Consider the following 55,924-nt stretch of genomic DNA (forward strand, 5'->3'; position numbering starts at 1 on the left):
ACTGCGGATATCAGGGCCGCCAAAAGGCTCCTGGGGTGACACAGGTTGGCAGTGCGCGCCGGAACGACGGGCTTATCCCGTCGGGGTGCCCTGCTTCCACTGGCCGCCGGCGATCTTCGCCGCGGCAATCACCGCCTGCGTGCGGCTCTCGACGCCGAGCTTTTGCAGGATCGCCGAGACGTGCGCCTTGATGGTGGCTTCGGAGACGCCGAGCTCATAGGCGATCTGCTTGTTGAGGAGGCCCTCCGACAGCATCATCAAGACCCGGACCTGCTGCGGCGTCAGCGTCACCAGGCGGTCACGCAGGCGCGTCATGTCGGGATCGGCGGCAGCCGATAGATCGGTGTCGGTGGGAACCCAGACGTCCCCCTCCATCACCTTGAGGATCGCGTCGCGCAAGGTCTCGACGCCGAATCGCTTCGGGATGAAGCCGGAGGCGCCGAAATCGAGCGAGCGGCGAATCGTGGCGCTGTCGTCGGAGGCCGAGACGATCACCACCGGGATGGCCGGGTACTGCGCGCGCAGATAGATCAGCCCGGAAAAGCCGGAGATCCCGGGCATCGAGAGGTCGAGCAGGACCAGATCGACGTCGGATGTCTGTTCCAGCAGCTTGGTGAGATCCTCGAACGATCCCGCTTCGTCGATCCTGGCCGAGGTCAGGACGCCCGCCACCGCTTGCCGCAACGCGTCGCGGAACAGGGGATGGTCATCGGCAATGACGAGATGGGTCGAAGGAGCGCTCATCGTTCTCTTGCTGGCATTCACACCGGGCCAGTAGGCCGGCCCGGGGCCTTGGTCAATTCTTTCCCGACCGGCCGTGGCATGCAAGTGGGCATTATCCCTTTGCGGGAACGGGGTTAACCCATGGTCGAGCGCGATCGTGCCGGATTGAAAGGTCCGCGGCGTCAGGTGCGCGTCAGTGCGCAAGGCCGAAAGTCGTATTGGGGCGGGTTTCACGCCGATGTTACCTTGGAGCCAAGACCTGGGTTGATCCGGCACGACCGGATATCCGGGGCGCGAGGAAACGCATTTCGGGGAGCGACTCAACATGTCGACAATGGCTGTGTCTCAAGCGGGCGCGGGAGGAATGACGAAGGACGAACGGTTCGTCATTCTCGCCTCCTCGCTCGGTACCGTCTTCGAGTGGTACGACTTCTACCTCTACGGTTCGCTGGCCGGCATCATCGGCGCGCAGTTCTTCTCGGCCTATCCGCCAGCAACCCGCGACATCTTCGCGCTGCTGGCCTTCGCCGCGGGCTTCCTCGTCCGTCCGTTCGGCGCCATCGTGTTCGGGCGCGTCGGCGACATCGTCGGCCGCAAATACACCTTCCTCGTCACCATCCTGATCATGGGTCTGTCGACCTTCATCGTCGGCCTGCTGCCCAATGCGGCGACCATCGGCATCGCGGCCCCGATCATCCTGATCGCGCTGCGCCTCGCCCAGGGCCTGGCGCTCGGCGGTGAATATGGCGGTGCGGCGACCTATGTCGCGGAGCACGCGCCGAACGGCAAGCGCGGCTATTACACCTCGTTCATTCAGACGACCGCCACGCTCGGCCTGTTCCTGTCGCTGCTGGTGATCCTGTTCACTCGCAGCGCGATCGGCGAGGCCGATTTCGCGGCCTGGGGCTGGCGCATCCCGTTCCTGGTCTCGGTGCTGCTGCTCGGCATCTCGGTCTGGATCCGGCTCCGCCTCAGCGAATCCCCGATCTTCCAGAAGATGAAGGACGAGGGGAAGAGCTCGAAGGCGCCGCTGACGGAAGCCTTCGGCAACTGGCAGAACGGCAAGCTCGTTCTGCTCGCGCTGCTCGGCGGCGTGATGGGCCAGGGCGTGGTCTGGTACACCGGCCAGTTCTACGCGCTGTTCTTCCTGCAATCGATCCTGAAGGTCGACGGCTATACCGCTAACCTCCTGATCGCCTGGTCGCTGCTGCTCGGCACCGGCTTCTTCATCGTGTTCGGCGTGCTCTCCGACAAGATCGGCCGCAAGCCAATCATCCTCGGGGGCTGTCTGATCGCCGCGCTGACCTTCTTCCCGATCTTCAAGATGATCACCACCAACGCCAACCCGGCGCTGGAAAAGGCGATCGAGTCGGTAAAGGTCGACGTGATGGCGGATCCCGCGGGTTGCGGCGACCTGTTCAACCCGGTCGGCACCCGCGTCTTCAGCGCGCCTTGCGACACCGCACGCGCCTACCTGTCGGGCGCGTCGGTCAGGTACTCGACCGTGCCCGGCCCGGCCGGCTCCGGCGTGAAGGTGGTGGTCAACGGCAAGGACATCGCCTACGCCAACGCCAAGGACGGCAATCCCGCGCTGCTCGCCGCAGTGCAGGCAGCTGGCTATCCGAAGCCGGGCGATGCGGGCATCGTGAAGATGTCGCATCCGTTCGACATCTTCCGTCCGCAGGTGGCCGCGACCGTCGGGCTGCTGTTCATCCTGGTGATCTTCGTCACCATGGTGTACGGCCCGATCGCCGCGATGCTGGTCGAACTGTTCCCGACCCGCATCCGCTACACCTCGATGTCGCTGCCCTACCACATCGGTAACGGCTGGTTCGGCGGCCTGCTGCCCGCGACCGCGTTCGCGATCGTGGCTTCTACAGGCGATATCTATGCGGGTCTCTGGTATCCGGTCATCTTCGCATCGATTACCGTCGTGATCGGCTTCTTCTTCCTGCCCGAGACCAAGGACGTCGACATCAAGGCGACCTGATCGACAGCAGCGATCGACAATACGAACCGGCCGCGGTCTCCGCGGCCGGTTTTGTTTTGGGATCAGTGATTGCTGCCGATGAATTGCAGCACCACCTCGCGCCGGTGCGGGCGCCTGCGGTGCTCGATCAGGTAGATCGCCTGCCACGTACCGAGCGCGAGCTTGCCGTTCAGGATCGGGACCTGAAGCGAGGCCCCGGTTAGCATCGTCTTGATATGCGCCGGCATGTCGTCCGGTCCCTCGGTGTCGTGCGTCCAGCCGCCGTTTTCAGGCGCGAGCCTGGACAGCGACGTGGTGAGATCGACGAGCACGGACGGATCGGCGTTCTCCTGGATCGTCAGCGAAGCCGAGGTGTGCCGGATGAACAGCGTCAGCGCGCCATCGCGCGCCTGAACCTCATTGATGAACTTCGCGGCTTCGCTGGTGAGATCCGTGAAGCCGCGGCCGGGCGTCTGCACGGTCAGCAGTGACGATGCGACGGTGGTGGCTTGCACCGACGATGGCGCCGAGCGCGTGACGGATTTGCCTGATGTCATGAAAGATCTCTCAACTCGGAATGCCGCCGTAGGGTGGGCAAAGGCGCGTAGCGACGTGCCCACGTCTTCTAACGTCACGGTGGAAACATGGTGGGCACGGCGTAAGAACGCCTTTGCTCACCCTACGGCAGCTCAACGCATGGATAGCGCGAAGAGGTCCTCAAATCTTCCCCGAGACGTCCTTCTGCACGCGGTTGGCCATGTCGATCAGCCGGCGCCAGGCCTTTTCCAGGAACGACATCACCCGATCGACATCCTGGTCGCTGGGCAGCGGAATCTCGATCTTGCGGTCCCCCTCGGCGACCTTCGGGTCCTTCTTGAGCGGATCGGATTTCGGCAGCGCCTCGTCGATCTTGCCGGACACGGTCGGCCCCGCCGCGATCTGCCCCTTCAGCTTCTCGACTTCGGCCTGGAGCCGGCCGATCTCGGCGTCGAGCGCGGTGCGTTCGTCGGGCACCGCGTAACAGGCCCAGCCGGCGCCATTCCTGCTGCAGGTCGATACCGTGCCGGTGCGGGTGTCGAGCCGCAGCACGCCTTCGGGGATGGGCGTCATGCTGTAGCGGCCGTTTTCGCTGTCGGGCGCGGACTGTGCGGTAACCAGGCCGCCGCCGATGGTCATCATCGCGGCGAATACCGCCGCTGCAAGCCATGATGCTGTGGATGAATTTGCTGGTCTCATCGCGCTCTCCGCCATGGCGCTTCTGTGGCTCTCTTCAATTCTACACCGCGGCGAGGCGATCTGCCGCCCAAAACGCGCCACCGATATCAACGATCGCGGCAATCCCTTTGATCCCGCCGGCAGGACGAAATGGTGGTCGCATTCGCCGATCATGAAGAGAGCTGCTGCGGTGCGGCGTCACGCTGTGTGCAGCGTTGCCGGGCGCGCCAATATCATCAAGTAAATCAGATACATAATAGAACGCGACGCAATCGTGACTTGGCTTGACTTGATTATGGGCCATCAGTATGGTCCGCGCGGCTTTTGAGGGTGGCGGGCGTAATTTCCATTCAGCCGCGGCGTTTCGGGTCTTCGTTGCATGACACAGGGCACGGGACACGGCGAGAATGGGGATCGCGATAGATCGTCCGAGGAAGCTGCGCTTTCCGAACGGCTCGGAAATCTTGATCAGCGGTTGTCCGAATTCCGGGACCGACGAATCAAGACCGAGCAACCCGCAGGTGACGGTGAAGACAGAGCGGCCAGAGCTTCGGCGATGGCGCTTGGTTTCCGGTTATCCTCCGAGTTGGTCGCCGGGGTCGTTGTCGGAGCGGGGATTGGCTGGGGTTTCGACCGCTTGCTGTCGACGTCGCCTTTCGGATTTATCGTGTTCCTGCTGCTGGGCTTCGTGGCCGGCGTGGTGAATGTGGTGAGAACGGCAGGCGCGGGTCAAAACAGGCGCGGTGATTCTTAAGCGATCCGCACCAACAGAGGAATGATCGTGCCGGCCATGCCGGTACGGGCCGGCCCGGCCGGCAGACCGAGACCCGCCGGCATTGCCCGGCAGACCAAGAGATGCCGCGCTGATGAAAATCGACCCGATCCACCAGTTCAACATCGAGCCTCTCTTCACCCTGGGCCATATCGGCAATCACACGATCGCCTTCACCAATTCGTCGCTCTACATGCTGGTGGCGGTGGCGATCATCTCGTTCCTGATGCTTGCCAGTGGCACGCAGCTGGTTCCCGGGCGCCTCCAGTCGGTCGCCGAGATCTCCTACGAATTCGTCGCCTCGACCATCCGTTCGACGGCCGGCGCGGAAGGCATGAAGTTCTTCCCGCTGATCTTCTCGCTGTTCATGTTCATCTGCGTCTCGAACCTGGTCGGCATCATCCCCTATACCTTCACGATCTCGAGCCATCTGATCGTGACGGCCGCGCTCGCGCTTTTGGTCTTCTTCACCGTGCTGATCTACGGCGTCGCCAAGAACGGCCTGAAATTCTTCTCGATCTTCGTGCCTCACGGCGTCCCCGGCTACATCCTGCCGCTGGTGATGTTCATCGAGATCCTGTCGTTCTTCCTGCGGCCGGTCTCCCACAGCGTCCGTCTGTTCGCCAACATGCTGGCCGGCCACATCGCGCTCAAGGTTTTCGCGGGCTTCGTCGCCATGCTCGGCTTCTCGCTCGGCGCGCTCGGCTGGGTCGGCGGCGTGCTGCCGCTGGCGCTCACGGTCGCGCTGTACGCTCTCGAGATTCTGGTCGCGTTCCTGCAGGCCTATGTGTTTGCGATCCTGACCTGCATCTACCTGAACGACGCCATTCATCCGGGACACTGAGCGGTCCGGGGAATTTCCACCCACAACCCAATCTTTCTTCCAAGGAGTCTAAAATGGATCCGGCAGCAGCAAAACTTATCGGCGCGGGCATCGCATGCATCGGCATGGGCGGCGCGGGCGTCGGCGTGGGCGTGATCTTCGGCAACTACCTTGCCGCGGCCGTTCGCAATCCGTCGGCCGCTCAGGGCCAGTTCGGCAACCTGATCTTCGGCTTCGCCGTGACCGAAGCGCTTGGCATTTTCTCGCTGCTGATCGCGCTGCTGCTGCTGTTCGTTCCGCTCTGAGGACGATGTTTCGCGCCGCTTCGACCGAAGCGGCGCGCATGACGGCAACAGGAGTAATCCATGGCTGAGAGTCATGGCGGGGCGAAAAGTCCGGCGGCGGGCGCCCACACCGAGTCCGAAGGCGGTCACGGTGGCGGTTTTCCGCCTTTCGAGAGCGGCACCTATGCTTCACAGCTGGTGTCACTCGCGATCTTCTTCGTCGCGCTTTACGTGATCGTGTCCAAGCTCGCTCTGCCGCGCGTCGGCGGTGCGATCGAGGCACGTCAAAACAAGATCGAGGGTGACCTCGCCGAAGCGCAGAAGCTGAAGGACCAGTCCGACGCGGCGCTGAAGGCCTATGAGGGTGAGCTTGCTTCGGCACGTTCGCGCGCGCAGGCGATCGGCAACGAATCCCGCGACAAGGCGAATGCGCAGGCGGAAGCCGAGCGCAAGGCGCTTGAAGAGCAACTGGCGGTCAAGCTCGCCGAGGCGGAAAAGACCATCGCCTCGACCCGCACGACGGCCATGAGCAACGTCCGCGGCATTGCGGCCGATGCGGCAGGCCAGATCGTGCAGCAGCTCACCGGTATCGTTCCGGACGCAGCCTCGGTCAGCACTGCCGTTGACGCGTCCTTGAAGGGTTAGTCGATATGTTCTTCGATCCTGAAACCTGGGTCGCCATCGCCTTCGTGATCCTGATGGTCCTGTTCGGCTATCTCGGGGTCTTCAAGAAGGTGACGACTGCGCTCGACCACCGCGCCGACCGCATCAAGGCCGAGCTCGACGACGCGACGCGCCTCAAGCAGGAAGCGGCCAAGGTGCTCGCCGACTACAAGGCGCGCAGCGCCACGGCCGAGCGCGAGGCTGCCGACATCATCGCCAACGCCAAGTCCGAAGCCGAGCGCATCGCGACCGAGGCCAAGGCGAAGATGGAAGACTTCGTCGCCCGCCGCACCAAGACCGCGGAGAGCAAGATCGCGCTCGCCGAGGCCCAGGCGGTGGCCGATGTCCGCGCCGCAGCCGCGGAAGCCGCCGTCCAGGCCGCCTCCACGATCCTGTCGCAGTCGGTCAAGGGCCAGGTCGCCGACGACCTGCTCGCCAAGGGCATCAACGAGGTTCGGCAGAAGCTGAACTGAGGGGTTTCGCCTCACCAATCAAAAAGCCGGCGCGCGAGCGCCGGCTTTTTTGTTGGGCAGGCCTGTAGCCGCAAATCAGGTGTCATCACCCGCGAAGGCGGGTGATCCAGTATTCCAGAGACAGCAATGGGATACGGAGAAGCCGCGGCGTACTGGATGCCCCGCCTTCGCGGGGCATGACAGCGAAGCTATTTCTTCTTCGGCCTTGCCTTTGGCTCGGGCGAGAGCGCCTGCGGGTCGAAGCCGACATAGAAGATGTAGGAATCGGCGATCTTGGCCGAGGGCACCGGATAGGCCAGATCCTCGGCGATGAAGGTGAAGGGCACGCTGCCGCCCTCCGACATCTCGACCGTGGTCCGGTACGCCTTCGAGGCGATCACCTTCTCGCCGACGCCGCCCTGCACCACGGCAATGCGCAAGGGCACCTCGACGGTCGCAGGCGCACCGGCGGGACCGGCGATGACACGGCCCTGGATGCCGATCCGGGCCGTGATATCGCCGCCATTCCGGGTACATTCACGCGCCATCTTGGTGATCGTGGCCTGGAAGCGGATCTCATTGCCGACGGCCGGCTTGCCGGCGGCGCCGACCGCGTAGGTCGAGGCCCCGGCGCGCACCGTGACCTGCGGACAATCGACGTCGTCGGCCGCCGGCTGGCCGGGTGCCGGCGCCGGCGCGGGCTGGGCCGGCTCGTCGGACTTGCCGCCGAACAGGCTCTTGAAGCGGTCGGTGAGCGACTGGGCCGCCACCGGCGAGACGGCGGCGAGGGCAACCGACAACGCCAGCGCGATCCCCGTACCCCGCCGCAACGCATTCCGCGATGACCGAAGCTTCTTCACCATCAACGCCCATACTCCATGACCATCCTCCAGCCGATCGCCGGCCGGCCAGCGGTTTATATCGCCAAAATCGGCGAACCCAAGGCAGCAAACAAGGAGACTTTGGCAGCACGAGCGGCAGCTCAGCCGCGGAAATCCTCGTGCAGCAGGCCGAACAGCAGGTGGTCCTGCCAGACCCCGTTGATGCAGAGATAGCGGCGCGCCAGGCCCTCGCGGGAGAAGCCGCACTTCTCCAGCACCCGGATCGACGGCGCATTGGTCGGGATGCAGGCGGCCTCGACCCGGTGCAGATTGAGCTCGCCGAACAGCGTCGGCAGCAGCACCCGGAGCGCCGCCGTCATGTAACCGCGATGGGCATGAGGCTTGCCGACCCAATAGCCGATGGTGCCGGCCTGGACGATGCCACGGCGGACATTGGCGAGCGTGATGCCGCCAACCATGGCGCCATCGAGCTCACGGAAGATCAGGAAGGGATAGGAGCGGTCCGCGGCGATGTCCTCGGAATAGCGCCGCAGGCGGCGGCGGAAGCCGGACCGGGTCAGGTCATCCGACGGCCAGATCGGCTCCCAGGGCGTGAGATAGTCGCGGCTGGACTCGCGCAAATGCGCCCACTGTATGAAGTCCGACATCTGCGGCGCGCGCAGCAACAGGCCGTTGCCGCGCGGCGCGAGGGCGGCGGGTCCACTGGATGGCAGGCGAAACAGGGCCATGGTGATGCTTCCCGGGGCAGATCAGCCCGTGCGCGGCTCCTAATGCAGCCGCGCCTTGGCACGTGCCCGGGTCAATCCTTCCGCAAAAGATACCGCCGTGTCCAGACCCCTGCCACTGCCCAATGCGACAACTGCAGGGCGGCTCCGCGAAAGCAGCGCACGCGCGGCATCCCGGGTTGATTCGACGCTGACGGCGTCGATCCGGGCCACCAGTTCCTCGACCGTCTGCGGCCGGCCATAGGCCAGCACATGCCGGGCCAGCTGCTCGGCGCGGGACGAGCAGCTCTCCAGCGCCATCAGGAGGCCCGCCTTCATCTGCGCCTTGGCCCGCGCGATCTCGGCCTCGGTCAGCGTCTCCACCGAATCATTCATGATATCGACCACGACCTCCATCATCTCCGGCGCGTCGGCCGGATCGGTGCCGGTGTAGAGGCCGAAGAAGCCCGTGTCGGTGTAGGGCGCGTGGAACGAGTAGATGGAGTAGCAGAGGCCGCGCTTCTCGCGCACCTCCTGGAACAGCCGCGACGACATCCCGCCGCCGAGGATGTTGGTGAAGACCTGGAGCGAGAATAACGACAGATCGCTCTGCGGCACGCCTTCCAGCGCCAGCGTCAGATGCGCCTGCTCGAGCTCGCGATGCACCACCTTGGCGCCGCCCTTGCCGAACTGGGCGGCTTGCGGCTTCGGACCCGGCGTCCCTTCGAAGCTCGCAAAGCGCTTCTCGACCTCGGCGACGACCTGCTTGTGATTGACCGCGCCGGCTGCCGCCACCACCATGTCGGGGCCGCGATAATGCGTCGACAGATAGCCGCGCAGCATGTCGCGGTTGAAGGCGCGCAGGGTCTTGGCGGTGCCGAGCAGCGAGCGGCCCATCGGCTGGTCGGGATAGCAGAGCTCGTTGAGATGCTCGAACACGACGTCGTCGGGCGTGTCCTGCGCGGCACCGATCTCCTGCACGATGACGTTCTTCTCGCGCTCGAGCTCGTCGGGCTCGAAAGCGGGATTGGCGAGGATGTCGGCGAGTACGTCGAGCGCGAGCGGCACGTCGGCCTTCAGCACCCGCGCATAATAGGACGTGGTCTCGGTCGAGGTGCCGGCATTGAGGTCGCCGCCGACCGCCTCGATCTCCTCGACGATCTCGCGCGAGGAGCGCTTGGTCGTGCCCTTGAACGCCATGTGCTCGAGCAGATGCGAGATGCCGTGCTCGTTCGGCTTCTCGTCGCGCCCGCCAACGCCGGCCCAGACGCCGAGCGCCGCGGTCTCGAGATGGGGCATCTCGTCGGTGACGACGGTCAGGCCGGAGGCAAGCTTGGACATCTCGACACTCATCCGGCAACTCCCTGTTTTGCGGCCCGGCTGACCGACAGCACGAACCGCTCGACCTCGGCCTGATCGTTCTTCATCACCTTCATGTGTTCGGATTTGGTCATGAGACCGTCGAGCCAGGCGGGCAATTGCGGCCGCTGGCCGCAGGCTGCCTCGACCGCATCGGGGAATTTGGCCGGATGGGCGGTGGAGAGCACGATGCTGGGCACCGTCGTATCGGTGGTGTCGCGGTCAGCGACAGCAAGCGCGACCGCGGTATGGGGATCGACCAGCTCGCCCGCCTCGCGCCAGGCGGCGCGGATCGCGGCTGCGGTTTCGGTCTCGTCGGCCCGGCCGGCGTCGAATTCTTCACGGATTGCGGCCAGCATCGCGTCAGGCAACACGAAGCGCCCCGACTGCTTCAGCGAGTCCATCAGACGGCGCACGCCGGCCGCATCGCGCCGGCCGGCCTCGAACAGCAGCCGCTCGAAATTCGAGGAGATCTGGATGTCCATCGATGGCGACGCGGTGGCGTGCACCTCGCGCACCTCGTAGATCCCGGTCTTGAGCGTGCGCGCCAGGATGTCGTTGACGTTGGCGGCGATGCGCAGCGTGCGCACCGGCAGCCCCATCCGCTTGGCGACATAACCGGCAAAGATGTCGCCGAAATTTCCGGTCGGCACGACGAAATCCACCGTGCGCGCCGGCGCGCCGGCGGCGACGGCGGAGGTGAAGTAGTAGACCACCTGGGCGACGATGCGCGCCCAGTTGATGGAGTTGACGCCGGAGAGCGAGGTCGCATCGCGGAAGCGATGGTTGTTGAACATCCCCTTCACGAGCGCCTGGCAGTCGTCGAAATTGCCCTCGATGGCGAGCGCATGGACGTTGGCCGCGCCCGTGGTCGTCATCATCCGCTGCTGCACTTCGGAGATGCGGCCGTGCGGGAACAGCACGATGAGATCGACATTCTCCAGGCCCGCGAACGCGTCGACCGCGGCGCCACCGGTGTCGCCGGAGGTCGCGACCACGATGGTGGTGCGCTGGCCGCGCTTGGCGAGCACGTGGTCCATCAGCCGCGAGATCAACTGCATCGCCACGTCCTTGAAGGCGAGCGTCGGACCGTGGAACAGCTCCAGCACGAATTGATGCGGCGTCATCTGGCGCAGCGGCACCACCGCCGGATGGCGGAAGGTGGCATAGGCCTCGTTCGCCATGCGGCCGAGCTCGGCATCCGAAATCTCGCCGCCTGCGAACGGACGGATCACGTCGACTGCGACCTCCCAATAGGGGCGGCCGAAGAAGCCAGCGATGGCCTCGGTCGAGAGCTGGGGCCAGGTCACTGGCACATACAGGCCGCCGTCACGGGCAAGCCCAGTCAGCATCACGTCACAGAAGCCGAGTTCTGGGGCCTCACCCCGGGTCGAGATATAGCGAGTCAAACTGCCCTCCAAAGGCCGGCCGGCCTTGAGCCAGATCCATAAGCCTTTGATTTCATGAAACTACTTGTTAACGGCCAGAGGCGTTGGGCCACCATAAAGTGTTTTGCGGCATCGGGAAACCGCTTCCCGCCTGTGCCCCGCTCAACGAAAAAGGGCTGCGGCGATGCCGCAGCCCTCTCTTGGAAGGTCTGTCGTTGATATGTGCAGACCCGGTTTGCCTCGTGCGGGTTGCCGGCCCGCCAAAACTGTCGGCCAAGTTCTCGGCGCCCGTCACGAAATCGTCAAGAGCCAAAACCGGGGGCAAGAAAATGTTCCTATTTTTCCCGGCGCGTTACGAGTTTCGCAAAGGCATCCCTGCGAGCGCTCGCGCACCATTGCCGCTTTTTCCCGAAATTTCGGGTGGTTCAGGAACGAATAGCACTCCGGCCCATTGTGTCGGCGGATGGTGTCGGCGCTGTCCATGCATTGCCCGGCTAAGCGTCGAGACCCGATCCGCCCGGCCGGACCGGCTGCATCCTGGAGCAGCCGGTTCGGTGCCGGGCCGCAAGTGCGCGGGCGTCAGCTCATCCCGATTTCGACCGCGATCCTGATCAGGTCGGAATGGTTCTTGGCGCCGAGCTTCTGCTTGAGCAGGGACGTGGTGTTGGCGACCGTCTTGTAGGAGATGCCGAGCGCCTCGGCGACCTCGACGATCTTGTCGCCACGGCCGAGCAGGCGGAGAATCTCGAGCTCCCGCGGCGTCATCTGCGAGGCCGGATTGGCCTTGATCGCCGCACCGGAGAACGTGACCGCCTCCGCGAGCTGCGGCGAGATGAAATTGTCGCCGGCGACCACCTTGCGCACCGCCTTGAGCAGAATCCGGGGATCGTCGCCCTTGGAGACATACCCCTGCGCGCCAAGCTCGACCGCCCGCACCACGAAGGCCGGATCGTCGTTCATGCTGAACATGATGATCTTGGCATCAGGGTCGTCCTTGCGGATCCGCCGCATCAGCTCGAAGCCGGAGACGTCGGGCAGGCTGATGTCGATGACGGTGACGTCGGGCCGCTTGCTGATATAGGCGCGATGCCCGGATTTGGCGTCGGTCGCCTCGTCGATACGGATCGAGTGGTCGGACGCGAAAAGGGTGCGGCATCCTGACAGCACCACGGGATGGTCGTCGACGATCAGAACTCGGGTCGCCGGTTTGGCGGTATCTTGCATCGCGCGCTCTCTTGTTTTTCGACTCATAGACCGACGGGAACAAATGGAAAGAGCAAATCCCGTCAATGCGCGTTAGAATTGACCTAATGTGGCAGCGGCTCTCATTCAGAACACAATTGTTTCTTCCGCTCGGCTTGAGCTTCCTCGCCGCACTGGTCATGGGCGGCGTGCTGCTCCAGAGCTTCGCGACGGGGCAGCTTGCCGACGAGAATGAGCCGGGCCGACGCTCGACCCGGACGGTCGCCGAGGCCCTCAACAACAGCCTGAAGGCCTCGGACGACCCGCGGAAGATACTCGATGCATTTGTCCATTCTTTGGACAGCTCCTCGGATATTCAATTCCGTTCAGTGGAAGCAGGTCCCGCCCCCTCTCCAAAGGACAGCCTGCGTGATCTGCATGGCGTGCCGCATTGGTTCGTGGACCTGATCGCCATCCCGGAGATGGACGCAGCATCTCCCGTCATCATCGACGGCAGGCGCGTCGGCGACATCGTGTTCATGCCGGACCTGTCAGCCGATCTGTTCGAGAAATGGATCGGCTTCCTGGCGCTGACGAGCCTCATCGCCGTGCTGATGATGCTGACTGGGACAATTGCCTATCTCTTTGCGGGATCGGTGCTGCGTCCCCTGCAAGATCTCGGCGCGGGCCTCACGCGAATCCGGCGCGGCGATTATGCAACGCCTATCCCGGTCGCAGGACCGCAGGAGATCCGGCAGAGCTGCGAGGAAGCCAATGCGCTGGCGATGACGCTCGCGCAATTGAGTCAGGATAATCGCGACCTGCTGCACCGCCTGGTGTCGCTCCAGGACGACGAGCGGCGCGATCTCGCGCGCGAGCTGCACGACGAGCTCGGACCGCTATTGTTCGGCATCCGCGCCAGCACGATCGCGCTGAGCGAGGCCTCGGGAAATCTCGGCAACCCGGCGCAGGAGGTGATGCGATCTGTCGAAGCGCTCCAGCAGACCAACCGCCGCATCCTCGACCGGCTGCGGCCGCTTTACATCGAGGAATTGGGGCTCAAGACCAGCGTGCAGACGCTGCTCCAGAACTTTCGCAGACAGGCGCCGCATATCAGCCTGACGGCCACGATCGATCCTGGCCTGAACGAGATCGACCGACCGCTGGCCCAGACCGTCTATCGCCTGATCCAGGAGGCGCTGACCAACGTGCTGCGCCACGCCGGGGCGAACAATGTCCATGTGCTGGCGACCATGGCCGGCAAGGTGCTCACGATTGAGATCTCCGACGACGGCGGCGGCTTTCCCGCCGACAACGTCTTCGGCCGCGGCCTGACGGGCATGCACGAGCGCGTGCGCGCGCTCAGCGGATCGCTGTCACTGCTGCGCGCCGACGAGCGCACCTATGTACGCTGTCGCCTGCCGGTCGAGACGGCGCGGGACGAGCCGGCTGCCGGCTAGCTAGCACGCACCATCGGCATGCGGAGTCTGCTCCGCCGGCTCGCACATGGTGCTGTAGATCTTGCCTTCGGGACTGAAGCGAAACGAGGCGTGGATACGCAGCGAGCCCGCGACGGAATATTCGAGATCGATGCCATGCGGCACTGGATTGATCTCCTCCAGACCGAAGCCTGCCGACGAGAAGGTGCTGAGCCGCGGTCCCCAGTAGGTTTCGAGCTCGCGCCGCCCGCGATAATGTCGCTTGCCGTTGCACATGCATTCGACCCGGGCGTCGTCCGCATAGAGATCGAGGAGCGTCGCGAGGTCGCCCTTCCGGCAGGCGTCCACCCAGTCGACGACAATTCCCATCTGGTCGAAATCGCTCACACCAAAATCCTGTCTGCCGCGAAAAATTTGCGTGCGGCTTAGGACCACCCTCGTGAATATGTCCTGAATAATAAACCCCGGGCGATACCGGGTTCCCTCCGGGAGCCTACGGAAATTTTCAGGCCGGACGCCGCCCCCTCGCCCAGACCCCGAATGCGATCAGCACCGCGCCGGCGAGCGCGAACCAGGTGATGGCGTATTGCAGATGATCGTCCTTCAGATGGACGTCGAGCGGGCCGGGACGCGGAATGCCGTTCTCGGGGACGGGTTGCTCGAGATCGACGTAGAACGGTGCGACCGTGCCCCAGCCGAGCGCCCGGGACATGGCGAGATGATCGCGGGTGAACCACAGCCGTTTGTCACGCTCAGCGTCAGGCATCAGCACGCTGGCTGTTTCGGGGAAACGGACGTAGCCGGTCAACATCGCCGGCTTGTTGGTAATGAGTCGCGCGACCGCCCGATCCTGCAGGGCGCGGTCCTGTTGGGTGTTCGGCACGAAGCCCGCGTTGACCGCGACCATATCGCCGCCAGGCAGCCGTGCGGGAAGGAAAGCCCAGGTGCCGGGGCCGGAAATGTCGGAGCGGATGGCGGAGCCGGAACTGTAGACCATCGCATCCAGACGGGACTCGTAGGTCGCCGTAAATGTGACCCGACGGAATTCGTCCCGCTCCGGCGTCAGCGTGCTCCATTGCGACGGCGGCGGCAACGCAACAGGTGCCGCCGCGAGACGCTCGGTCAATGCGGCGATCAACTGATGTTTCGCGACGCGGCGCTGCAATTGCCAGACGCCGAGCGCGACCAAGACGGCGGCCAGGAAAAGCGTGAACAGCGCGAAGCCGGCCACGCGGGGCTTGCGCGCGGTCTCGTTCATTTCGCGCGGTCGACCAGCCGGCCCGGCGCCGCCTTGTGGTGGAATTGCAGCGCGATCAGCAGCGACTTCATCGCGCGCAGCGGCAAGAGCGTGGTCACGAGGATCAGCGGCAGCCACAGCGCGGCATGCAGCCAGTACGGCGGCTGGTATTTGACCTCGACGATCAGCGCGCACGCAACGACGATCCCGCCGGCCAGCATGATGATGAAGATCGCAGGACCGTCGCCGGTGTCGATGAAGGCATAGTCGAGGCCGCAGCGGTCGCAGCTGGGCGCGAGCGTCAGGAAACCCGCATAGAGCTTGCCCTGGCCGCAGCGCGGGCACTTGCAGGCAAGCCCGCGCAGCGCGCTTTGCAGGACGGTCGTCTCGGGCTCGGATGGGCCGGTGGTATCGTTCATGATGACGGACTCTAGAGCATTATCGGTTCTGATTGAATCAGAACCGAAGCTCCAGACTCTTGTTTTGACGCGTTCTCTTCACGCGAACCGGTATCCACTTCGCTCGAAAACGCTCAATCACGGTTTCCGCCAAGCTTCCGGCGGCCCAAAAGCGAAAGGGCGGCCCTGCGGCCGCCCTTTCTGATCGGTCCAATGCGGCTCAGTGCGCGCCGTGGGCCATGGTCTCGGCGCCGTGTCCCCACACATAGATGCAGAGGAACAGGAACAGCCAGACCACGTCGACGAAGTGCCAGTACCAGGCGGCGAACTCGAAGCCGAGGTGCTGTGTCGGGGTGAAGTGGCCGGCATAGGCGCGGAACAGGCAGACCAGCAGGAAGATGGTGCCGACCAGCACATGGAAACCGTGGAAGCCGGTCGCCATGAAGAAGGTCGCGCCATAGACGTTGCCGCCGAACGAGAACGCCGCGTGGCTGTACTCATAGGCCTGCACGCAGGTGAAGAGCGCGCCGAGCACGACGGTGAGGATCAGGCCGTATTTCAGGCCCTGGCGATCGTTCTCGAGCAACGCGTGGTGCGCCCAGGTCACGGTGGTGCCCGACGTCAGCAGGATCAGCGTGTTCAGGAGCGGCAGATGCCAGGGATCGAAGGTCTCGATGCCATGCGGCGGCCAGGTGCCGGGCACGGCGCAGGCGCCAGCCGCGGTGCCGAGACCGCAGCCGAACACGGCGTCGCGTGTGGCGTGGACGGCGTCGGCCGGGAACAGCGCCGCGTTGAAATAGGCCCAGAACCAGGCGACGAAGAACATCACCTCGGAGGCGATGAACAGGATCATGCCGTAGCGGTGATGCAGCTGCACGACGCGGGTGTGATCGCCCTTGTACTGGGCTTCCCTGATCACATCGCCCCACCAGCTCACCATGGTGTAGATCACGCCGACGGTGCCGGCACCGAAGATGATCGGCGCGGCCGAGAACATGTGGTGCATCCAGGTGATCGCGCCGACCGCCATGACGAAGGCCGAGATGGAGCCGACGACGGGCCACGGGGAGGGATCCACCAGGTGGTAGTCGTGATGCTTGGTGTGCGCCGTTGCCATTTGCGGTCTCTCTCCTCAATCCCGTGCCTGTCCGGCACTTATCCCCTTGTGTCCGACCCCCGCGGCATGAGCCCGGCGGTCAGAGATTTCCCTTGCGTTTGTCGTCCTCGCCCGACGCCAGCGGCTTCACCACGGGATCGCGCACCGGATAGAACGTGTAGGACAACGTGATCGTGTTCAGCCCGTCGTTCTCGTGATCGTCGGCGATCGACGGATCGACGTAGAACACGACCGGCATCTCGCGCTTCTCGCCCGGCGCCATGGTCTGTTCGGTGAAGCAGAAGCAGTTGATCTTCTGGAAGTAGGAGCCGACCGTCAGGGGCGCGACGTTGTAGGCCGCCTGGCCCGCGGTGGTGCGCGCGGCCTGGTTGGTCACGGTGTAAAAGACGGTCACGACCTGGCCGATATTGACCTCGATCTCGCTCTGCTCCGGCTCGAACTTCCAGGGCAGGCCGGGCGCGACGTTGGAATCGAAGCGCACCGCGATCTTCCGCGCGATCGGGCCGGTGGCCGGCGCCGAGGTCGCAACCTGCGTCGTGCCGTTGAAGCCGGTGGCGCGGCAGAACCAGTTGTAGAACGGCACCGCCGCGTAGGAGGCACCGACCATCAGCGCCACCACGCCGCCGCAGATCGAGGCGACCAGCACGTCGCGGCCAAGACCCTTGGAAGGCCCCCGCCCCTGCCTAGCTGTCCGGCTCTGATCCCGCGATATGGTGGGCTCTCGATCCATGTTTCCTACATCGGCCGGACGAGTACTGCCGGTCCCTTGACGATGGTGACGGCGAAGAACAGCACCACGAGCACGCCGAGCGCGAGCGCGATCGCGATCGAGCGCTGGCGGCGGCTCTTCTTCTGCGCCTCCGTGAGGACGATTCCATTCATCTCAGGTTTGTCGGCCATTCCAGCGATCATGCGCCCCCTACCATCGGAGCAAGCGCCCGGAACACGACTTCGGCCAGCAGGGTCGCAAACAGTGCGAACAGATAAAGGATGGAGAAGGCGAACAGCTTGCGGGTCGCGCGCAGCGATTGGCTGCGCTCGCGGCGCATATAGACGTTGATCGCGAGCACAAGCATGCCGGCGCCGAGGATCAGCGAGACGATGCCGTAGATGGCGTCGAAATAGCCGAGCGCCCACGGGGCGGCGGCGACCGCGATCAGCACGATGGTGTAGAGCAGGATCTGAAGCCGCGTCGCGTCGGGACCGGCGACGTTGGGCAGCATCGGAATGCCGGCACGCGCATAGTCGTCGGAGCGGAACAGCGCCAGCGCCCAGAAGTGCGGCGGCGTCCAGAAGAAGATGATGGCGAACAGCAGCAGCGGCTCGACGTCGACGGTGCCCGTGACCGCGGCCCACGCCACCACTGGCGGCAGCGCACCAGCGGCGCCTCCGATTACGATGTTCTGTGCGGTCCGGCGCTTCAGGATCATCGTGTAGATCACGACGTAGAAGAAGATGGTGAAGGCGAGCAGCGCGCCCGCGATCCAGTTGACGAGGATGCCGAGCGTCATCACCGAGAAGAAGGCGAGCGTCATGCCGAACGCCATCGCCTCGGGACGGGTGATGCGGCCGCGCGGAATCGGCCGGTTTGCCGTGCGCGACATCTTGGCGTCGATATCGCCTTCGAGCGCCATGTTGAGCGCTCCGGAAGCGCCGGCACCGACCGCGATGCAGAGCAGCGAGGTGATGGCCAGCACCGGGTGGAAATGCCCGGGCGCCATCGCCAGTCCGACCAGCGCGGTGAAGATCACCAGCGACATCACCCGCGGTTTGAGCAGCGCAATGTAGTCGCCCACGTCCGCTTCGGAGATGCGGGGATCGATGTCGATGGCGTTATGGTCGAGGACGGACACTAGTTTTGACTCGCTTCGCTAAAGAGCCGCGGCGCCCGTCACGGGCGCCGCGAGCGTTGGTTTACTGCACGCGGGGCAGCACTTCGAACTGATGGAACGGCGGCGGCGAGGGCAGCGTCCATTCCAGCGTGGTCGCGCCCGCACCCCACGGATTGTCGCCAGCCGGCACCTTTTTCGCGAAGGCGTCGAACACGCAGTAGAGGAAGATCAGCACGCCGAAGCCGGAGATGTAGGAGCCGACCGAGGAGACCAGGTTCCAGCCGGCGAACGCGTCGGGATAGTCGACGTAGCGGCGCGGCATGCCCGACAGGCCGAGGAAGTGCTGCGGGAAGAACACAAGGTTCACACCGATGAAGGTGACCCAGAAATGCGCCTTGGCCAGCCCCTCATTGTACATGTAGCCCGACATCTTCGGGAACCAGTAGTACCAGCCGGCAAAGATCCCGAACACCGCACCGAGCGACAGCACGTAATGGAAGTGCGCGACGACGTAGTAGGTCTCCTGGAGCACGCGATCGACGCCGGCATTCGCCAGCACGACGCCGGTGACGCCGCCGACCGTGAACAGGAAGATGAAGCCCACCGCCCAGATCATCGGCGCACGGAACTCGATCGAGCCGCCCCACATCGTGGCGATCCACGAGAAGATCTTCACGCCGGTCGGAACCGCGATGACCATCGTCGCGGCGACGAAATAGGCCTGCGTCGCCGAGGACATGCCGACCGTGTACATGTGGTGCGCCCAGACCACGAAGCCGATGCCGCCGATCGCGACCATGGCGTAGGCCATGCCGAGATAGCCGAACACGGGCTTGCGAGAGAAGGTCGAGACGATCTGGCTGACCATGCCGAAGGCGGGCAGGATCAGGATGTACACTTCGGGGTGACCGAAGAACCAGAACAGATGCTGGAACAGCACGGGATCGCCGCCGCCGTCCGGCGCGAAGAACGTCGTGCCGAAATTGCGGTCGGTGAGCAGCATGGTGATCGCACCGGCGAGCACCGGCAGCGACAACAGCAGCAGGAACACCGTCACCAGGATCGACCACACGAACAGCGGCATCTTGTGCAGGGTCATGCCCGGCGCGCGCATGTTGAAGATCGTGGTGATGAAGTTGATGGCGCCGAGAATCGACGAGGCGCCCGCCAGATGCAGCGACAGGATCGCGAAGTCGACGGCCGGGCCCGGATGGCCGGAGCTCGACAGCGGCACATACATGGTCCAGCCGGCGCCGACGCCGTTGGCACCCGGCTCGCCCTCGACGAAGGTCGACATCAGCAGCAGCGCGAAGGAGGCCGGCAGCAGCCAGAACGAGATGTTGTTCATGCGCGGGAACGCCATGTCGGGCGCGCCGATCATCAGCGGCACGAACCAGTTGCCGAAGCCGCCGATCATCGCGGGCATGACCATGAAGAAGATCATGATCAGGCCGTGAGAGGTCACGAACACATTATAGGTGTGCGTTTCGTGGAAGATCTGCACGCCCGGATACATCAGCTCGGCACGGATCGCGATCGACATCGCGGCACCGATGACGCCGGCGATGACCGCGAAGATCAGGTACATCGTACCGATGTCCTTGTGGTTGGTCGAATAGACATAGCGCCGCCATCCGGTCGGATGGGCGTGCTCGTCATGTCCGTGGTCTTGCGCGTGATCGCCGTGTGCCGCTGCGCTCGTTGCCATTTTCAAATCCTGCCTTGCGTCCCGTTCGGACCTTCTGCGGTCCCGCCCTTTATGTCGCTTTCTGTCCCTCGAGCCTTCGCCCGGCGCTTACTGCGTCGGGCCGGCCGCGGAGGCGAAAGTGCTGGTGCCGCCGCTCGCATATTTCTTCTTTGCCGTTTCGACCCAGGAGGCGAAGTCCTTGTCCTCCACGACGCGAATCGCGATCGGCATGAAGGCGTGGTCCTTGCCGCAGAGCTCAGAGCACTGGCCGTAGAACATGCCGGTCTTGGTGGCCTTGAACCAGGTCTCGTTCAGCCGCCCCGGAATGGCGTCGATCTTGACGCCGAAAGCCGGCAGCGCAAAGGCGTGGATGACGTCCGCGCCGGTGACCTGGACACGAATCACCTTGTTGACCGGCACCACCATCTCGTTGTCGACGCCGAGCAGGCGGGGCTGCTTGTCCTGGGCCATCAGCGAGTCGAACTCGAACTTGCCGTTATCAGGATAGGCATAGGACCAGTACCACTGCTTGCCGGTGGCCTTGATGGTCAAATCCGCCTTCGGCACGTCGAGTTCGAGGAACAGCAGGCGGAACGACGGCACCGAGATACCGACCAGGATCAGCACCGGAACGAGCGTCCAGGCCACCTCGATCAGCGTGTTGTGCGTGGTCCGCGACGGCACCGGATTGGCCTTCGCGTTGAACTTCATGACCACGATCACCAGCAACGCCAGAACGAACAGCGTGATCAGCGTGATCAGCACGAACAGAAAGTTGTGGAACCAGACGATATTGTCCATCACCGGCGAGGCGGATTGCTGGAGCGTCCATTCCCACGGCGCCGGCTGCCCGAGTTCGGCGTATGCCGCACCGCCCGTCGCCAGCGTCAGACCCGCCACGGCCAATCCCAGCAAGTGCCGGCCCACATGGCCCATCGACATCCTCATGCCGTTCGCGCTCCCCTAACGAAATCACCCCAAGTGCATCCCCCTATTTCCGGGAAACGCTTATTCGATCCGCCCGTCTGACAAACCGCCGCGCAAGAATACCTCTAAGAGGAATTGGGGCCAGATCGCTAGAACGCCGAAATCAAGCCTCTCAAACCATAATTCTTGATCTATCGCAATGCAGTCTTGAGACCCGTCTGTCAGCCATCACCCGCAAGATATTTCCTAGTAACATCAGAGAAAAATACCGTTTCCCGGGATGCCGCGGCTTGACAGCGGCATTGCCCGCGGTAGGCACTGGCAGACAGCCGCGCAGGAACCTGATTCGTGCGGGCGATGGCGGTGTTGGCGGCGCGGAATTTGCTTGCGAATTGCCTTCAAGACGCCGTCATTCCCGTATCAGTCCGCCAGGCGCGAGCGACCCAGGCGAGCAGAGGGACCGACCCGATGGGGTTTTCGAGAAGCATGGCAAGGCAGGCGAGCGGCCCCACGATGCTGGCGGCCCTGCTGGCGGCGGTCGTCGTCTTGGCGATCCCGGGCCTCGCCCATGCGCAGGGCGCGGTGCGCTCCGTCCATGGCGACTGGCAGATCCGCTGCGACACCCCGCCCGGCGCCCAGACCGAGCAATGCGCCCTGATCCAGAGCGTGGTGGCCGAAGACCGCTCCAATGCCGGCCTTACCGTGATCGTGCTCAAGACCGCCGACCAGAAGAGCCGGCTGATGCGGGTGGTGGCACCGCTCGGCGTGCTGCTGCCCTCCGGCCTTGGACTGAAGCTCGACAACCAGGACGTCGGCCGCGCCGGCTTCGTCCGCTGTCTGCCCAATGGCTGCGTCGCCGAGGTCGTCATGGACGACAAGCTGCTCGGCCAGCTCCGCACCGCCAAGACCGCGACCTTCATCATCTTCGAGACCCCGGAAGAAGGCATCGGCTTCCCGCTCAGCCTGAACGGGCTCGGCGAGGGCTATGACAAGCTGCCGTAGGGCGGCAGGCGCGTCCGCGCGCGGCGAATCCTATCGTTTCGTAATGTGGCACCTGGCACCCTCGCGGAACCGCCGGGAAACCATTATCTTGCCCTACATCTTTCGATAATGGACGGACGCATGACCAATCCAGCCACAACCTCCCTGCTCGACCGCGCCAATCTCGACCGCGACCAGGTTCGCAACGAGGTCGCACGCGGGCTTGCCGGTGCCGACGACGGCGAATTGTTCCTGGAATACAGCCAGACCGAAGCGCTGATGTTCGACAATGGGCGGCTGAAGCAGGCGACCTATGACACCTCGCAGGGCTTTGGCCTGCGCGCCGTCAAGGACGACGCGGTCGGCTATGCCCATTCCTCCGACGTCTCGCTGCCGGCGCTGATTCGCGCCGCCGACGCGGTCGCCGCCGTGCGCGGCGGCTATTCGGGCAGCTTTGCGGCCCCGCCCCCGCACACCAATGTGCGGCTCTATGCCGACGACAATCCGCTTGATGCGCCGGGCTTCGAGACCAAGGTGAAGCTGCTCGCCGAGATCGACGCTTACTTACGCGACAAGGATCCGCGGGTGCGGCAGGTCAGCGTCAGCCTGGGGGCGACCTGGCAGGTCGTCGAGATCCTGCGGCCCGACGGCGAGAGCTATCGCGACATCCGCCCGCTCGTGCGCGTCAATGTCTCCGTCGTCGCCGGACAGGGCGATCGCCAGGAGAGCGGCAGCAAGGGCTATGGCGGCCGCGCCGGCTATGCCGAATTCATCGAGAGCAAGAACTGGCGCGACGCCGCCGACGGCGCGCTGCGCGAAGCCCTGGTCAATCTGGAATCGATCCCCGCCCCCGCTGGCGAGATGGACGTCGTGCTCGGGGCCGGCTGGCCCGGCGTGATGCTGCATGAGGCGGTCGGCCATGGCCTCGAAGGCGATTTCAACCGCAAGAAGACGTCCGCGTTCGCCGGCCTGATGGGCCAGCAGGTTGCGGCCAAGGGCGTCACCGTGATCGACGACGGCACCATTGCCTCGCGCCGCGGCTCGCTGTCGATCGACGACGAGGGCACGCCGACCAACCGCACCGTGCTGATCGAGGACGGCATTCTGGTCGGCTACATGCAGGACCGCCAGAACGCGCGCCTGATGAACATGAAGCCGACCGGCAACGGCCGCCGCCAGGGCTACGCCCATGTGCCGATGCCGCGCATGACCAACACCTACATGCTCGCGGGCGACCGCGATCCGGCCGAGATCCTGGCGTCCGTGAAGAACGGCGTGTTCGCCGCGAATTTCGGCGGCGGCCAGGTCGACATCACCTCGGGCAAATACGTCTTTCAGTGCACCGAGGCCTACAAGATCGAGAACGGCAAGATTGGCGCGCCGCTGAAGGGCGCCATGCTGATCGGCAACGGGCCGACCGATTTGCATCGCATCCGCATGATCGGCAACGATCTCGCGCTCGATACCGGCATCGGCACCTGCGGCAAGAACGGTCAGGGCGTGCCCGTCGGCGTCGGCCAGCCGTCGCTTCTGATGGAACGTATTACTGTAGGTGGAACGGGCGCATGAGCGTTGAGAAGGTAACTGTCACCGCCAAGCGGAAGAGCAGCGGCTGGGCTGGTCAGCTCATGCAGCTCGCCGGCATCGTCGCCGCCGTGTTCATCGCCAAGGGCGCGCTTGCCGAGCCGTTCTACGTACCGTCGGGTTCGATGGAGCCGACGCTCCTGATCGGCGATGCGCTGCTCGCCTCGAAATTCCCCTATGGCTACGGCACCTCGTCGCTGCCGATCCAGATCAACCTGCCCGAAAGCGGCCGCGTCTTCGCGGAGACGCCGAAGCAAGGCGACGTCGTCGTGTTCCGCTGGCCCGGCGATCGCTCGCAGGCCTGGGTCAAGCGCGTCGTGGGTCTGCCCGGCGACCGCATCCAGATGCGGCAGGGGCAGCTCTTCATCAACGACCGTCCCGCCGAGCTGAAGCCGGATGGTGTCGGCGCTGCCGAAGACGACAATGGCGGCAGCGAGCCCGCCTACCGCTATGTCGAGACGCTGCCGAACGGCGTGTCGCATCTGATCTTCAAGATGCGCGACAACGGTCCGCTCGACAACACGCCTGAAGTGACGGTGCCGCCCGGCCATCTCTTCGTGCTCGGCGATAACCGCGACAATTCCGCCGACAGCCGCGTGCCCCTGCGCTCCGGCGGCGTCGGCCTGCTGCCGATCGACAATCTGGTCGGACGCGCGGATGCCGTGCTCGGCTCCTGGGATCTGGGCATGCGCGGCCAGCCGGTGTGGACCTGGCTCTCCGGCTTCCGGCTCGCGCGATTCTTCACCGCCGTGCACTGAGCTGATCTCGTGACCTTCGACGACGTCAGAAAACTTGCGCTGACGTGGCCGGAGGTCGAGGACGGCACCTCCTACGGCACGCCGGCACTGAAAGTGCGCAAGAACATGCTGGTGCGTCTGAAGGAGGACGGCGACAGTCTGGTGATGCCGGATGTCCCGATCGACGAGCGCGCCATGCTGGTCGGGAGCCAGCCAAAAATCTTCTATTTCACCGATCACTACGCCGACTATCCGATCGTGCTGATCCGCCTGTCCAAGGCGAAGCGCGCGATCGTCGAGCCGTTCCTGCGGCGGCGCTGGCGTGGCCTCGCCTCGAAGACGGCACGCGCGGCGTACGATGCCAGCGCGTGAATGATGGCCGCGATGGATCGCGACCGCTTCCTCACGCTGGCGCTGAAGAACCCGGTCAATGTTGCAATCATCGGCGAGCTCGCCTCGCTCGCGCTTCCCGATGCGTGGCTTGTGTCGGGGTGCCTGGTGCAGACGGCGTGGAACGTACTCACGGACCGCGCGGTCGATCATGGCATCGCCGATTACGACGTGTTCTATTTCGATCCTGACACCTCATGGGAGGCGGAGGACACGGTGATCCGCACGCTGCACGCGCGGCTCTCGCATCTCGGCGTCAAGATCGAGACCCGCAACCAGGCGCGCGTGCACCTTTGGTATCCCGGCAAGCACGGCCTGCCCTATCCGCCTCTAACCTGCTCGACCGACGGCATCGACCGTTTCCTCACCCAGAACACGCAAGTCGGTGTGAGGCACGCTGGCGACAGCTTTGAGGTCTACGCGCCGCACGGCTTCGACGACATAACCGGATTGATCGCGCGGCCCAATCCGGGTCCGAACTTCTCTGCGGCAAGTTACGCGGTGAAGGCCGCGCGATGGAAGGCGTTGTGGCCGGAACTCACAGTGATTGCCGCGGAGTGATCACGCCGCCTTGGCCTGTACATTGTCGCAGAACTCTGCGAGCCGATCCGCCAACCGCAGCGTCGCGGGGCTGGCACCGGGCGAGGCCATCAGCGCCACTTCGGTCCGGTTGATCGGCTCAAATCCGTCCTTGGCCGTCAGCACGCGGTGGTCGGACTGGATCGACATCTCCGACAAGATGCTTAAGCCCATGCCCGCGGCGACCGCAGCCTGGATGCCCGCGAGACTCGATGACGAGTAAGACATGTGCCAGGCGCGGCCCGCGCTTTCCAGTGCGTGGATGGCGCCGGCGCGATAGAGACAGCCGAGCGGAAATCCGATCAGCGGCACCGACGAGGCGTTGACGTCGACCGGATGGCTCTTGCTGGTGACCCAGTGCACCCGCTCCGGCCACACCGCGATAGCGCCTTTCGCGCCGGCCTCACGCTTGAACAGCGCCAGGTCGAGCTCGCCGCGTTCGAGGTCGCGGGACAGGTTCTTGCTCTGGTCGGCGCGCACATCCATTCGCAGACCCGGATGTGAGCGCGAGAAGGCGCCGAGCAGTTTTGCCAGCCGGTACGCCGCAAAATCCTCGGGGATGCCGAGCCGGATCGCGCCTTCACTGTCGGGCTCGCGCAGCACGTCGCGCGCCTCCTCGGCGAGCGTGAGCAGCCGCCGCGCATAGGACAGCAACCGCTCGCCGGCCTCGGTGGGGCGCACGTCCTTGCCGTCACGGTGCAAGAGCACCTGGCCGACGTCCTCCTCCAGCCGCTTGATCTGCTGGCTGACGGTCGATTGCGTGCGGTGGACGCGCTCGCCGGCGCGGGTGAAGCCGCCGGCCTCGACCACCGAGACGAAGCTGCGCAGGAGCTCCAGGTCGAGCATGGCCGCCTCCATTCGAAAATCCACTGATCGGAAGTTAATCATTTAATTTCCAAATGACAAGCCGTCTCCCTAGATCGAGGGCTCAGGAGAATGCCCTCATGTCGCTCGCCACATCTATTCCCGCGCCCCGCAGCCGGTTCAACACGCTGCCGCTCGCCATCGGACTGTTTTGCCTGCTCTGGAGCTATGCCTTCGTCGCCGGCAAGATCGGCGTCACCCATTGCCCGCCGCTGATCCTGCTCGCCGCGCGCTTCTCGCTCGCCGGCATTTTGATCCTCGGTGCGACGCTGATCCGCGGTGATGGCTGGTCCTTGTCCTGGCGCGATGTCGCGATCTTCGCCGTGCTCGGCATCGCCAACAACGCGCTCTATCTCGGGCTCGGCTACACCGGCCTGCAATCGGTCTCCGCCGGCCTCGGCGGCCTGATCGTCTCGGCCAATCCGGTCTTCACGGCGGCGCTCGCTGCGTTGCTGCTTGGCGAAGGCATGACCTGGCGCAAGGCGGGCGGTCTCCTGCTCGGCATCATCGGCGTCACCCTGATCGTCTGGCATCGCCTGTCGGTCGGCACCGACTCCCTGCACGGCATCGTCTTCACCCTGGCCTCACTCGCCTCCATCGTCGCCGGCACGATTCTGTTCAAGCTGCTCGCGCCGAAGGGAAGCCTGTGGATCGGCAACGGCGTGCAGAACCTCGCCGCCGGCATCGTGCTGACGCCGGTCGCGTTCACCTTTGCCGACGTCCACGCAATCGATTTCACCCCGGGCCTGGTCGGCGCCTTCGCCTTCCTCGTGCTCGGTGGCTCGATCCTCGCCTACTGGCTCTGGTTTCATCTCCTGAAAGTGTGTGGCGCAACGGCTGCGAGCGCCTATCATTTCCTGATGCCGCCGCTCGGCATGCTGTTCGCCTACATCGTGCTCGGCGAGCATGTCGAGGCCCGCGACCTGCTCGGCATCATCCCGGTCGCGCTCGGAATTTACCTGGTGACGCGCCCCGCAAAGCCCGTCGCGTAAGAGGAGTTTTCTGATGCCCATTTCCATCACCCTGATCGGCGGCCCCACTGCGCTGATCGAGATCGACGGGTTCCGCCTGCTCACCGATCCGACCTTCGATGCGCTGGGCGCCTATCAGCTGCCGCATGTGACGCTGGAGAAGACAATCGGTCCCGCACTGAAGGCCGACGCGATCGGCCCGATCGATGCGGTCCTGCTCAGCCACGACCAGCACTCTGACAATCTCGACAATTCCGGCCGCGCGTTTCTCAAACACGCAAAGCGCGTGCTGACGACCGAGGCCGGCGCAGAACGCCTGGGCGGTCATGTCGAGGGCCTCGCGCCCTGGGCGACCTCGCATCTGAAGGACCGTGACGGCAACACGCTGACGATCACCGCGACGCCCGCGCGCCACGGCCCCGCCGGCATCGAGCCGCTGTCGGGCGACGTCATCGGCTTCGTGGTGTCCTCGAGCCGCACGGACACGAGCGACGTCTACATCAGCGGCGACACCACCTGGTTCGACGGCGTCGCCGAGGTCGCGCGCCGCTTCAAATGCGGCGTGGTGCTGCCGTTCGCGGGCGCGGCGCAAACGCGCGGGCCGTTCCATCTCACCATGGACACCAACGACACCATCGAGACGGCGCGCGCCTTTCCGGATGCGATGATCGTGCCCTTGCATACCGAGGGCTGGGCGCATTTCCGCCAGGACGGCGAGGATCTGCGCAAGACCTTTGATGTGCTCGGCTTCGGGACCCGGTTGCGATTGCTGGAGCCGGGCCTGCCGACGGTGGTTGAGGCGCCGTGATCGCGCCCCACCGTCATTGCGAGCGCAGCGAAGCAATCCAGAGTCCCTCCGCGGCGACAGTCTGGATTGCTTCGCTGCGCTCGCAATGACGGACGCTAATCCTTCCGAAACACGATCGACGCCATCCAGCCCGTCATCAGCGCCATCGCGGCGGTCGCGAGGCCATAGATCAGCCCGTGCTGGCGCGCACTGGTCGCGACGAACTGCTCGAAGCCGACCTTGACGATCTCGAACGCGGTCTCGGTCTTGGTGACCAACGCGCCATTGGCGAACAATTTGATTTCCACCTCATAGGTGCCGATCGGCACCTCCTCCGGCAGTGGAATGCCGGTACGGAACAGCGTCGGTGTCAGGAACGTCACCGCGCTCGGGTCCTCGCGATAGAGACCTTTTTGGGTTCGCAGGCGGATGAAGGCCGAGCGGAACGCATCGTTCGGCACCACGTCGGCATAGTCGCCGCTGACCCGTTGGGTCAGCAGCACGTTGTTGAGCCCGATCTGCTGCCGCCGCGCGATCTCGGGTGAGGTGATGACATCGAAGGGGCGGTTGGCGAACAGCGCGAGATAGCTCGGCACCGCCAGGAACTGCCGGTAGTCGGTGTTGATCCAGATCCCGAAGGTGCGCTCCTTGCGTCGCGTCACCATGTCGGCGCGCGGGCCCATCACGGTGACGACGAGATCGTAGCTCTTGCGGTCCGCGGGCGTGGAGGCGTCCTTCTCGACCGAGCCGAACAGCACCAGTTCCTCGCCGGAATAGTTCGGCGTCACCGTGACACGATGGTTGGAGACCGACACGATCAGTCGCTCGGCACGCGCGGCCGAGCCGAGCAGCAGGACGAGAAGGACCGCGAGAGCTGCGCGCATCATCCGCTCACTCCCAATTCACGGATGGTGAAGAGATCCTCGGGCCGGATCACCAGCTCGATGGCGAAGCGGACGCCGACCGAAAGGATCAGCAGGCCCAGCAACAGCCGCAGCTGCTCGCCCCGGATCTTCTGGCCGGCGCGGGCGCCGAACTGCGCGCCGGTGACGCCGCCGACCATCAGGATCAGCGCCAGCACCGCGTCGACGAGGTGATTGGTCACCGCATGCAGCAAGGTCGCGAACAGCATCGTGACCAGCGTCAGGACCATCGAGGTCCCGATCACGGTCGAAGTCGGCACCCGCAGCAGATAGATCATGATCGGCACCAGGATGAAGCCGCCGCCGATGCCCATGATGGCGCCGATGAAGCCGATCACGATGCCGACGATCACGACCGGAATGACCGAGAGGTAGATCTTCGAGCGCTTGAACCGCATTTTCAGCGGCAGGCCGTGGATCCAGCTGTGCGTGCGCCGTGGCGGCACCGCGCCGCGACGGGTCCGCATCAGGGCGCGCAGGCCCTCGGAGAACATCAGGCTGCCGACCGTGGTGAGCAGCACCACGTAGGACAACGCGATCATCAGATCGAGTTGGCCGAGCGCGCGAAGCTGCGTGAAGGTCCACACTCCGAGCGCCGTGCCGGTGACACCGCCGCATAACAGCACACTCGCCAGCGCCGGATCGATCGCACGCCGCCGCCAGTAGGACAGCGCGCCGGAAAAGGAGGAGGCCGCGATGTGGCTCGCAACGGAGGCGACCGCGACCGCCGGCGTGATCCCGATGAAGATCAGAAGCGGCGTCATCAGGAAGCCGCCGCCGATCCCGAACATGCCGGAGACGAAGCCGACCGCCGCGCCCATCGCCAGCACCAGGAAGATGTTGACCGGCAGATCGGCGATCGGGAGATAGAGCTGCATCGAAGGACCACACTCCGGCGAAATGGATCGATTGCGCGGGAATGCTCGCCGGACGGTCGGAACGATTGCCGCGCCCCTCAATAGCGGAATTCGTTGTCGGGCGGGACCATGAATTTAGGGCGTGGTGAATGCGGCGCGCGAGCTGTCTCCCCTCACCCTGAGGAGCCTGCGCAGCAGGCGTCTCGAAGGGCGAGGCCCGGATCGGTGGTGGGGGCCTGCATGGTTCTCGCGGCGATGCGAAGCATCGTCCGCTACGCGCGCCAGGGCGCGCTCCTCACCATGAGGAGTGAGAGTGCGCTTTAGTGCGCCGCTGACGCCGCGCGCTTGGTTGCGACCGGCTTCGGCGCGGGCTTTGCGTTTGCCTGCGGCGCGCTGTCCCAGCCGCCGTTCGGGGCGGGAACATTGACCGCGTCGTCGGGCTGCGGCTCGGCGCTGAACGTCTGGATCGCGAGCTTGGCGGCGGCGAGCGACTGCGGATCGAGCCGCTTGGCGACGTCGTCGCGCTTGCCGGATGCATCCGCGTCACCCTGGGCGGCTGCGAGAGTGAACCATTTGTAGGATTCGGCGAGGTTCTGCTCCACGCCGATGCCGCGGGCATAGAGGATGCCGAGGTTGAACTGGCTGTCGGCGACGCCGCGATCGGCGGCCTTGCGGAACCACTGCGCCGCGCTCTTGTAATTGGCGCCGCGTCCGCCGCCGTCGGCGTCGAGCACCGCGAGATTGTGCATCGCCTTGGCGTTGCCGCGCTCGGCGGCCTGCGTGTAGTACCGGCGGGCGATGTCGGCGTCCTTCTTCACCCCGAGGCCCTTCTCATAGAGCGTGCCGAGGCGGAAGGTCGCGGGCACCACGCCGGCCTGCGCCGCGCGGTCGTACCATTTGGCGGCTTCATCGTAATTCGCAGCGACGCCCTTGCCCTCGGCAAAGCGCACGCCGATCTCGTAGGCCGCGGTCGCATCGCCCTTCATCGCGGCGGTGCGCAGCACCGGACCGCCGATGCCGTCAGGGAGCTTCTCGCTCGGCGGCACCTGGATCATGCCAAGCTTCGCGCGGCTCATGCCCGACAGCGCGCCGGTGACGTCGTTGCTCGCCGCAGGCGGTGGTGGCGTCGCGGGGACCGGCGGGATTTCGACCGAAGCCGAGCTGCCCGCCCCTGCCATGGGAGCCGGCGCGGGATTATTCAGCGACTGCTTCCCGATCGGCGTCGGCGAGGTCATCGACGGCGTGACCTGCTCGGGCGTGGCGGGCTTGGTCTCGACCGGCGGCGGAGGAGCCTGCGGCGCGGGCGCGCTCGACGAATTCTCCATCGCCTGCGGTGACGGCGGCGGGCTGCCGCCATCGAGCAGGTTCATCGCCATCTTGAAGGTGCCGAGCACGATCACGACCACGCTGGCGCCGACCAGCAGCGAGCGGATCTTCGAGGTGATGGTCGAGCCACCTTCCTGGCCCGTGTCCTTGGCGCGGCCTGCGATGGCCGCCTTGGCAGCTGCCTTTGCACTTGCCTTGGCACCGCGGGCCGGCTTTTCCGGCTGCGCGGCGGCGGCCTGCGCGGCACGGCGCGCGGCCGCGATAAAGCTCGACGACGACACCGGCTCTTTCGGCGCGGCGGGGATTTCGCTGATCGCGCTTTCGGACGCGGCAATGCGCTCCGAGGGCGTGGCGACGCGGCCGCCCGGCCGTGTGCCCGGCTCGAGCGGATGGTCCGGCGGCAATTCCGGTGCGAGCGCGGCGCGCGCGGGCGCCGTGTGCGGCTCGAGGATCTCGCTGATCGCACGCGGCGGAACGGGCGGTGCGGTTGGCACCGGCGGCGGCGCGGCCGGTGCGGCGGCATGGAATTCGCGCGGCGCGGCGACGAAGGCGCCCTGTGGCGGCTGTTGCGCGGCGGCCGGGTTCTGCAGCTCCGGCTTCGGATCGTATTTCGGCTGCTGCTGCGGCTGCTGCCACGGCTCGCGCGCGACAGGCGGGGGCTCCATGGGCGCGGCCATTGGCATCGACATGGACGTCGAACTGGGCATCGGCTGCGGCGCGGGTGCCGGCGGCGCCGTGCGCACCGCGCGCAGATCACCCTCGATCATCGAGAGGCGATCGACGACATGGCCGAGCGCGCTGTGCACGGCCTCGAGCGAATCCTGGGTGCTGCGGTTGGTCTCGGCCTGGCTGAAGCGGATGTCGGAGAGCTCGCGCTTGACCAGATCGACCATGCCGGAATCGGCAGATGGTGCCGAATTGCGGCTTTCGGCGAGGGCGGAATAGGTCGCCTGCTGCCGCTCCAGATGCCGCAGGATGTCGTGCAGCCCGTCCTCGACGCGGCTTAGATTGCCGTTGCGCGGATCGGAGGCAGCTTCGATCCGCTCCAGCAGATACGAGACCCGCTGTTCGAGATGCGCAAAGGTCGACGCGGAATCGTTGCCGACCTGCATGCGGTCGAAACGGTCCGACAGCGCGCGGATCGCGGCTTCGAGATGCTCGCTGCTCTCGGTGGGCTGCGGCCGCTCGCGCGTTTCCAGCGCGGCGGTGAGCGCCGCGATGCGCTGCTCCAGTACCGCAAAGCTGTCGCTGGGGCCGGACGAGCGGGTGACCTGGTCGACCTTGGAGGACAGCAGCTGCACGTCGTCGGAAAGACGCGCCAGGGCTTCGTTGGAAGCGACGTTGGAGACGATGCCGCGCAACGCCGAGATCGCGCCTTCGAGCTGGCGCACCGTCGACGGGTCGTCATTGGCGCGCAGGATCAGATCGAGCTTGGCGCCGAGGTTGCGGATCGCTTCATCATAACCGGTGAGCTGCTCGGCCGGTGTCAGCGTGCGCAGCACCTGCTTGATCTCGGACAGCGCGTGCTCGATGCCCGACAGGACCTGGCCATCCGTCCCGGACGAGCGGGTCTCGTCGATGCGACGGTGCAGCGAGCGGATCTCGTTCTCGATCGATTCGATCGCACGGCGCGGCATCGCCTCGGTGATGGCGTGGCGGATCTCGGCAAGCTCGCTGCGGAAAGCGTTGATTGCCTGCTCGGTGTTGTCAGGGCGCTGGAGCGACTCGATCTGGCTCGTGATCTTGAGCAAATGGCGCTCGAGCGACGAGAAATCCGGCCCCGGCTGCGGGGGCGGCGGGGCATAGGCAGGCGCGGGCGGCGCCATCGGGGGCGCGAAAGGAGCTGCCGTCGGTGCAATCGAGGGCGCTGCGCGCGGCGGTATCTGCCGCGGCGCAAAGCCGTCGAGCTCGCTCTGCCGGGCCGTGATCTCGGCGACGGCAACGTCGAACGACGCGGGGCTCAAGGGAGGTGAATTGCGATAGACCTGTGCGGCCGCGCGCTCGACCATATCGGCCTGGCGCTGGCGCGTCTCGACGGGTGCCGGAGCCGGTACCGGCCGCTGAGGCTGCTGCGGCTTTGAGATTTGCGACAGCCGCGCATCGAGCCGCGAGATCGCGTCGTTGAGCTGGCGCGCGACGCCCTGCTCGCGCGAGACGTCTGGTCGCGACGCGTCCTGTCGTGAAGCATCTTGGCGCGGCGCGGGCTTTGAAATCCGTTCGATCTGCTGGGTGATCGCGTCGAGCCGCTGGTGGATATCGGCGACGTCGCGGCTCTCCTGGCTCGGCATCTGTTGCGGGCGCTGATCCTGGCGCTGCTCTTGACGCTGGTCTTGACGTTGTTCTTGGCGTTGATCGTAAGGTCCGCGAAAATTCGGCGGGGCCGTCTCGCCGAGCGTGGAGTTCAGCCAATCGTTGAGTGACATGCCGGCACGACGCGCAGCAGCTTCGGCCCGCTCCCTGACGGATGGATCGATGCCGTCAACACTCCACGATACGCGCGAATTCATGACTCTGTCCGGTTCCGACTCCGGCGCCCCACCCGGCGCCTCCAGCCTCCCCACGCGTGCCGGTTGTGAAGACAATCGGATTTGGCGCGGGTCGTCTGCCTCGAAAACCGACTTTTTCCTGTTACGGTAAATAACGGGTTAAGGAACGCGTTGCCGGTGTCTTAAAGTTGGGCGCCGGGAACCCGATTGCCGCCGTTGGCCCCGCCCCAAAGCTGCGTCCCGACAAAGATTTCGCCACGCGCCCGATCCGCACGTCTCAATGGATAGAGAGCGGCCCGATCCACGGGCGGGTTCTTGCCTGACTGGATTGTTGGCTGACATGAAAAGGTTGCTCGTGGCCGCGATGGCGGCCGGACTGGCATCGCATGCTGTTGCCGCCGATGCCCCGGCGGCAGCGCCTGCGGTGAAGGCACCGGCGCCCGCGGGATACAATTGGACCAGCTGCTATGTCGGCATCCAGGGCGGCGGCAACTGGGGCAAGAGCGAGCATGTCCGGCGCGCTGGCGACGACTCCGGGCCAACGATCACAGGGACTTTCAATCTCAGCGGTGCTGCCGTCGCGGGCGGTGTCTTCGGCTGCGATTTCCAGATCGAAAAGACCGTGCTCGGCTTCGAGAACGACGCGTCATGGACCAACCAGCACGGCAAGGTGCAGGATCTGCCGCCCTTCAACGTCGGGGTGACGAGCGGCACGCGGGAAAAATGGATCGATATGTTCCGCGGCCGTGTCGGTTACGCGCTCGATCAGTTTCTGATCTATGGCACGGCCGGTATCGCCTTCGCGGGCACCGAGGTCACCGTGTCCAACCAAGTGGTGCAGGTCACCAGCTCCCAGACCCGCACCGGCCTGGCGGCCGGGCTCGGTGGTGAATGGGCGGCCTATGTCGATACCTGGGGCGCCGTGACCCTCAAGCTCGAATATGTGCACGTCGATTTTGGCAGCAAACGATATGTCGATCCGCCGATCAGCGGCGCCGTCACGCGCGACGTCAGGCTGACGGACGACATCGTCCGCGCCGGCGTCAATGTCCGGTTCAACTGGGATAGGCCGGTCGTCACGAAGTACTAGGGCTGCGCGGGCTCAGCCCTTCCCCTCGCGCTTGCCGTCCTCCAGCGGCACGACCGTGCTCTTGCCGCTCATCGCCGATAGCGCCTGGAGCGCCTCTTCGCAGAAATCGGCCACCATCTGCTCGTGGCGGGCACCGAGCTGAAGCAGCAGCAGATTGCCGAGGTCGAGCACGCCCGACGCCGAGCCCTCCGGAAATCGCTTCTTGAGGATCCGCTCGTAATTCTCGTGCCGGTCGCGATGGTGCTCCAGACGGGCCATCAGATCGGTGCGCATGGGCTCGATGTCGATGCTGTCGAGCGCGTGCAGCCGCACCAGCAGGTCGTCCTTGATCGAGGGCGGCGTGCTCGGCCGCGCGGCCCAGTGCCGCAGCGCTGTTCGCCCCTCGGGAGTCAGCGTATAAATCAGTTTGTTGGGCTTGCCCGATTGCACGACCTCGCGGCCCTGGATGTAGCCGCGGTCGCGCAGCTTGGAGAGCTCGCGGTAGATTTGCTGGTGGTCGGCTTTCCAGAAGAAGCCGATCGAGGAATCGAATGTCTTGGCGAGCTCGTAGCCCGTCATCGGACGTTCGGTCAGGCATGCGAGGATTGCGTCGCCGAGCGCCATGGCACCAGCTCCCTTTCGAGGTCTCGACCAATTGACTTGACTTTATGCGCATTGGTGCATATGCGTCAATGTGCATATGAGGCGGGCTTCAGACCCGCCCTTATCGGCCATCGCGCTACTGTGCATGGGGTTGTTTTCGCGTTTTTGCCAAGGCCTTTGATCGAGAAGGCCTTTGACTAAGGGAGGCACCTGAGAATGACCGGCCTCGACTCCTGGTACGCCTTTATGAAGTCCCACGACCGCGCCGCGCTCTGGGACCTGCTCCATCCTGACGCCGTGTTCGAAAGCCCCGTCGTGCATTCGCCGCAGCGTGGCCGCGACATCACCTTCAAATATCTCGCCAGTGCCGAGAAGGTGCTCGGCGGTCCCGGCTTCACCTATGTCGGCGAGTGGAAAAGCGCCAACGGCGCGGTGCTCGAATTCAAGAATGTCATCGACGGCATCGAGATCAACGGTGTCGACATCATCACCTTCGATGCTGAGGGACGCATCACCCATTTCAAGGTGATGGTGCGTCCGCTCAAGGCGATCAACATGCTGCACCGCCTGATGGCGGAGCAGTTGGCCGCCGCCCAGTCATAAGCCAACATCATCACTTCAGACCGCCTGCCGGGAGACCATCATGCCGATCTATAAAGCCCCCGTCGAAGACGTGAACTTCCTGCTCAACGACGTCTTCCAGATCGACCGCTACGACAATCTGGCCGGCTTCTCCGATGCGTCGAGCGACGTGCGCGAAGCCATTCTCGGCGAAGCCGCGAAGCTTGCGGAAGAAGTGCTGCAGCCGCTCAACCGTGTCGGCGATCTCGAAGGCTGCAAGCGCGCCGATGACGGCAGCGTCACCACGCCGAAGGGCTTCAAGGACGCTTTCAAGCAAGTGGCAGAGGGCGGCTGGCTTGGCCTGTCGGCGCCGACCGAGTTCGGCGGCCAGGGCCTGCCGGTGACACTGAGCCAGGCGGTCAACGAATTCCAGATCTCCGCCAACATGGCGTTCTCGATGTATGGCGGCCTCACCATGGGCGCGACCGCGGCGCTGATCGTGCACGGCTCGCCCGAGCAGAAGCAGACCTACGTGCCGAAGATGGTGGCGGGTGAGTGGACCGGCACCATGAACCTGACCGAGCCGCATTGCGGCACCGATCTCGGCATGCTCCGCACCAAGGCGGTCCGCCAGCCCGACGGCAGCTTCAGGATCACCGGCACGAAGATCTTCATCTCGGCCGGTGAGCATGACCTTGCCCCCAACATCATCCACCTCGTGCTCGCCCGCATCGAGGGCGCACCCGCCGGCATAAAGGGCGTGTCGCTGTTCGTGGTGCCGAAATTCCTGGTCAATGCCGATGGTTCGGTCGGCGCACGCAACGGCGTGGTGTGCGGCTCGATCGAGCACAAGATGGGCATTCACGGCAATTCCACCTGCGTGATGAACTACGACAGCGCCACCGGCTGGCTGATCGGCGAAGAGAACAAGGGCATGCAGGGCATGTTCGTGATGATGAACGAGGCCCGCCTCGGCGTCGCCGTGCAGGGTCTCGCGCAGTCCGAGGTCGCCTATCAGAACGCGGTCGCCTATGCCCGCGAGCGCATCCAGGGCCGTTCGCTGACCGGCGTGAAGGCGCCGGACAAGCAGGCCGACCCGATCATCGTGCATCCCGACGTACGCCGCACGCTGCTCTCGATCCGCGCCTTCAACGAGGCGGCGCGCGCCTTCGTGATGTGGACCGCGCTGAAGAGCGACGTCGCCCATCGCTCCGAGGACCCGAAGGACCGCCAGGCCGCCGACGACCACATGGGCCTGATGACGCCGGTGCTGAAGGGCTTCCTCACCGATTACGGCTTTGCCAACGCGGTGCAGGCGCAGCAGATGTATGGCGGCCACGGCTACATCGCCGAGCAGGGCATGGAGCAGTTCGTGCGCGATGCCCGCATCGCCATGATCTATGAAGGCGCCAACGGCATCCAGGCGCTCGACCTCGTCGGCCGCAAGCTGCCGCGCGACGGCGGCCGTGCCATCATGGCCTTCTTCGGCGAGGTCATGGCCTTCGCCAAGGAGAACGGCGGCGACGAGGCGCTGAAGCCTTTCATCACCCCGCTCTCGGCCTCGCTCGGCCATCTCCAGCAGGCCACGACCTGGCTAATGCAGAACGCGATGGCGAAGCCGGACAATGCGGGCGCTGCCGCAACCGATTACCTGCATCTCTTCGGCTTCGTCGCGCTCGGCTACATGTGGGCGAAGATGGCCAAGGTGACGCAGGCGAAGATTGCCGCGAGCGGAGCGACGCCCTATCTCTCGACCAAGCTCGTCACCGGCCGCTTCTTCATGGAGCGCATGCTGCCGGAGACCGCCGCCAATCTCGCGCGCATCCAGGCCGGCTGCGCCACCATCATGGAACTGCCGGCGGAAGCTTTCTGAGGCTTCCCGCTTCGCCAATGATCCGACCGCGCCGCGGTCGTAACCAATAACTGCAATCAGGAGGCTCCCATGGCAGATGCCTATATTTACGACCACGTCCGAACCCCGCGCGGCCGCGGCAAGGCAGACGGCGCGCTGCATGAGGTGACGGCGCTCGCGCTCGCCACCGTGCCACTGAAGGCGCTGAAGGACCGCAACAATTTGCCGGAAGATTCCGTCGACGACGTCGTGCTCGGCGTGGTCGACCCCGTCGGCGAAGCTGGCAGCGACATCGCGCGCTTCGCCGCGCTCAAGGCCGGCCTCGGCGAAGCCGTGCCCGGCGTACAGATCAGCCGCTTCTGTGCTTCCGGCCTCGACGCCGTGAATTTTGCCGCAGCCCAGGTGATGAGCGGCCAGCATGAGTTGGTGATCGGTGGCGGCGCCGAATCCATGAGCCGCGTCGGCATCGGCGCCTCCGGTGGCGCCTGGCCGATGGACCCGTCGATGGCGGTGCCGGCCTACTTCATGCCGCAGGGCGTCTCGGCCGATCTGATCGCCACGAAATACGGCTTCTCGCGCGACGACGTCGACGCCTATGCCGTGCAGAGCCAGCAGCGCGCCGCCAAGGCCTGGGACGAGGGCCGTTTCAACAGGTCCGTCGTGCCGGTGAAGGACATCAATGGCCTCACCATCCTCGCCAAGGACGAGCACATGCGGCCCTCGACGACGATGCAGTCGCTGGCACAGCTTCAGCCGTCGTTCACGATGATGGCGCAGATGGGCGGCTTTGACGGCGTCGCGGTGCAGTCGCACCCAGAAATCGAGCGCGTGAACTACGTGCACCACGCCGGCAACTCGTCGGGCATCGTCGACGGCGCCGGCGCCGTCCTGCTCGGCAGCAAGGAAGCGGGTAGCAAGTACGGCCTGAAGCCGCGCGCAAAGATCCGCGCCTTCGCCAATGTCGGCTCCGAGCCGGCGATGATGCTGACCGGTCCGGTCGACGTCACCGAGAAGCTGTTCGCGCGTTCGGGCATGAAGAAGTCGGACATCGACCTGTTCGAGCTCAACGAAGCCTTCGCTTCCGTCGTGCTGCGCTACATCCAGGCCTTCGACATCGACAACGCCAAGATCAACGTCAATGGCGGCGCGATCGCACTCGGCCATCCGCTTGGCGCCACCGGCGCGATGATTTTGGGCACCGTGCTCGACGAGCTCGAGCGCACCAACAAGGCGACCGCCTTGGTGACGCTGTGCATCGGCGGCGGCATGGGCACCGCGACCATCATCGAGCGGGTCTAACGAGCTGCCGTCGGGTGGGCGTGCCCACCATTGCTGTCTCCGCGAAGGATGGTGGGCACGGCGCAAGAGCGCCTTTGCCCACCCTACGAGATCTCAAGTCAACCGCCGCGCCTGAGATTGGCTGCGGCACCGAGGAGCAACCAACATGGCTTACAAGAACTTCAAGGTTGAGACCGATTCCGACGGCATCGCGCTCGTCACCTGGGACATCCCGGGCCGTTCGATGAACGTGCTCGACGAGACCTCGACCAGCGAGCTCGATGCGATCGTCAAGGAAACCACGGCCGACGCCGCCGTGAAGGGCGTCGTCATCACCTCCGCCAAGGAGGCGTTCTGCGCCGGCGCCGACCTGTCGATGCTCGAGGGCATGAACCAGGCCTACGCCAAGGTCTTGAAGGAGCAGGACGAGACCGCCGCAAACCAGATGCTGTTCGACCAGAGCCGGCGCTTCTCGCAGGTGCTGCGTTCGATCGAGACCTCCGGCAAGCCGTGGGCGGCCGCGATCAACGGCCTCGCGCTCGGCGGCGGTTTCGAGATCACGCTGTGCTGCCACTATCGCGTCGCGGCGGAAAATCCCAAGACGCGCCTCGGCCTGCCCGAGGTCAAGGTCGGCCTGTTCCCCGGCGCCGGCGGCACGCAGCGCGTGCCGCGCCTGGTGCCGCCGCAGGACGCGATGACGATCCTGCTCAAGGGCGATCCGGTCACGGTCGAGAAGGCCAAGGCGCTTAATCTGATTCACGCCATCGTTCCGGCCGCCGACCTCATTAAGGCAGCGAAGGACTGGATCAAGGGCGGCGGCAAGGCCGTCGCGCCCTGGGACGAGAAGGGCTTCAAGCTGCCGGGCGGTCCGGTGTTCTCCAAGGCCGGCATGATGATGTTCCCGGCGGGCAACGCGATCTATCGCCGCGAGACCTACGACAATTATCCGGCCGCGCGCGCGATCATGAGCTGCGTCTATGAAGGCCTGCAGTTGCCGATCGACGCGGCACTGCGCGTCGAGTCGCGCTACTTCACCTCGGTGCTGCGCTCGAAGGAAGCGGCCGCGATGATCCGCAGCCTGTTCCTGTCGATGCAGGAGCTGAACAAGGGCGCGCGTCGCCCGAAGGACGTAGCCCCGACCAAGGTGAAGAAGATCGCCGTGATCGGCGCCGGCTTCATGGGTGCGAGCGTCGGCTACGTCTCGGCCCGTGCCGGCCTCGACGTCGTCCTGATCGACCGCGACCAGGAGAGCGCCGACAAGGGCAAGGCGCATGCGCAGAAGGTGATCGAGGAGCAGATCAAGAAGGGCCGCGCCAAGCCCGGTGACGCCGACGCGCTGCTCGCGCGCATTACGCCGACTGCCGATTATGCTGCACTCAAGGACGTCGACCTCGTCATCGAGGCCGTGTTCGAGGATCGCAAGGTCAAGGCTGATACCTTCGCGAAGGCGCAGGAGTATATGAAGCCGGACGTGATCTTCGCGTCGAACACCTCGACGCTGCCGATCACCTCGCTGGCCGAGGGCTTCAAGGACCAGGGCAAGTTCGTCGGCATCCACTTCTTCTCGCCGGTCGAGAAGATGATGCTGGTCGAGATCATCAAGGGCAAGAACACCGGCGATCTCGCTCTGGCGACGGCGCTGGACTACGTCCGGCAGATCGGCAAGACGCCGATCGTCGTCAACGACAGCCGCGGCTTCTTCGCCAATCGCTGCGTCGGCCGCTACGTCGCCGAGGGCAACGAGATGTTCCTGGAAGGCGTGCCGCCGGCGATGATCGAGAACTGCGCCAAGATGGCCGGCATGCCGGTCGGTCCGCTCTCGCTCTCGGACGAAGTCGCACTCGACCTCGGGCTCAAGATCATGAAGGCGACGGAAGCCGATCTCGGCCCGAACGCCATCAACCCCGATCAGAAGAAGCTGATGGTGGAGATGGTCGAGAAGCAGGGCCGTCTCGGCCGCAAGAACAGCAAGGGCTTCTACGATTACCCCGAGAAGGGCAAGGGTCAGAAGAGCCTGTGGCCGGGCCTCTCGGCGCTGCAGCCGAAGCAGCTCGACCCTGACACGCTCGACATCGAGGAGCTGAAGCAGCGTTTCCTGGTGGTGCAGGCGGTGGAAGCCGCGCGCACGGTCGAGGACCACGTCATCACCGACCCGCGCGAGGCGGATGTCGGCTCGATCCTCGGCTTCGGCTTCGCGCCGTTCACCGGCGGCACGCTGTCCTACATCGACTTCATGGGAACGAAGAAATTCGTCGAGCTCTGCCACAAGCTGGAGGCGAAGTACGGCTCGCGCTTCACCCCGCCGAAGCTTCTCGAGGAGATGGCCGCGAAGGGAGAAACCTTCTACGGCCGCTTCGCGCCGAAGAAGGCCGCGGCCTGATCACCCAAGATCATTTGAGAAAGAAGGCCGGATCGTCGATCCGGCCTTTTTGTTTGGGGAGACGTCATCACGGTTGCGTCAGATTTGTTCCCGGCTTGTGGAACCAATCACAGAATTCGCGTAGGACCCGTGTCAGAGTCCCCCGCTGCCGCGGTGTCGCGCAATTGTCATAGGCGTGTCGAAGCGGCGCCGTTCTTTTGCTCGGCCCTGGCACTAGTCTTGCTCCGGGTCAGGGTTCCGAATCCGGTTGGGACACTTGCCGAGCCATCGGCAGGTTGAAGACAAAATAAGAAAGTATCCTTGATGAACTCTTTGGTGCTGCGGAAGACCGCGCTCGGTCGCGATCTCACCGCGAAATATGCTGTTGGACCCGCCACTCGCCGCCTCTCGCCGCAACAGAAGCCGGCGCGCCTGCGCCGCAAGGGGCCGATGCTTTGGGCCGCTTTGGCGCTACTTGTGCTGGCGGATTTTATGCTGGCTTCCCTCGCCTGGCTCGCCGTCGACTTCGTCATGGGCTGAGACCGCCCGCGCGTGCAGCAGGTAGGCCGCCGCGAAGTAGGCGAGCTGGCAGGCGGCAAGACAGATGGCGATGACGGTCACACCCGCCATCATGCCGAATTCGTAAACGCGAAGAATGATTGCCGAGAAAACCGCGATCGCCGGCGCAATCAATATCAGCGCCCAGATCCTGAAAGCATAACCTGTCGCTATTCCCACCAATGCACTTGCGACGATCAGGACCAAGGCAATCGTCAAGTTCAACTCCGATGAAATAATCCTCTAACAATTCCGCCAAGCTCGCGCGCTTTACGGGTACTGACAAGACAGCACTACTTACATTCGGCGAACAGTAGTTCATAAGTCTAATGATAGGTACGATGATCCGGCGAGATGGGTTCGTGCCACCCCGCTCGGGGCAGAATAAAAACGGGCCGGATCGACGATCCGGCCGTTCTTATTTGCGGTCTCCGAGCGGCGAGAACGCCCGGCCCGAGACCGCATCGTCGGCAAGACTCGCTCTCCAGCTGCCTTCATCGCCACGGCCGATGCGCACCTCGAAGCGCCAGCCATTCTGGTTGGTGAAGGCGATGTCCGTTCCGCCCATCTTCCTGACATAGCTGCACGGATATTCGGTCGGCCGATCGGGAAAGACGATTTTTCCTTCCTTGCTCTCGAACACGGCCGAGGTGACCTGCGGATGGATCATGAGGATGCAATTGCGCTGCGGCAGGTCCGGCGTCGACAAGCCAAGCATCGCGAGCGGCGCGCCCGCGGCGGTCATAAGGACGATCATGTTCATGGCGGCGGCTGTCTCATGGAGGCGCTCCGCGATTTCGACGTGGCCGCCGATCTAATGGTTCACAAAGAAAAAGGCCGGATCGTCGATCCGGCCTTCGATTGTTGCATCTTGCGATGCGCTTACTTCGCCTGCGCAAGGCCTTCCTTCTTCAGCGCCTCCTGCACCTGCGGCCGCGCCGCGACGCGAGCCTTGTAGACGGTCAGGTTCGGCATGGCCGAGAGGTCGAACTTCATCCGATCGCCCCAGGTCAGCATCGTGAAGAGATAGCCGTCGGCCACCGTGAACTGCTTTCCCATGAGGTAGTCGCGGCCGGCGAGCTGGCTGTCGATGTATGTCAGCTTGCCCATGACGCGATCCCTGAAGAAGGCCTTGGCCTCGTCGTTCAGCGCCGGCGCGAACAGCGGTCCGAAGCTCTTGTGCACCTCCGAGGTGAGGAAGTTCAGCCATTCGAGCAGCTTGTAGCGCTCGGAGCTGCCGTGAGCTGGCGCCAGCGCCTTGGCCGAAGCCTGGTCGGCGATCATCTGGACAATGACCGGGCCTTCGGTCACGATCTCGCCGCTGTCGAGGCCCAGCGCAGGGACCTGGCCCTTCGGGTTCAGCTTCAGATAATCCTCACCATTTTCGAGCTTCTTGGCCCGGATATCGACCTTGACCAGCTCATAGGGCAGGCCGGCTTCCAGGAGCGCGATGTGGGGGGACAGGGAGCAGGCGCCGGGCGAGTAATAGAGTTTCATGGAATTTCTTTCTCTTGACGCTTGGTTGGGGCGAAGGAACGCCTACATGCATTTGCATTCAATAGTCAAGATTGATGCAGGTGCATTGAGTGAGGTAAGAGACGGAACGACGAGCTTGAGCGGGACCATGAAACGCAAACCATCGACCGAGGCAACTTCGGCCTGGATCCGCCTGATGCGGGTGCAGAGCCGCGTGCTCGATTGCGTCGAGCAGGACTTGAAGAAGGCGGGGTTCCCCCCGCTGGCCTGGTACGACGCGCTGCTCGAATTGTCGCGGGCGCCCTCGGGGGAGCTGCGGCCGGTGGAACTCGAGCGGCAGATGCTGATCCCGCAATACTCCACTTCGCGCCTGATCGACCGCCTGGTCGACGAGGGGCTCGCCTCCCGGCGCGAATGCAAGATCGACAAGCGCGGCCAGTTCGTGGAGATCACGGAAGCCGGCCGCGAGTTGCAGAAGCGGATGTGGGGCGCCTATTCGGCCGCAATCGAAAAATATGTCGGCTCGAAACTGTCCGATGCGGATGCCGTCAAGCTCAGCGGTCTGCTCGACCGTCTCGGCTGCTCGTGCGGCGAGATGAAACTGCCGCCCGTCCACGTCAACGAAACCACGCCGTCGCGATGATCGTGCGGCACACCAGCTCGTCCGTGCACCCCCTGGGTTCGCGGACCACCCCGTCACCCGCGCGCCTTCGATCGAAGCGCCCTTTTTGATTAGAGTTTGATATGGCGCGAGACCAGATCGATATGACGCCGCTGCAGTCGCGCGACGAGCTCGTCGCGTGGTTCGAGGCCGGCTGCAAGGACCCGTCCGAATTCCGCATGGGCACCGAGCACGAGAAGACGCCGTTCACGCTCGAAGGCCACCGTCCGGTGCCTTACGAGGGTGCGCGGGGCATCGGCGCGCTGCTCGAAGGCATGAAGCTCCTGCTCGGCTGGGAGCCGATCATGGAGAAGGGCAACATCATCGGCCTCTACGACGTCACCGGTGGCGGCGCCATCTCGCTCGAGCCCGGCGGACAGTTCGAGCTCTCCGGCGCGCCGGTCGAGAACGTGCACCAGACCCAGAGCGAGCTGATGGCGCATCTGGCGCAGGTGCGCGAGATCGCGACCCCGCTCGGCATCGGCTTCCTCGGGCTCGGCATGACGCCGTCCTGGTCGCGCGCCGACATCCCGGTGATGCCCAAGGGCCGCTACAAGATCATGACCAATTACATGCCGAAGGTCGGCCAATACGGCCTCGACATGATGTACCGGACCTGCACCGTGCAGACCAATCTCGACTTCTCCTCCGAAGCCGACATGGTCAAGAAGCTGCGCGTCTCGCTCGCGCTGCAGCCGGTCGCGACCGCGCTGTTTGCCAATTCGCCGTTCACCGAGGGCAAGCCGAACGGCTTCCTGTCGTTCCGCTCCGAGATCTGGCGCGACACCGACAATGCGCGTTCGGGCATGATGCCGTGGGCATTCGAGGACGGCATGGGTTTCGAGCGCTATGTCGACTACGCGCTCGACGTGCCCATGTATTTCGTCAAGCGCGACGAGGATTACATCGACGTCTCGGGCTCCTCGTTCCGCGCCTTCTTCGATGGCCGCAACAACAATCTGCCCGGCGAACGTCCGACGCTGTCGGACTGGGCCAACCATCTTTCGACGATCTTCCCGGAGGTGCGCCTCAAGCGCTATCTCGAGATGCGCGGCTCCGATGGCGGCCCGTGGGGCCGCCTGCCGGCGCTGTCGGCGTTCTGGGCCGGGCTGCTCTACGACGATGTGTCGCTCGATGCCGCCTGGGACCTCGTGAAGCACTGGACCGCGCATGAGCGCCAGGCCCTGCGCGACGACGTGCCGCGGTTCGGCTTCAAGGCACGGATCAAGGACCGCTATCTGTTCGAGATCGCCAAGGAATGCCTCGTTCTGGCCCATGCCGGCCTGCGCCGCCGCGGCCGGATCGACCAGCTCGGCCGCGACGAAACCCGGCATCTGGAGCCGCTCGATCGCATCATCGATTCCGGCCGGACCCCGGCCGAGGAGATGCTGGAGAAGTTCAACGGCGCCTGGAACGGCTCCGTGGAACCGGCCTACGCGGAATACGCGTTCTAGGCCAGAGGCCGACGACCAGGACCTGAGCCGTTCATCGCCCATACAGGTTTGCGGCGATCAAATGACCGGCTGAAAAAACCTGAGCGCCGTCAATAACTCGAAAGCTGTTCCGATGGGGAAGGGCCGCCTGCGTGGGGCCGTCATGGCAAGCGTCGTGGCCTGCGCCACGTTGCTTGCGCTCGTGTTTGCGAGCGCGCCTGCGCGCGCCCAGACGGCGTTCGACCGGCCCGGCGGCGACTATTTCAGCTCGCCGGTGACGTCAGGTGACCCCGAGGATTGCGCGCTGCAGTGTGAGCGTGACCGCCGCTGCCGCTCCTGGAGCTTCAACTATCCCGACGTCGAAGGCGGCTCGGCTGTGTGCTGGCTCAAGAACACGGTGCCGCCGCGTGTCCCGGGCAGCTGCTGCATCTCCGGTGTGCGTGGCGCCGGCGTGATCGAGCCGCGGATCGAAGGCGTTGAAACGTCGATCGACCGCCCCGGCGGCGACTTGCGCAATTTCGAGATCAAGGACGGCGAAGGCGAAGAGGCCTGCAAGGCCGCCTGCATCGCCGACAACAAGTGCCGCGCCTTCACCTATGCCCGTCCCGGCTACACCGGGCGTGAAGCGCGCTGCTTCCTGAAAAAGGAAATCAAGCCGCCGCGCCGCAAGGCGGGCTTCACGTCGGGCGTGGTCAGATAGCGCGCTGCGAATCCGGTGACCCGCTCCTCAATTCGCCGCCGACACCAGCCTGTCCCCGCACGCATTCGCGTAGAACTTGCCGCCGCATTGGCGCTTGATGGCGGCGCAGCGCACCGCGGGAGACGCATTTTCCGGACCGCTGAAGCCGCAGCTCAGGCCGTCGGCACTGCGACCCGTCTTGCCGGCGGCAAAGGCGGCGCTGGAGGCGGTGATGCAGACGACGAGGAAGGCCGCGGCGGCGATTTCGATCAGCAGTCTCATGGACGTTTCCTCCACACTGATGGCTGAATCTGCCCTCAATCTAGCACCGAATCCGCATCTCTCCGTACGCTTCCGGGTTCCCAAATCGGCCCGTTCCTTGCATAAATTTACGCCAGCGCAGTGCACGGCCGCGCCAGCGATGGTTCCGGTGCAGGGGCAAGACGCGTAGAGTTAGTGGTGTTCTCGCGACCAGGAAGTGACGGCCTTGCAAGATCAATCGTTCCAGCCAAGTTTGCCGGCCTCCAGCCAGCCCATCGACGAGCTCGCGCTGGCTGACGTCAAGGGCGCGATCCTGGCGAAGCTGCGCCTTGCCATCGGCAAGGATGCGGGCATGGCCACCAAGCACGACTGGTACCAGGCCGCAGCGCTCGCGCTGCGCGACCGCATCGTGCATCGCTGGCTCACGGCCGAGAAGCACAGCTACGATGCGGGAAGCAAGCGCGTCTATTATCTCTCGCTCGAATTCCTGATCGGCCGTCTCTTCACCGACGCGCTCAACAACATGGGGCTGCTCAAGATCTTCGAGGTCGCGCTCGGCGATCTCGGCGTATCGCTGCCTGAGCTCCGCAAATGCGAGCCGGATGCCGCGCTCGGCAATGGCGGCCTGGGGCGGCTCGCCGCCTGCTTCATGGAGAGCATGGCCACGCTCTCGATCCCCGCGATCGGCTACGGCATCCGCTACGATTATGGCCTGTTCCGCCAGATCATCAATCAGGGCTGGCAGCAGGAATATCCGGACGAATGGCTGAGCTTCGGCAATCCCTGGGAATTGCAGCGGCCCGAGGTGATCTATCACGTCCATTTCGGCGGTGGCGTCGAGCATGTCGACGACAAGGGCCGCGACCGAGCGATCTGGCATCCGGCCGAGACCGTGCAGGCGATCGCCTATGACACGCCGATTGTCGGCTGGCGCGGCCAGCACGTCAACGCGCTCCGCCTGTGGTCGGCACGCTCGCCCGATCCGTTGAAGCTCGATGCCTTCAACAAGGGCGACTATGTCAGCGCCAGCGCCGAACAGTCGCGCGCGGAAGCGATCTGCAAATTCCTCTATCCGAACGACGAGAGCCCGGCGGGCCGCGAGCTGCGGCTGCGCCAGGAGTATTTCTTCGTCTCCGCCTCGCTGCAGGACCTGGTCAATCGCCACCTGACCTCCGACGGCCAGCTTCGCAGCCTCGCGATGAAGGTCGCGGTCCAGCTCAACGACACGCATCCGAGCCTCGCCGTCACCGAGCTGATGCGCATCCTGGTCGACCTGCACAATTTCCGCTGGGACGAGGCCTGGAAGATCACGGTCGCGACGCTGTCCTACACCAACCACACGCTGTTGCCCGAGGCGCTGGAGACCTGGCCGGTCGAGCTGTTCGAGCAGCTATTGCCGCGCCATCTCGAGATCATCTACCGCATCAACGTGCAGCATCTCGCGCTGGCCGAAGCGCGCGCGCCCGGCGACATCGATTTCCGTGCCTCGGTTTCGCTGATCGACGAGAGGAGCGGACGCCGCGTGCGCATGGGCCAGCTCGCCTTCGTCGGCTCGCACCGCATCAACGGTGTCTCGGCGATGCATTCGGACCTGATGCGCGAGACCGTGTTCCACGATCTCAACCATCTCTATCCCGGCCGCATCACCAACAAGACCAACGGCATCACCTTCCGCCGCTGGCTGATGCTGGCGAATCCGAAGCTGACCGACCTGCTGCGCGAGACCTGCGGCGAAGCCGTGCTCGACGATCCGACCCAGCTCAGCCTGATCGAAACCCGCGCCAGCGACGTCGAATTCCAGAAGAAGTTCCGCAGCGTCAAGCTTCACAACAAGACCGCGCTGACGCGCCTGATCGGCGAGCGGCTCGGCATCAAGGTCGATCCGACCGCGCTGTTCGACGTGCAGATCAAGCGCATTCACGAATACAAGCGCCAGCTCCTCAACATCATCGAGACGGTGGCGCTGTACCAGGCGATGAAGGACGATCCCAACGGCAACTGGGTGCCGCGGGTGAAGATCTTCGCCGGCAAGGCGGCGGCGAGCTACCGCTACGCAAAATTGATCATCAAGCTGGTCAACGACGTCGCAGAGGTCGTCAACAACGATCCCGCGATCGGCGGCAAGCTCAAGGTCGTCTTCCTGCCCGACTACAATGTCAGCCTTGCGGAGGTGATCATTCCCGCGGCCGATTTGTCCGAGCAGATCTCGACCGCCGGCATGGAGGCCTCCGGCACCGGCAACATGAAGCTGTCACTGAACGGCGCTCTCACCATCGGCACGCTCGACGGCGCCAACATCGAGATCCGCGACCATGTCGGCGCGGAGAACATCGCGATCTTCGGCATGGAGGCCGGCGACGTGATGATCCGCCGCAAGCAGGGGCTGGATGCCTCCGACGTGATCCGCAATTCGCCAAAGCTCCAGCGCGCCATCAACGCGATCGGCACCGGCGAGTTCTCGCCCGGCGATCCCGGCCGCTTCGAATCAATCGCGCACGCGCTGCGCTATCTCGACCACTACATGGTCAGCGCCGATTTCGATTCCTATTACGAAGCGCAGCGCAGCGTCGACGCACGCTGGCAGGTGGCGCCGGCCTGGACGCGCGCCTCCATCCTCAATGTCGCGCGCATGGCCTGGTTCTCCTCGGACCGCACCATCCGCGAATATGCCGAGGAGATCTGGAACGTGCCGGTCAATCCGACCACGCCGCTGCTGCCGGATCTGCGCGACGTCGCGGGCTGATTTTCCGCAACGTGAAATCGGCGATACCTGCGAGGTTATTGATTTGGCAGGATAGGCATCATATTACGGCTTGAGCTTTTTCTGGCCGGAGTCGATCGTGCCTGTCGGCGAGTATACGAGCCCGGATGGGCAGCTTCGATTGCTGGTCATATGTCCCGACGGGGACTGGACGCTGGGGTTCGACGGATTCTCCTGGCACACGCACGGCAGCATCCTTGCCAGTCTTTCAGGCAAGGACGAGGAAGCTGCCATCGGCGACTTCGTCGCCGATCTGATCAGCGGCAAGAGTATCATTGCGCTGAAGCGCATAGGAGGCTCCGTCGCGGATGCCTGGGTCACAGATAATCCGGCAGACGATGTTTTGAGTTCGCAGCAATATGGCCCTGGTGATGAGACGATGGAGTTTCGTCGTTGGGACGGAAGCTCAGTAGAGGTCTAATCCCATGCACGCCAAGCTCCCGCACCCGTTCGACGACGCCACCCGCATCAGCGCCGGTGACTCCAGCTGGCAGGGGCACACCAGCGACGACTACTGGGCGTTTGTCGGCCCGTTCGGCGGCGCCACGGCCGCGACGATCCTGCGTGCGCTGATCGACCATCCGCAGCGCGCCGGCGATCCGCTGGCGCTGACCGTCAATTATTGCGCGCCGATCGCCAAGGGGCCGTTCGATCTGGACGTGCGGCTGGTGAAGGCCAATCGCTCCAGCCAGCATTGGAGCGTCGAACTGTCGCAGGACGGCGCAGAGGTCGCAACGCTAGCCACCGCCGTATTCGCCGAGCGCCGGCCGTCCTGGGAGCACAGGGTGGCGCAATATCCGAACGCCACGGCGTTCGAGGCAACGCTGCCATTCCCAAAGATCTCGGCGTCCTGGGCCAACCAGTATGAATTCCGCTTCGTCGAGGGCGAGATGCGGATCGGCCCACCGCAGACCGAGCTCGCCAGCACCTATTCCAAGCTCTGGATCGGCGACCGCACGCCGCGCAAGCTCGACATGCTGTCGCTGATGTCGATGTCGGACGCCTTCTTCGGCCGCATCTTCCACGCCAGGCGCGAGCTGGTGCCGTTCGGCACGGTGTCGCTGACGACGTATTTTCACACCGGCAGCGAGGAGCTCGCCGCCGAGGACATCACGCGCGTGCTCGCGACGGCCGATTCGAAGATCATGCACAAGAGCTATGCCGATCAGAACGCCGAGCTGTGGTCGCCGAACGGCAGGCTGCTCGCGACCACGACGCAGATTGCGTATTTCAAGGCGTAGATGCTCTTCCCCTCTCCCCTTGTGGGAGAGGGTGGCTCGTCGCGAAGCGACGAGACGGGTGAGGGGTCTCTCTCCGCGAGCGCTTCTCTTGCAGTTGAACGCGCGGATACAACCCCTCATCCGGCGCTTCGCGCCACCTTCTCCCACAAGGGGAGGAGGAAGAAACAAAAAGGGCGGCCTCGCGGCCGCCCTTTTGCCTTGAAGACAGAGCGAGCGATTACTCCGCCGCGAGCTTCACGTCCGGCGCGGCTGCGCGCACTTCGGCGTCGACCTGGGCTTCGAACTTGGCAAAGTTCTTCTGGAACATGCCGACCAGCGCGCGGGCGGTCTTGTCGAACTCGTCCTTGTCCTTCCAGGTGTTGACCGGGTTCAGGATCTCGGCCGGCACGCCCGGCAGCGCGGTCGGGACCGCGAAGCCGAAATATTTGTCGGTGCGGAATTCGACGTTGCGAAGCGAGCCGTCGAGCGCGGCGGTGAGCAGCGCGCGCGTCACCTTGATCGGCATGCGCGAGCCTGTGCCATACTTGCCGCCGGTCCAGCCGGTGTTGACCAGCCAGCAATCGACATTGTGCTGGGCGATGAGGTCGCGCAGCATGTTGCCATAGACGCTGGGGTCGAGCGGCAGGAAGGGAGAACCGAAGCAGGTGGAGAATTCCGGCTGCGGCTCGTTGCCGAGACCGCGCTCGGTACCGGCAACCTTGGCGGTGTAGCCGGACAGGAAGTGATACATCGCCTGCGCCGGCGAAAGCTTTGCGATCGGCGGCAGCACGCCGAAGGCGTCGGCTGCCAGCATCACCACGTTCTTCGGCTGCGGCGCGCGGCCGGTGCGCGAAGCGTTCGGGATGAAGTCGAGCGGGTATGCGGAGCGCGTGTTCTCGGTCTTGGAGCCGTCGTCGAAATCGACGATTCGGGTGTCTTCGTCGAGCACGCAGTTCTCGAGCACCGCGCCGAAGCGCGTCGACGCCGCATAGATCTCGGGCTCGGCTTCCTGCGAGAGCTTGATGCACTTGGCGTAGCAGCCGCCCTCGAAGTTGAAGACGCCGTTCGGGCCCCAGCCATGCTCGTCGTCACCGATCAGCGTGCGGTTCGGATCGGCCGACAGCGTGGTCTTGCCGGTGCCTGATAGCCCGAAGAAGATCGCGGTATCGCCATTGGCGCCGACATTGGCCGAGCAGTGCATCGGCATCACGCCGCGCTCGGGCAGATAGTAGTTCAGCGTGGTGAAGACGGACTTCTTCATCTCGCCGGCATAATAGGACCCGCCGATCAGGACGATCTTGCGGGCGAAATCGATCGCGACGACGTTCTCCGACTTGCAGCCGTGGCGTTTGGGATCGGCGCGGAAGCTCGGCATGTCGATGATGGTGAGCTCCGGCGTGAAGCTCGGCAGCTCGACCGCCTCGGGGCGGATCAGCAGCGTACGGATGAACAGCGAGTGCCAGGCGAGCTCGGTGAACACGCGGGTCTTGATCCGGTAGGCCGGATCGGCGCCGCCATAGAGGTCCTGCGCGAACAGGCTCTTGCCTTCAGCGTGCTTGAGGAAGTCCTGGTAGAGCGCCTCGAACTGCTCGGCGGTGATCGACTGGTTGCCGGCCCACCACATCTTCTTGTCGGTGGTGGCGTCACGCACCGTGAACTTGTCCTTCGGGCTGCGGCCGGTGAACTCACCGGTGTCGGCGCAAAGCGAACCGTCTGCCGACAGCACCGCCTCGCCCGCAGAAAGTGAGTATTGATAGAGTTGCGGCGCGCCGAGGTTCCAGTGAACCCGTTTGAGATTCTTTAAGCCGAATTTGTCGGCACCGAAGGCACCGTTGCGCACGCCCGTCTCTTGCACGAAAAATCCTCCTAGAACCCGCGACACTCAGCGCGATCAAGCTTTGGCGCCATCGCAGTCACCGTGAATTATAGGCCGTCCGGCCTCGGTTGAACGACGTAATAATGGTGAACGCTGGCGTTGCCAAGCCGATCTCGCAGGATTTGGTTTATTCAAGGACCGCGCCAAATGCCGCGCATGTCAGCTCTGAGCGAGCGTATCAAAAAAACACGAATGATCGCGCAACCAAATGCGCAATTCGGCGTTTCCTCTGGTTATTGCGACGCACAATCGCGGGACCGTCCTATCGTACCTCGCCTTCGCCGATGAGCGCGAACGGCCCCCACATCGCGGGATAGGCGTTGCGCGGTGACGAGGTGTCATCAACGTACGTCAACATCGCGCGGCGCAAGGCTTCGGCACGGCCGATTTTTGGTTCGTTCTTGAGCAGTTCGAAAGTCGACGTGGTCAAGCGGGTGGCAGCTTCCGAATCCACTGCCCAATGCGAGACCAGCAGCGCACGTGCACCCGCGTAGAAGAACGAGCGCGCCAGCCCCGACAGGGCCTCGGCGCCGGGCTTGTCGCCGGCAATGGTGTTGCAGGCCGATAGCACAACCCAATCCGCGTTGAGCTTGAGCTGAGCGACTTCACTTGCCGTGAGCAAGCCGTCATCCAGCTCCGTCGGCCGATCGGGAATGGAGAGCGCAAGCGAGGGCTCGCCCAATCCCTTGATATCGCCGGCAACGAGACCGTGGGTGGCAAAGTAGATGATACTGTATTGAGCAAGCGCTGCACGCTTCAGCGTCGTTTCGCTGGCATCGCGGCCGAGATGGATGTCGGCCTCGGCCGCGCCGACATCCTTTGCCACCGCGTTCAACTCGTCCGCGGTATCCGGCAGTTGCGGCAGCGCCTGCGCAAGCCGCGCGCGATCGACGCCGGCACCGCGCCAAAAATCGCTATAGGCAATTGTTGCAATGTTGCGTGCAGCGACCTTGCCGCTTGCCGCGCGACGATCGGCCGGCCCTTCCAGCGCGGGATTGAACACGGGATCGCCAAAGCCGGTCATCGGCTTCACGCCCTGCTCCCGGCGCGCGACGGCACGCAGCGATTTCAGGCTGACCACCGAGGGCAGCACCGACACCGCCTGACGCCGCAACAGCCAGGCGGCGCTGCGATAGCCTTCGAGCGTGTCCGGGATCGCAGCTTGCGGCGTCTCCGTGACGAGCAGATGAAACGGCAACGCCGTCAGCGCGGCCGACGGCACCACCAGCAGGTTGCGCTTGTCCTTCGTCAGCCCTTCGACCGGGCCGAGAAGCGCGACATAAAGCTCGTTGGCGAGCCCGAGGTCGAACAACCCTGATTTGCCGGAGGCATCACGCGCCTTGCCGACATCGAGCCCCTTGCGGAAGGCAGTCACCTTCTGCATCAGCGCGTCCGCGCCGAGCGGAATCTCCTTCCAGTCGACGCCTTCGCGCGTGATCGCGACGACATAGCTCTGCTTGTCGACGACGGAGTAGAGCACCATCGCCTCGTCGGGCGACAGCAAGGGCTGGATATCCTTGACCGCCAGCGGCAGGGGGTTGGAGAGCGACGCATAATCGGGAAACTCGACCGCGAGCGTCTTCTGCAAGCCTGTGCGCTCGTTCGCTATCGCCGCGATCCGCACCCGGCTGCGCTGCTCGGCCGCGACGTCGCGCTGGGCCGACTGCTTCGACACCGCGGCGATGATCGCCTTGTCGAGCGCCTCGGACTCGGCCGCAAGATCCTGGTCCCGGCGCACGAGCTCAGCGAGCCTGTCGCTGCCCGCAGCAAGGCGCACGGCCAGCTTGTTCACGGCGGAGGCAGCGGAGGATTGCGTGCCGCGCTGAATCGCGGCAAGCGCCTCGTCCAGCGCCCTGTCGTCAGGCAGCAGATATTGCTGTCGCGCGGCGAACAGGACCGGCAGCACGACGCGCAACTGCGCGCGATTGGTCGCAAGCGTCTTTTCCGCGAGCGGCAGCGCGTCGGCGTTCCGGCCGGAGACGTAGAGGAAATAAGCGAGATTGCTGGTCGAGGTCGTGACGTCCGGATGATCGGGACCGAGCGCACGTTCGCGGATCGACAGCGCACGGCGATAGAGCGGCTCCGCATCGGCATAGCGCTGCTGGTGCTCGTAGAGACCGGCGAGATTGTTCAGCGAGCGCGCGACGTCGGGATGGTCCGGTCCCAGCACTTTTTCGCGGATCGCGAGCGAGCGCCTGATCGGCGCCTCGGCATCCGCATCGCGGTTGAGGTCGCGATCGAGCTGGCCGAGATTGTTCAGGAGCGTCGCGACCGCCGGATGCTCGGGGCCACCGGCCTTCTGGTAGATCGCGAGCGCGCGCTGAAACAACGGCTCGGCTTCGGCCTGACGCTGCTGCTTGACATAGTATGTGGCGAGATTGTTGAGGGACTGACCGACGTCGGGATGCTCGCGCGACAGCGCCTTCTCGCGCACGGCGAGCGCACGCTTGAACAGCGGCTCGGCCTCTGCAAAGCGGCTCTGCCTCTGATAGAGCGCGGCGAGGTTGTTCAGCACCGGTGCGATCTCGACACTGTCGAGACCGGTCCCCTTCTCCATCAGTGCAATGGCGCGCTTGTAGAGCGGCTCGGCCTGGTCGTCGTGGCCCTGGTCGGCGTAGATCTGCGCGAGGTTGTTGAGCGCACCGGCGAGATCGCGATTGTTGGCGGTCTTCTCGAGAGACGCCACCATGGCCTGCGCCAGCGGCAGCGCCTCCGAATATTTGCCGGCGCTTCGGAGTGCGTTGATCCGCGCGCTCTCCGCGGCGAGACCTTTCTGGGCAAAGCCGGGCGTGGCAAGCGATGCGGTGATCGCGAGCGCCAAACCCGCAACCAACGTCAAATAGCGGCGTGTCATGAACCCTCTCGCTGCCGACTTCGAACCATTACGGTCTTGGGTCGCAGCGATGGGGGGCAGCGTTCAAATTGTTGCGCGCTAGTCCACCTTAGCGCGCGCTTCGCCAGCAAGGCGGACCAGCATCTTGCGGAGCTCCGTGCCGTCAGTCACCCGCTCCGGGAAGTCCAGCCGCAGCGCCGTCTGACCATCCTGCATGTCGAGGCCTTCGGGGTCGCAGCCGGTGCAGCGCCAGTCGCCCTCCGCCGCGCCGAGGAGTTTTGTTGCATAGAGGCCCATGGCGTCGCGGTGGTCGGCATTCATGTGCGCGACCGCCCCCTCCTCTGCCGCCAGCAAATCCTCGGCACCTGTTAGGTCCGTCAGGAACTGCTTGGGCTTGAGATCGACGATGCGGCCGAAGCCGGCGACCAGATGGGTTCCCGTGGGCCGAATTCTGAAGAAGGAGAAATCCTTAAACGAAACAAAGGCTTCGGCCGATGGATGGGCATTGAGATACCGCCGCTGGAGTAGATCCTTGTCGGCATCGGCCTGTTCCGCCCGACCGGACAGCATGATTCGGGCGCCCTCCAGCGGATCGCCGGCCGCGCGCTCGTCCAGCATCAGGGAGACCCGGTGATCCGCCAGGATGTTCCTGGTGTGCACGGCCAGGCCCGAGATCAGCAGGATCGGCGAGCCGTCGGGGTGGCTCGCCAGATTGACGAGGGAGCAATAGGGATCGCCGCTGCCGGCCATCAGCGTTGCCAGCGCGCCCTGGCGCGAGCGCCTGAGCAGCGATTTGGCGAGCTTTCCGGGGTCGAAATCAGGGGTCGGGTGCATCGGCTTTCTCGGGTCAGGTGGTTGCAAGGGAGGTCTTTTTTCGGGTAAACGGGGGTCAGGTTAAGGGTCGAAACGCGGCGAATCTGCTGCGCTTCGTGGAACTTGGTCACAC

General features: G+C 64.7%; 56 protein-coding genes (1 of these 56 cut by a window edge). 27 read left to right on the forward strand and 29 right to left on the reverse strand.

All coding sequences use genetic code 11. The annotated features are described in order from the left end of the window. On the forward strand, window positions 1–39 hold the final stretch of the coding sequence (locus CT676_RS25760; protein ID WP_085402612.1) for a winged helix-turn-helix domain-containing protein. The gene continues 2,796 nt to the left of window position 1, outside the view; only the last 39 of its 2,835 coding nucleotides appear in the window; the start codon falls outside the window, past its left edge; the stop codon is at window positions 37–39. Between the two features lie 33 nt (window positions 40–72). Here the strand turns inward: CT676_RS25760 and CT676_RS25765 are convergent, their stop codons facing one another. Beyond that, on the reverse strand, window positions 73–744 hold the full coding sequence (locus CT676_RS25765; RefSeq protein WP_071917775.1) for a response regulator transcription factor: 672 nt from the start codon (window positions 742–744) through the stop codon (window positions 73–75). 343 nt (window positions 745–1,087) lie between these two features. On the opposite strand from CT676_RS25765, the gene CT676_RS25770 reads away from it, so the two are divergent. Next, window positions 1,088–2,713: an MFS transporter gene (locus CT676_RS25770; RefSeq protein WP_193560909.1), complete on the forward strand. Its 1,626-nt coding sequence runs from the start codon at window positions 1,088–1,090 to the stop codon at window positions 2,711–2,713. A 62-nt stretch (window positions 2,714–2,775) separates the two neighbouring features. On the opposite strand, the gene CT676_RS25775 is transcribed toward CT676_RS25770, so the two are convergent. After that, complete coding sequence (locus CT676_RS25775; RefSeq protein ID WP_085402614.1) at window positions 2,776–3,249, reverse strand: secondary thiamine-phosphate synthase enzyme YjbQ; 474 nt, start codon at window positions 3,247–3,249, stop codon at window positions 2,776–2,778. A 160-nt stretch (window positions 3,250–3,409) separates the two neighbouring features. Beyond that, window positions 3,410–3,868: a hypothetical protein gene (locus tag CT676_RS25780; RefSeq protein WP_343287548.1), complete on the reverse strand. Its 459-nt coding sequence runs from the start codon at window positions 3,866–3,868 to the stop codon at window positions 3,410–3,412. Between CT676_RS25780 and CT676_RS44290 the strand changes: the two genes are divergently transcribed. From CT676_RS44290 to CT676_RS25810, 6 genes are all read left to right on the forward strand, one after another. Beyond that, entirely contained in the window at window positions 3,861–4,151 is a 291-nt protein-coding gene (locus tag CT676_RS44290; RefSeq protein ID WP_167768151.1) for a hypothetical protein, read from the forward strand. The genes CT676_RS25780 and CT676_RS44290 overlap by 8 nt on opposite strands. Window positions 4,152–4,286: 135 nt before the next feature. Continuing rightward, the gene (locus CT676_RS25790) at window positions 4,287–4,661 is read left to right on the forward strand and encodes an AtpZ/AtpI family protein (protein ID WP_063980777.1); all 375 of its coding nucleotides are present in this window, start codon (window positions 4,287–4,289) and stop codon (window positions 4,659–4,661) included. A gap of 112 nt (window positions 4,662–4,773) precedes the next feature. Next, the gene (locus tag CT676_RS25795; protein ID WP_071916889.1) at window positions 4,774–5,523 is read left to right on the forward strand and encodes a F0F1 ATP synthase subunit A; all 750 of its coding nucleotides are present in this window, start codon (window positions 4,774–4,776) and stop codon (window positions 5,521–5,523) included. A gap of 53 nt (window positions 5,524–5,576) precedes the next feature. Continuing rightward, on the forward strand, window positions 5,577–5,807 hold the full coding sequence (locus CT676_RS25800) for a F0F1 ATP synthase subunit C (RefSeq protein WP_007599451.1): 231 nt from the start codon (window positions 5,577–5,579) through the stop codon (window positions 5,805–5,807). A gap of 60 nt (window positions 5,808–5,867) precedes the next feature. Next, a complete protein-coding gene (locus tag CT676_RS25805; RefSeq protein WP_085402616.1) occupies window positions 5,868–6,431 on the forward strand; it encodes a F0F1 ATP synthase subunit B' in 564 nt (187 codons plus the stop codon). A 5-nt stretch (window positions 6,432–6,436) separates the two neighbouring features. Then, window positions 6,437–6,922, forward strand: a complete 486-nt coding sequence (locus tag CT676_RS25810) for an ATP F0F1 synthase subunit B (protein WP_085402617.1) — start codon at window positions 6,437–6,439, stop codon at window positions 6,920–6,922. 188 nt (window positions 6,923–7,110) lie between these two features. On the opposite strand, the gene CT676_RS25820 is transcribed toward CT676_RS25810, so the two are convergent. The 5 genes from CT676_RS25820 to CT676_RS25840 form a co-directional block, all read right to left on the reverse strand. After that, window positions 7,111–7,764: a hypothetical protein gene (locus tag CT676_RS25820; protein WP_085402618.1), complete on the reverse strand. Its 654-nt coding sequence runs from the start codon at window positions 7,762–7,764 to the stop codon at window positions 7,111–7,113. Window positions 7,765–7,883: 119 nt separating this feature from the next. Beyond that, window positions 7,884–8,471: a GNAT family protein gene (locus tag CT676_RS25825; RefSeq protein ID WP_014498500.1), complete on the reverse strand. Its 588-nt coding sequence runs from the start codon at window positions 8,469–8,471 to the stop codon at window positions 7,884–7,886. Window positions 8,472–8,510: 39 nt separating this feature from the next. Next, a complete protein-coding gene (locus CT676_RS25830; RefSeq protein WP_028148714.1) occupies window positions 8,511–9,800 on the reverse strand; it encodes a pitrilysin family protein in 1,290 nt (429 codons plus the stop codon). Then, window positions 9,797–11,215 carry a threonine synthase gene (thrC, locus tag CT676_RS25835; RefSeq protein WP_014498502.1) on the reverse strand — a complete coding sequence of 473 codons (1,419 nt, stop codon included), beginning with the start codon at window positions 11,213–11,215 and terminating at the stop codon, window positions 9,797–9,799. The genes CT676_RS25830 and thrC overlap by 4 nt, the downstream gene beginning before the upstream one ends. 558 nt (window positions 11,216–11,773) lie before the next feature. Further along, window positions 11,774–12,418 carry a response regulator transcription factor gene (locus CT676_RS25840; RefSeq protein WP_014498503.1) on the reverse strand — a complete coding sequence of 215 codons (645 nt, stop codon included), beginning with the start codon at window positions 12,416–12,418 and terminating at the stop codon, window positions 11,774–11,776. 86 nt (window positions 12,419–12,504) lie between these two features. Between CT676_RS25840 and CT676_RS25845 the strand changes: the two genes are divergently transcribed. Then, window positions 12,505–13,836, forward strand: coding sequence for a histidine kinase (locus CT676_RS25845; protein ID WP_085402619.1), 1,332 nt, complete (start codon window positions 12,505–12,507; stop codon window positions 13,834–13,836). Here CT676_RS25845 and CT676_RS25850 read toward each other — a convergent pair whose 3' ends face one another. The 9 genes from CT676_RS25850 to coxB form a co-directional block, all read right to left on the reverse strand. Beyond that, window positions 13,837–14,202, reverse strand: a complete 366-nt coding sequence (locus CT676_RS25850; protein ID WP_085402620.1) for a nuclear transport factor 2 family protein — start codon at window positions 14,200–14,202, stop codon at window positions 13,837–13,839. Between the two features lie 118 nt (window positions 14,203–14,320). Continuing rightward, window positions 14,321–15,073 (reverse strand): SURF1 family cytochrome oxidase biogenesis protein, encoded by a 753-nt coding sequence (locus tag CT676_RS25855; protein WP_085402621.1) that lies wholly within the window; start codon window positions 15,071–15,073, stop codon window positions 14,321–14,323. Next, complete coding sequence (locus CT676_RS25860) at window positions 15,070–15,471, reverse strand: DUF983 domain-containing protein (protein WP_085402622.1); 402 nt, start codon at window positions 15,469–15,471, stop codon at window positions 15,070–15,072. The genes CT676_RS25855 and CT676_RS25860 overlap by 4 nt, the downstream gene beginning before the upstream one ends. Before the next feature lie 199 nt (window positions 15,472–15,670). After that, entirely contained in the window at window positions 15,671–16,567 is an 897-nt protein-coding gene (locus tag CT676_RS25865; protein WP_085402623.1) for a cytochrome c oxidase subunit 3, read from the reverse strand. 79 nt (window positions 16,568–16,646) lie between these two features. Further along, complete coding sequence (locus CT676_RS25870) at window positions 16,647–17,297, reverse strand: cytochrome c oxidase assembly protein (protein ID WP_028151626.1); 651 nt, start codon at window positions 17,295–17,297, stop codon at window positions 16,647–16,649. A 5-nt stretch (window positions 17,298–17,302) separates the two neighbouring features. Further along, on the reverse strand, window positions 17,303–17,479 hold the full coding sequence (locus CT676_RS25875; protein WP_014498510.1) for a hypothetical protein: 177 nt from the start codon (window positions 17,477–17,479) through the stop codon (window positions 17,303–17,305). Further along, entirely contained in the window at window positions 17,476–18,420 is a 945-nt protein-coding gene (locus tag CT676_RS25880) for a heme o synthase (protein WP_085402624.1), read from the reverse strand. Before CT676_RS25880 ends, CT676_RS25875 begins: the two co-directional genes overlap by 4 nt. A gap of 61 nt (window positions 18,421–18,481) precedes the next feature. Further along, window positions 18,482–20,107 (reverse strand): cytochrome c oxidase subunit I, encoded by a 1,626-nt coding sequence (gene ctaD / locus CT676_RS25885; protein ID WP_085402625.1) that lies wholly within the window; start codon window positions 20,105–20,107, stop codon window positions 18,482–18,484. An 87-nt stretch (window positions 20,108–20,194) separates the two neighbouring features. Then, the gene (gene coxB / locus CT676_RS25890; protein WP_063980764.1) at window positions 20,195–21,034 is read right to left on the reverse strand and encodes a cytochrome c oxidase subunit II; all 840 of its coding nucleotides are present in this window, start codon (window positions 21,032–21,034) and stop codon (window positions 20,195–20,197) included. 447 nt (window positions 21,035–21,481) lie between these two features. Here coxB and CT676_RS25895 point away from each other — a divergent pair, with 447 nt between their 5' ends. The 5 genes from CT676_RS25895 to CT676_RS25915 all read left to right on the forward strand — a co-directional run bounded on the left by CT676_RS25895 (window position 21,482) and on the right by CT676_RS25915 (window position 25,266). Further along, window positions 21,482–22,015, forward strand: a complete 534-nt coding sequence (locus tag CT676_RS25895; protein WP_085402684.1) for an invasion associated locus B family protein — start codon at window positions 21,482–21,484, stop codon at window positions 22,013–22,015. Window positions 22,016–22,135: 120 nt separating this feature from the next. Continuing rightward, complete coding sequence (tldD, locus tag CT676_RS25900; protein WP_085402685.1) at window positions 22,136–23,563, forward strand: metalloprotease TldD; 1,428 nt, start codon at window positions 22,136–22,138, stop codon at window positions 23,561–23,563. After that, a complete protein-coding gene (gene lepB, locus CT676_RS25905; RefSeq protein WP_085402626.1) occupies window positions 23,560–24,336 on the forward strand; it encodes a signal peptidase I in 777 nt (258 codons plus the stop codon). Before tldD ends, lepB begins: the two co-directional genes overlap by 4 nt. Before the next feature lie 9 nt (window positions 24,337–24,345). Continuing rightward, window positions 24,346–24,687 (forward strand): hypothetical protein, encoded by a 342-nt coding sequence (locus tag CT676_RS25910; RefSeq protein ID WP_085402627.1) that lies wholly within the window; start codon window positions 24,346–24,348, stop codon window positions 24,685–24,687. Between the two features lie 12 nt (window positions 24,688–24,699). Continuing rightward, window positions 24,700–25,266: a nucleotidyltransferase family protein gene (locus CT676_RS25915; RefSeq protein WP_085402686.1), complete on the forward strand. Its 567-nt coding sequence runs from the start codon at window positions 24,700–24,702 to the stop codon at window positions 25,264–25,266. Here the strand turns inward: CT676_RS25915 and CT676_RS25920 are convergent, their stop codons facing one another. Further along, window positions 25,267–26,130 (reverse strand): LysR family transcriptional regulator, encoded by an 864-nt coding sequence (locus CT676_RS25920; RefSeq protein ID WP_063986047.1) that lies wholly within the window; start codon window positions 26,128–26,130, stop codon window positions 25,267–25,269. A 98-nt stretch (window positions 26,131–26,228) separates the two neighbouring features. On the opposite strand from CT676_RS25920, the gene CT676_RS25925 reads away from it, so the two are divergent. Both CT676_RS25925 and CT676_RS25930 read left to right on the forward strand, forming a co-directional pair. Next, window positions 26,229–27,140 carry a DMT family transporter gene (locus tag CT676_RS25925; RefSeq protein ID WP_085402628.1) on the forward strand — a complete coding sequence of 304 codons (912 nt, stop codon included), beginning with the start codon at window positions 26,229–26,231 and terminating at the stop codon, window positions 27,138–27,140. 13 nt (window positions 27,141–27,153) lie between these two features. Beyond that, window positions 27,154–27,927 carry an MBL fold metallo-hydrolase gene (locus CT676_RS25930; protein ID WP_135215608.1) on the forward strand — a complete coding sequence of 258 codons (774 nt, stop codon included), beginning with the start codon at window positions 27,154–27,156 and terminating at the stop codon, window positions 27,925–27,927. Window positions 27,928–28,022: 95 nt separating this feature from the next. On the opposite strand, the gene CT676_RS25935 is transcribed toward CT676_RS25930, so the two are convergent. The 3 genes from CT676_RS25935 to CT676_RS25945 form a co-directional block, all read right to left on the reverse strand. Beyond that, on the reverse strand, window positions 28,023–28,793 hold the full coding sequence (locus CT676_RS25935) for a TIGR02186 family protein (protein ID WP_063980759.1): 771 nt from the start codon (window positions 28,791–28,793) through the stop codon (window positions 28,023–28,025). After that, complete coding sequence (locus CT676_RS25940) at window positions 28,790–29,707, reverse strand: sulfite exporter TauE/SafE family protein (protein ID WP_071916904.1); 918 nt, start codon at window positions 29,705–29,707, stop codon at window positions 28,790–28,792. Before CT676_RS25940 ends, CT676_RS25935 begins: the two co-directional genes overlap by 4 nt. Before the next feature lie 299 nt (window positions 29,708–30,006). After that, window positions 30,007–33,519: a tetratricopeptide repeat protein gene (locus tag CT676_RS25945; protein ID WP_167768153.1), complete on the reverse strand. Its 3,513-nt coding sequence runs from the start codon at window positions 33,517–33,519 to the stop codon at window positions 30,007–30,009. A 319-nt stretch (window positions 33,520–33,838) separates the two neighbouring features. On the opposite strand from CT676_RS25945, the gene CT676_RS25950 reads away from it, so the two are divergent. Beyond that, a complete protein-coding gene (locus CT676_RS25950; RefSeq protein ID WP_161495873.1) occupies window positions 33,839–34,588 on the forward strand; it encodes an outer membrane beta-barrel protein in 750 nt (249 codons plus the stop codon). 12 nt (window positions 34,589–34,600) lie between these two features. Here CT676_RS25950 and CT676_RS25955 read toward each other — a convergent pair whose 3' ends face one another. Further along, on the reverse strand, window positions 34,601–35,191 hold the full coding sequence (locus CT676_RS25955; protein ID WP_085402632.1) for a PadR family transcriptional regulator: 591 nt from the start codon (window positions 35,189–35,191) through the stop codon (window positions 34,601–34,603). A 195-nt stretch (window positions 35,192–35,386) separates the two neighbouring features. Here CT676_RS25955 and CT676_RS25960 point away from each other — a divergent pair, with 195 nt between their 5' ends. The 4 genes from CT676_RS25960 (at window position 35,387) to CT676_RS25975 (ending at window position 41,241) form a co-directional block, all read left to right on the forward strand. After that, complete coding sequence (locus tag CT676_RS25960) at window positions 35,387–35,773, forward strand: nuclear transport factor 2 family protein (protein ID WP_028151642.1); 387 nt, start codon at window positions 35,387–35,389, stop codon at window positions 35,771–35,773. Between the two features lie 40 nt (window positions 35,774–35,813). Further along, window positions 35,814–37,604 (forward strand): acyl-CoA dehydrogenase C-terminal domain-containing protein, encoded by a 1,791-nt coding sequence (locus tag CT676_RS25965; RefSeq protein ID WP_085402633.1) that lies wholly within the window; start codon window positions 35,814–35,816, stop codon window positions 37,602–37,604. Window positions 37,605–37,673: 69 nt separating this feature from the next. Beyond that, entirely contained in the window at window positions 37,674–38,882 is a 1,209-nt protein-coding gene (locus CT676_RS25970) for an acetyl-CoA C-acetyltransferase (protein ID WP_085402634.1), read from the forward strand. A 145-nt stretch (window positions 38,883–39,027) separates the two neighbouring features. After that, window positions 39,028–41,241, forward strand: coding sequence for an FAD-dependent oxidoreductase (locus CT676_RS25975; protein WP_085402635.1), 2,214 nt, complete (start codon window positions 39,028–39,030; stop codon window positions 41,239–41,241). A gap of 450 nt (window positions 41,242–41,691) precedes the next feature. Here the strand turns inward: CT676_RS25975 and CT676_RS25985 are convergent, their stop codons facing one another. From CT676_RS25985 to gstA, 3 genes are all read right to left on the reverse strand, one after another. Continuing rightward, entirely contained in the window at window positions 41,692–41,997 is a 306-nt protein-coding gene (locus CT676_RS25985; RefSeq protein ID WP_167768154.1) for a hypothetical protein, read from the reverse strand. A gap of 199 nt (window positions 41,998–42,196) precedes the next feature. Continuing rightward, window positions 42,197–42,541 carry a hypothetical protein gene (locus CT676_RS25990; protein WP_085402637.1) on the reverse strand — a complete coding sequence of 115 codons (345 nt, stop codon included), beginning with the start codon at window positions 42,539–42,541 and terminating at the stop codon, window positions 42,197–42,199. 119 nt (window positions 42,542–42,660) lie between these two features. After that, complete coding sequence (gene gstA / locus CT676_RS25995; RefSeq protein ID WP_135215610.1) at window positions 42,661–43,275, reverse strand: glutathione transferase GstA; 615 nt, start codon at window positions 43,273–43,275, stop codon at window positions 42,661–42,663. Between the two features lie 127 nt (window positions 43,276–43,402). Here gstA and CT676_RS26000 point away from each other — a divergent pair, with 127 nt between their 5' ends. The 3 genes from CT676_RS26000 to CT676_RS26010 all read left to right on the forward strand — a co-directional run bounded on the left by CT676_RS26000 (window position 43,403) and on the right by CT676_RS26010 (window position 46,048). Further along, entirely contained in the window at window positions 43,403–43,897 is a 495-nt protein-coding gene (locus CT676_RS26000) for a MarR family winged helix-turn-helix transcriptional regulator (protein WP_014498535.1), read from the forward strand. Window positions 43,898–43,998: 101 nt separating this feature from the next. Then, the gene (locus CT676_RS26005) at window positions 43,999–45,369 is read left to right on the forward strand and encodes a glutamate--cysteine ligase (protein ID WP_038933719.1); all 1,371 of its coding nucleotides are present in this window, start codon (window positions 43,999–44,001) and stop codon (window positions 45,367–45,369) included. Window positions 45,370–45,481: 112 nt separating this feature from the next. Continuing rightward, a complete protein-coding gene (locus CT676_RS26010; protein WP_063980748.1) occupies window positions 45,482–46,048 on the forward strand; it encodes a PAN domain-containing protein in 567 nt (188 codons plus the stop codon). 27 nt (window positions 46,049–46,075) lie between these two features. On the opposite strand, the gene CT676_RS26015 is transcribed toward CT676_RS26010, so the two are convergent. Further along, window positions 46,076–46,309, reverse strand: coding sequence for a hypothetical protein (locus CT676_RS26015; protein WP_085402638.1), 234 nt, complete (start codon window positions 46,307–46,309; stop codon window positions 46,076–46,078). Between the two features lie 205 nt (window positions 46,310–46,514). On the opposite strand from CT676_RS26015, the gene CT676_RS26020 reads away from it, so the two are divergent. The 3 genes from CT676_RS26020 (at window position 46,515) to CT676_RS26030 (ending at window position 50,290) form a co-directional block, all read left to right on the forward strand. Next, entirely contained in the window at window positions 46,515–49,031 is a 2,517-nt protein-coding gene (locus CT676_RS26020; protein ID WP_167768155.1) for a glycogen/starch/alpha-glucan phosphorylase, read from the forward strand. Window positions 49,032–49,128: 97 nt separating this feature from the next. Continuing rightward, a complete protein-coding gene (locus CT676_RS26025; RefSeq protein WP_085402688.1) occupies window positions 49,129–49,470 on the forward strand; it encodes a hypothetical protein in 342 nt (113 codons plus the stop codon). 4 nt (window positions 49,471–49,474) lie between these two features. Further along, window positions 49,475–50,290 (forward strand): thioesterase family protein, encoded by an 816-nt coding sequence (locus CT676_RS26030; RefSeq protein ID WP_085402639.1) that lies wholly within the window; start codon window positions 49,475–49,477, stop codon window positions 50,288–50,290. 217 nt (window positions 50,291–50,507) lie between these two features. On the opposite strand, the gene CT676_RS26035 is transcribed toward CT676_RS26030, so the two are convergent. From CT676_RS26035 to CT676_RS26045, 3 genes are all read right to left on the reverse strand, one after another. Further along, window positions 50,508–52,124: a phosphoenolpyruvate carboxykinase gene (locus tag CT676_RS26035; RefSeq protein WP_085402640.1), complete on the reverse strand. Its 1,617-nt coding sequence runs from the start codon at window positions 52,122–52,124 to the stop codon at window positions 50,508–50,510. Between the two features lie 283 nt (window positions 52,125–52,407). After that, entirely contained in the window at window positions 52,408–54,999 is a 2,592-nt protein-coding gene (locus CT676_RS26040; RefSeq protein WP_135215612.1) for a CHAT domain-containing tetratricopeptide repeat protein, read from the reverse strand. Between the two features lie 78 nt (window positions 55,000–55,077). Further along, the gene (locus CT676_RS26045) at window positions 55,078–55,812 is read right to left on the reverse strand and encodes a DUF2470 domain-containing protein (RefSeq protein WP_085402642.1); all 735 of its coding nucleotides are present in this window, start codon (window positions 55,810–55,812) and stop codon (window positions 55,078–55,080) included. Between the last annotated feature and the right edge of the window lie 112 nt (window positions 55,813–55,924).

The organism is Bradyrhizobium sp. MOS001, from assembly GCF_004634465.1.
Classification (GTDB): domain Bacteria; phylum Pseudomonadota; class Alphaproteobacteria; order Rhizobiales; family Xanthobacteraceae; genus Bradyrhizobium; species Bradyrhizobium barranii.

Bases quoted from the DNA above. Each gene is read 5' to 3' on its own strand.
- CT676_RS25765 (WP_071917775.1), bottom strand. From the start codon at position 744: ATGAGCGCTCCTTCGACCCATCTCGTCATTGCCGATGACCATCCCCTG.
- CT676_RS25770 (WP_193560909.1), top strand. From the start codon at position 1,088: ATGACGAAGGACGAACGGTTCGTCATTCTCGCCTCCTCGCTCGGTACC.
- CT676_RS25775 (WP_085402614.1), bottom strand. From the start codon at position 3,249: ATGACATCAGGCAAATCCGTCACGCGCTCGGCGCCATCGTCGGTGCAA.
- CT676_RS44290 (WP_167768151.1), top strand. From the start codon at position 3,861: ATGGTCATCATCGCGGCGAATACCGCCGCTGCAAGCCATGATGCTGTG.
- CT676_RS25780 (WP_343287548.1), bottom strand. From the start codon at position 3,868: ATGACCATCGGCGGCGGCCTGGTTACCGCACAGTCCGCGCCCGACAGC.
- CT676_RS25790 (WP_063980777.1), top strand. From the start codon at position 4,287: ATGACACAGGGCACGGGACACGGCGAGAATGGGGATCGCGATAGATCG.
- CT676_RS25795 (WP_071916889.1), top strand. From the start codon at position 4,774: ATGAAAATCGACCCGATCCACCAGTTCAACATCGAGCCTCTCTTCACC.
- CT676_RS25800 (WP_007599451.1), top strand. From the start codon at position 5,577: ATGGATCCGGCAGCAGCAAAACTTATCGGCGCGGGCATCGCATGCATC.
- CT676_RS25805 (WP_085402616.1), top strand. From the start codon at position 5,868: ATGGCTGAGAGTCATGGCGGGGCGAAAAGTCCGGCGGCGGGCGCCCAC.
- CT676_RS25810 (WP_085402617.1), top strand. From the start codon at position 6,437: ATGTTCTTCGATCCTGAAACCTGGGTCGCCATCGCCTTCGTGATCCTG.
- CT676_RS25820 (WP_085402618.1), bottom strand. From the start codon at position 7,764: ATGGTGAAGAAGCTTCGGTCATCGCGGAATGCGTTGCGGCGGGGTACG.
- CT676_RS25825 (WP_014498500.1), bottom strand. From the start codon at position 8,471: ATGGCCCTGTTTCGCCTGCCATCCAGTGGACCCGCCGCCCTCGCGCCG.
- CT676_RS25830 (WP_028148714.1), bottom strand. From the start codon at position 9,800: ATGAGTGTCGAGATGTCCAAGCTTGCCTCCGGCCTGACCGTCGTCACC.
- CT676_RS25840 (WP_014498503.1), bottom strand. From the start codon at position 12,418: ATGCAAGATACCGCCAAACCGGCGACCCGAGTTCTGATCGTCGACGAC.
- CT676_RS25845 (WP_085402619.1), top strand. From the start codon at position 12,505: ATGTGGCAGCGGCTCTCATTCAGAACACAATTGTTTCTTCCGCTCGGC.
- CT676_RS25855 (WP_085402621.1), bottom strand. From the start codon at position 15,073: ATGAACGAGACCGCGCGCAAGCCCCGCGTGGCCGGCTTCGCGCTGTTC.
- CT676_RS25860 (WP_085402622.1), bottom strand. From the start codon at position 15,471: ATGAACGATACCACCGGCCCATCCGAGCCCGAGACGACCGTCCTGCAA.
- CT676_RS25865 (WP_085402623.1), bottom strand. From the start codon at position 16,567: ATGGCAACGGCGCACACCAAGCATCACGACTACCACCTGGTGGATCCC.
- CT676_RS25870 (WP_028151626.1), bottom strand. From the start codon at position 17,297: ATGGATCGAGAGCCCACCATATCGCGGGATCAGAGCCGGACAGCTAGG.
- CT676_RS25875 (WP_014498510.1), bottom strand. From the start codon at position 17,479: ATGATCGCTGGAATGGCCGACAAACCTGAGATGAATGGAATCGTCCTC.
- ctaD (WP_085402625.1), bottom strand. From the start codon at position 20,107: ATGGCAACGAGCGCAGCGGCACACGGCGATCACGCGCAAGACCACGGA.
- coxB (WP_063980764.1), bottom strand. From the start codon at position 21,034: ATGAGGATGTCGATGGGCCATGTGGGCCGGCACTTGCTGGGATTGGCC.
- CT676_RS25895 (WP_085402684.1), top strand. From the start codon at position 21,482: ATGGGGTTTTCGAGAAGCATGGCAAGGCAGGCGAGCGGCCCCACGATG.
- tldD (WP_085402685.1), top strand. From the start codon at position 22,136: ATGACCAATCCAGCCACAACCTCCCTGCTCGACCGCGCCAATCTCGAC.
- lepB (WP_085402626.1), top strand. From the start codon at position 23,560: ATGAGCGTTGAGAAGGTAACTGTCACCGCCAAGCGGAAGAGCAGCGGC.
- CT676_RS25915 (WP_085402686.1), top strand. From the start codon at position 24,700: ATGGATCGCGACCGCTTCCTCACGCTGGCGCTGAAGAACCCGGTCAAT.
- CT676_RS25920 (WP_063986047.1), bottom strand. From the start codon at position 26,130: ATGCTCGACCTGGAGCTCCTGCGCAGCTTCGTCTCGGTGGTCGAGGCC.
- CT676_RS25925 (WP_085402628.1), top strand. From the start codon at position 26,229: ATGTCGCTCGCCACATCTATTCCCGCGCCCCGCAGCCGGTTCAACACG.
- CT676_RS25930 (WP_135215608.1), top strand. From the start codon at position 27,154: ATGCCCATTTCCATCACCCTGATCGGCGGCCCCACTGCGCTGATCGAG.
- CT676_RS25935 (WP_063980759.1), bottom strand. From the start codon at position 28,793: ATGATGCGCGCAGCTCTCGCGGTCCTTCTCGTCCTGCTGCTCGGCTCG.
- CT676_RS25940 (WP_071916904.1), bottom strand. From the start codon at position 29,707: ATGCAGCTCTATCTCCCGATCGCCGATCTGCCGGTCAACATCTTCCTG.
- CT676_RS25945 (WP_167768153.1), bottom strand. From the start codon at position 33,519: ATGAATTCGCGCGTATCGTGGAGTGTTGACGGCATCGATCCATCCGTC.
- CT676_RS25950 (WP_161495873.1), top strand. From the start codon at position 33,839: ATGAAAAGGTTGCTCGTGGCCGCGATGGCGGCCGGACTGGCATCGCAT.
- CT676_RS25955 (WP_085402632.1), bottom strand. From the start codon at position 35,191: ATGGCGCTCGGCGACGCAATCCTCGCATGCCTGACCGAACGTCCGATG.
- CT676_RS25960 (WP_028151642.1), top strand. From the start codon at position 35,387: ATGACCGGCCTCGACTCCTGGTACGCCTTTATGAAGTCCCACGACCGC.
- CT676_RS25965 (WP_085402633.1), top strand. From the start codon at position 35,814: ATGCCGATCTATAAAGCCCCCGTCGAAGACGTGAACTTCCTGCTCAAC.
- CT676_RS25970 (WP_085402634.1), top strand. From the start codon at position 37,674: ATGGCAGATGCCTATATTTACGACCACGTCCGAACCCCGCGCGGCCGC.
- CT676_RS25975 (WP_085402635.1), top strand. From the start codon at position 39,028: ATGGCTTACAAGAACTTCAAGGTTGAGACCGATTCCGACGGCATCGCG.
- CT676_RS25990 (WP_085402637.1), bottom strand. From the start codon at position 42,541: ATGAACATGATCGTCCTTATGACCGCCGCGGGCGCGCCGCTCGCGATG.
- gstA (WP_135215610.1), bottom strand. From the start codon at position 43,275: ATGAAACTCTATTACTCGCCCGGCGCCTGCTCCCTGTCCCCCCACATC.
- CT676_RS26000 (WP_014498535.1), top strand. From the start codon at position 43,403: ATGAAACGCAAACCATCGACCGAGGCAACTTCGGCCTGGATCCGCCTG.
- CT676_RS26005 (WP_038933719.1), top strand. From the start codon at position 43,999: ATGGCGCGAGACCAGATCGATATGACGCCGCTGCAGTCGCGCGACGAG.
- CT676_RS26010 (WP_063980748.1), top strand. From the start codon at position 45,482: ATGGGGAAGGGCCGCCTGCGTGGGGCCGTCATGGCAAGCGTCGTGGCC.
- CT676_RS26015 (WP_085402638.1), bottom strand. From the start codon at position 46,309: ATGAGACTGCTGATCGAAATCGCCGCCGCGGCCTTCCTCGTCGTCTGC.
- CT676_RS26030 (WP_085402639.1), top strand. From the start codon at position 49,475: ATGCACGCCAAGCTCCCGCACCCGTTCGACGACGCCACCCGCATCAGC.
- CT676_RS26040 (WP_135215612.1), bottom strand. From the start codon at position 54,999: ATGACACGCCGCTATTTGACGTTGGTTGCGGGTTTGGCGCTCGCGATC.
- CT676_RS26045 (WP_085402642.1), bottom strand. From the start codon at position 55,812: ATGCACCCGACCCCTGATTTCGACCCCGGAAAGCTCGCCAAATCGCTG.